Source organism: Phyllobacterium sp. MT110 (assembly GCF_058792715.1).
Genome location: NZ_JBXAFE010000002.1, coordinates 227673 through 282640 on the forward strand (window position 1 = coordinate 227673; position 54968 = coordinate 282640).

The window sequence follows — 54968 nt, forward strand, 5'->3', positions numbered from 1 at the left end:
GATGATCTCTTTTTCTCTAATATCGTCCTGCGCTGCCATATTATTTTATAAGCCCCCAGTAAAACACCCAGAATGCATATCTCGAGTCTCCGGTAGGCGTCAAAACGAAAAATAGGCGCTCGTATCACTATCGACGATAATGCTAATGCTTTTGGTTATTAAAAATTAACGGCAATTGAATAGGCAACCGGATGATAGACCGCATTCGCCCCGAAATTCGCTCAAATAATATGTCGAAAATTCGCGCAAAGAATACTAAACCTGAACTAATCGTCAGGAAATTAGTCTATAAGCTTGGTTATCGTTATCGCGTAAATCTTGCGGAACTGCCGGGTAGTCCCGATCTAGTTTTTTCCCGAAAAAAGAAGATTATCTTCATACATGGGTGTTTTTGGCATAGGCATTTTGAATGCAAATACGCGCAAACTCCCATGAGCAATATTGAGTTTTGGGAAGCGAAATTCGACAGAAATGTAGCACGAGATATCGAGGTAGACCAGAAACTTACCCGCCTAGGTTGGGAGGTGTTGGTGATCTGGGAATGCGAGACCCGCCATCCAACAATATTAATACCAAGAATCACAGCCTTCTTAAGTTGAGATACTGTAATTGCCAGCCCTTACTCCATAAGTGCTAAGTGGTTGGACGGCATATTTATTCCACCCCGGTGTTTCTCCGGTTACCCGCACATTTCCGGCATACCAGTATGCTTCCCGTTCTCCGCCGTTTCCAATTTTCCTCGTTTGTGTGGCGGCGCTGGCTACACGTGCGTGGGCGCGTAAAACTACCGAATCAGACTAATCAAATGAGAGCGCTACTTTAAGAATACTGATTGATCGTGAGCTCAGTCTCGCCCACGCGTTCATTGGTGCCGCATCGTATCTATTTGAATTTACTTAATTTTTTAAATCGTTCAGTGGATAACTCGGGGCGATATCACAGATGTATTGACTCTACGCCACACACTCGGCCACAAATATAGTTGATTATGAATTAAGAAGCCGCCGCAGTTTGGCGACACACGACGGCTTCTAAAGTTCATATCTCGCAAAGATTGGATGTCGAGTGCGGGACATGGCAAATATTCTGCAAGAGTGTTTTGAATCAAAAACACGCCGTGGTCAAGCTCGACGTTCTCTTTATTACGGAGAGCCAAAATGGCTGAACGGAACTATCCTTCTTATTGGTTGTACAAAGACAACGCTGGCGAATGGCGTTGGAAATACGATGCGTCTAATGGGAAAACCATCGCTGTAAGTAGCGAGAGCTACAAACGACGGGTCGATTGCGAACGTGGTATCGAAATAATGAAAGCCTCCCTTTCTAGTCCGGTTTGGTATCCAGCCAGTCTAGAAAACGCTGCATAAACCACTTGGAAGCCCGCTTTACAGCGGGCTTCTTTCTTTGCGTCTACGGCCGCGCTTTTCTTCACGAAGCGGACTTTCCACCATCAGTAGTGTTTTTGTTAACGAGAGACACTAGCCGTTGCATTGCATAAAAAACTGTGGCATCCAAAACGGGTGAAAGATCACGGGGAGTCTTTGCGTCGGAGAATACTAGATAATCTCCACTGACGCTCTGCATCGCGATGGAATTCTATCGTAGATGTTCAGCTCACAATACCGGGCAGTTTTCTAGTGCCGCACATAAAGACCCCAATGTTACTCATTCGGGCTGACTTCACGCTTCAAACCCAAATCCAATTGGGGGCAGGCGTGCGTCGGTATTCCCGTATTCACTGTCTGCCCTCGCAACAGGAAGTCAGTGATGAACATTTATCAAATTCCAAATGCACTACACACTAACGGCACGTATCCTGAAAAGTTGCTTACGCTCCAAGAGGCCGCAGAAATACTTGGCTGCCACTACTGGCAGCTGCAAAGGGCTGTAGGGCGGGGTGAGGTACCGAGTTATCGACCGTTCAATAAGCGCCGATTGGTGAAAATCTCAGAAGTCGTCGCCTTTATCGAGACCTCTCGCGAGGGCGGTGACAAATGAGTGACGAAAATGATTACTGGGTGGAGATGGAAAATGCCGACAACACCGGCGAAGCCGTTTCATTCTTAGAACGCATGTATCCAAATGGCCCTTGGCACCTTGTTGCTATCACTTACGATGGGAAGGTTGAGGCCTCTTCCTTTGTTTGCAATGAAGCGGGCGAAATGGCCGATTGGATCAATGTTCGCCAAGATGAGGAGAACGTGTATTTCCACGTTAATGGCCTACATTCTCAAGCCCGGAACAAAAAGGCCAGCAAGAATGATGTAAAGGAAGCGTTTTTCCTTCACGTTGATATTGACGATCTCAGGGGATTGGAGCGTTTGCAATCTTTCGCCGCTACGCCAACGGTAATCGTATTTTCAGGTGGTGGTTATCATGCTTACTGGAGACTCGCCAATCCGGCTACAGAATTGGAGCGAGTTGAACACATCAATCGCTCTATAGCGCGGCAAGTCGGCGGCGATAACTGTTACAACATTGATCGCATTATGCGCTTGCCTGGAACTGTCAATATACCCAATGCCAAAAAAGCTGCTGCTGGTCGAAAAGCTACGTTGGCCAAAGTAGTTAGTGCTGATTGGAAACTCAGCTATTCTCTTGATGATTTTCCAATCGGCAATGATCCGGAACCAGCAGGCCCCAAAGGGGCAATAGGTAACGCTGCCGTGATCAATCTGATCTCGATAGACGCAATCGGTATCGTTATTTCTAAGACAACGCGCGGTCTTATCGAAACAGGTGATGATATTGATCACCCCCGGTCCAGCAATACACCTCGCTATCGCTCTCGGAGTGAGGGTGTGTTTCGAGTGGCGTGTGATCTTGCGCGGCATGGCCTCGGCGAGGAAGCGATTGCCGGAATACTGATCAATCCGGCTTACGGGATTTCAGCATCGATACTGGAGAAAAAGAATCCCAAAGCCTACGCGCTGAAGCAAGCAAGGGCAGCCAAGGCAGCAAGTGGCAGCGGTTGGCCGGATGCAGATAAGTCGGGGAAGCCACAATCGACAATGCGCAACACTATTGTTGCACTACAGCGATTGGAATTGGCGTTTGCGCATGATCTGTTCCGGCAGCGAAAGATAATCAATGGAACCCAGTTGGAAGAGCACGCTGGCGAGATCAGTGACGATGCATGCAGTAGGCTTCGGGGAATAGTAATTGACCAGTTTGATTTTGATCCTCGGGCGGAGAATGTCCGCGACGCTGTAACCCAGCTTTGCCTTGAGAATTCCCTACATCCGATCAGGCAGATGTTGGACGATTTGGTCTGGGACGGCACCCCGCGCTTGGATCATTGGCTGGCGACGTATCTGGCAGCGGAGGACACGGAGCTCAATTTGGCCATCGGAGTGACAATGCTGATTGCCGCAGTCAGACGAGTGCGGGAACCCGGCGCAAAATATGACACGATCCCAATTCTTGAGGGTAAGCAAGGAACGGGTAAATCCACTGCATTGCATATTCTCGCCGGTGACGGCTTCCATTCCGACAATGAAATACTAACCCTTGATACTAAAGCCCAAATGGAAGCCATGGAAGGTGTTTGGATCTACGAACTGAGCGAAATATCGGGTCTTAGAAAAGCAGAAATTGAACGAACCAAGGCGTTTGCTTCACGGCAGATTGACCGTGCCCGAATGTCCTACGGAAGGTTCTCTGAAAGCAGAGGCCGCCAGACAATTTTCGTTGGAACCACAAACGACGAAAAGTATTTGCGCGACACAACCGGCAATCGTCGCTTTCTTCCCATCAAAACGGGCCAAATTAATCTTGGAGCGCTCGCCCTTGATCGAGACCAGCTTTGGGCAGAAGCAGCGCATAGGGAAGCGCTGGGCGAGAGCATAACTCTGCCACCCGAACTCTGGGGTGCTGCTGCAGCCGAGCAGGTAGAGCGTTTGGAAGACGACCCATGGCTTGAAAAACTCGCCAGTATTCGAGGCAGAGCCTTTGACGACGAAGTCAGAGCCTTCACGCACGAACTGTTGGGTATAACTCTCAACATTGAACTGGATCGCCAAAATAATGGCCATACCAAGCGGCTCTCGGGGTTAATGCGTTCCCTCGGATGGGAGCCGGGTAAGTTCAAGATGTCGGGGAAAACGTTGCGTGGCTTCCGGCGGATGAAAGCTGACGACCACGTGGACGATCCTGATTTCTCTGGGGAGAACAGAAAGTTCTAGCGGGTGGCGGTGGCAGCGGTGGCGTGTCCTATAGGAGCTCCGGGAGTGCAGCATACTGCGGTGGTAAAAGCCTCTACATGTGTAGCAGTGGTCGCAGCCGGGCCACGCGCCGGTGCGTGCCACCGCCGCCACTGCCACCAGCTGCGATTTCAACCCAAGTAAGGTCTGAATTCGGATTGCTTTCGAGCCCGTTTGGACGGGGTCTTGAATAGTTCCAAATACTTGCGGTTACGCGGCTGGTTACAGCGCGACCTCTCATAGCTCATTCCGATAAATTGTGCGCGAATTTTCGCAGTGTTTTTTGGTTGTGATTTCAACCAACGGAGAATGTGATGAATACCAAAATCAATGTGACCAAACGAATGCGCAAGCGCACTCTGCAGGATGGCAGCGTGGTTCTGCAGCTTCGTTATGTGGTTAATTATAGATGCCCTAAGACTGATCAGCGCAAACAGGAATTCTTCGAACGGCAGAAGGATGCGCAGGCAAGGCAAAGTACCCTTATTGTGTCCATGAGCGCTGGGTCATATGTCAGCGAACGGACGGTGCCAACTGTAAACGAAGCATGTGATCATTGGCTTGCCGACCGGAAGCGCAATGTAAAGGCAAGTACCCATACGGGGTATTCAATTGTCGTTGCTCATATCAAGGGGCCATACCTCGTGGGGACGCAAAGGCAGAAAGCAGAATACACTGCGACCGATGTAAAGCCCAAGGGAACGCACCTACTACCCATGCTCGGCAAAACTAAGCTTAACGAGCTTACCACCGCAGATATTCGAGCGTGGCACAGACAACTCCTTGAGCATTCCGGAACGTACACGGCGAACCGTGCAAAATCCCACTTGAAAGCTATTCTTGCCTTGGCGGAGGAGGATTTTGGCGTCCGCGCTCCTTCTATGCCGACGGGCTTGGGTCGCGGCAAGGCGAAGCTGAAAAAGTCCATCCTGACCACAGAGGACATCGCCAAGCTGGTTGAAGCGGCAAAACACGATAAGGATCGTGGAATCTACTGCGTGTTTCCGTTTCTCGTAGGGACGCGTCCAAGCGAGCAGTTCGGGCTCCTTTGGGAGGACGTAGATTTCGACGCAAACGTCATTCACATTCGGCGCATGCAGGAGCGCGATGGCACGCTTTCTGATATGACTAAAACTGAGGCCGGAACCCGTGATATCCCGATGGGGAAGACACTGCGAGGAATGCTTCTGGAGTGGCGGGCAAGGTGTCCGCGCAAAGATGGGAAGCTGTACCGTGTCTTTCCGGGGCCAGGTCGGCTACAAGCGTGGCCAAAGCTGCGTATCGGTGGCGGCGGTCCGCTCGTCTATCAGAATTTTCGCAAGCGTTATTGGGTTCCTTTCTTCACCGAACTGGGTCTGCCTTATGTAACGCCACATAGTGCCCGGCATTCATTTATCTCAACGATGCAGGCGCAAGGCATTGAGATTGGGCTGGTTGCCCGCCTCGCCGGACATGCCAATGCAACGGTTACCCTCGGGCATTACACCCAAGCTGTTCGGGGCGGAGAGGTGGCAATTAACGCACTGGAACGGGCTTACGGCAGCGCTAGCTAGCCTGCCGGTGGTACCGCCCTGCCACGCCGTGGCATCACGGAAGCTCACTGTACCGCTGGCCGCGCTAGTTGCGCGGCTACGGCGGCGGCGTGCACGGGAGTGCCACTTCCGGCCAGCTGTGGCAAAAGATTATGTGGGTGTTCTTTTATGCAACTTCGACAAGACAATAATCTCGACAACTGTGTGCCGTATTGTCTCGTAGATCCCGTGCTCAGCCAGCATCATTTCAAGATCATCGCCGCTCATTTGAGCAAGGTGTAACGCCTCGGTGAGATCGGCAATGCGTGTTTGCTTTGTGACGACGTCTGTTATGAGAAACTGTTGCATTTCACTATCCCGATTGCTCGAATTTAGTAAAACACAGCGAATATAGTGAGCGCAATTATCTGAGTAATATCAATGACTTGCGTCATGGCTATCGAATTAGATCTGGGCGGGAAGTGTTAAAACCCTCCCCCTATTAATTTAGGGGCAGACTTAGGCTGGGACCCAATGACGCCTGTGATCAGTTAGAAAATGAATACGCAGTACGCCGCAGGTTAATTTGAAGTCGGCTTCTTGCCGGAAATAGCCCATAGTTTGTCGTCAATTTCGCTTAGCCATACGAGTGCAATTGTGGATGCAATCAGCAGGGCTGTGGCGATTGACGTATACTGAATCGCAGTAGCGACGATGATTATACAGATGGCGCCGACATACTGCCGAAACCAATGCCGCTTGGGTGCTTGTGTTTCTTGCTTTGGCTTTGGTACCAATGACTTTGTGACACCAATTCCATGGCAAATGAGCCCGACATTTTCACCTTGTGTAATGAACAGGTTTGGTAAGCTTTGTTCCGCAATGACACCATTTTTTACAACGTTTTGTAGGCGATCCAGTTTAAAGTCGGCAATGATGGTTTCATTAGGTGTGGAGGAATTCAAAATTTGGTCAAAGAGATCATCAGGCAAGAAAATATTTGCTGGATAGCTTTTGACTTTATCGCGAAGCGGCTCCATCCATATCCGGCTTGAGCTAACAATGAATTCGTGAATGTCCCTAGTTTGCCTATCATCTTTACCATGGGGGAAGCTCAAGGGATCTGATGCGCGATAAAAGTGAATCTGCAGGTGCGAACAATTATCCAACCTTTTGCCTGCAACGTCGATAATATCAATCAAATCCTCGAGCTCGCATGTCGCCAATAGCACTTCCGACTTCTGTATTTGATTTGGTGTGGGGGCTTCGACAACACCCATTACATCGCTCACATGATGATAAGCAGAGGACGTATATTGTATATTGGATAAGGTGCCGCGAACTCGCCAAAACCTCTCTCTAAAATCCTCGCTTATCATTTTGCCCCCTGCAGTCAATCAGCTCATGTTATAGTCAATGAGAACATGCCGTGAGAATTTTTGTCAATTATTTCAGTATGATGAGGCGATCAGAGGGCTTTTAAATACTCTCTCGAATCGACTCGTCTAGGCAGTATAATCAGAATACCCGATTTTGGGGTACTGTAAATTCGGGTTTCTAAAGAACGCTGGTTTTAAATCGGCGCTTCATCGTGACATCTATCCATTCTGATCTTTATAAAAAGATGATCGAGCTTCTCGTTGAGGCTCGAAAGGATGTCGGCGTGACCCAAGTTGAATTGGGAAAACGGCTCGGGTTGCGTCAAACCTTTATTTCAAAAGTTGAGCTTGGTGAGCGTCGCTTGGATGCCGCCGAGTTTATTGTTATGTGCAGAGCAGTACCGATCGATCCCTACTTACTTATGCGAAGAGCAGAAGGAAACTCCGACTAGAGGCGAACTGCGTTGAATGCGGTGTAGCGGCGAAACGCTGCGATTTTAAACTTGTTGGCGCAGAACTCTGTGTAACCGAGAAGTAACCGACGCCCCGAAAGGGTTTGCTCTTTTGCAGGATATGGAGAGCTCAAAAGCAAAAAGGCCCGGTAAAAACCGGGCCTTTTGAACTTCGGACAACTGGAGCGGGAGAAGGGATTCGAACCCTCGACCCCAACCTTGGCAAGGTTGTGCTCTACCCCTGAGCTACTCCCGCATGTGCCAGTTTGTCTTGCGAAGCGGGGCCTATATGACCCAAGGACAGACCAATTGCAACAGTGAATTTTTGACTTTGTGACGATATTCGAAAAAAAATTCAACGGGTGGATCGGCCCGGCAATGAAATGTCCGATTAAACCAAGGTGCGGCTGGGTTTTCGCTTGAGAGCGTGCAGTGAAGCGATTAGGACAACAAAAGCATATTTTCCGATTGCCGGTGCCGCGAGAGCCAGAATGCCCAAGACATACGCAGAACTGATGCAGAAATTCGATGATCTCGGAATCAAGGTGTCAACGATTCGGCATGCGCCGGTGTTTACGGTTGCCGAAGCGCAGGATTTGCGCGGGCAGGTTCCCGGGGCCCACACCAAAAACCTTTTCCTGAAGGACAAGAAGGACAAGTTCTTTCTCGTTACTGTGGATGAAGAGGCGCAGGTCGATCTTAAAACAATCCATACCAAGATTGGTGCATCTAGCCGCGTTTCATTCGGCAAACCGGAAAAGCTGATGGAGTATCTTGGGCTTGTTCCGGGTTCGGTCAGTGTGCTTGGCATTATCAACGACGAGGAGCATCAGGTGAAGGTCGTGCTTGATGAGGCTCTCATGCACAATGAGATCATCAATGCCCACCCGCTGAGCAACGATGCCACGACATCCATTCGACGAGACGATCTGTTACGGTTTCTCGCATCCACCGATCACGAGCCCCTGATCTTGAAAATTGATGAATCCAACCCAACCTGAGTGCAGGCTGTAAACCGGTCCAAGTGGATCTGGAAAACATGTAACCAGCGGATACGGGAGAATTTTGATGAGCAATACTGATAACCCGTTCGGTGGCGGCTACGGCAGTGCAGCTGCGACAACGACGGTATCCTATGGCGGCGCGGCTCCCGCGGCCGCCTCAACCGCGGCTGGCGCATTGATCAAGGATACCACCACGGCGGGATTTGCCGCGGATGTGATCGCCGAATCGAAGAGCCAACCGGTTCTGGTCGATTTCTGGGCCCCCTGGTGCGGGCCCTGCAAGCAATTGACACCGATCATTGAAAAGGTGGTCAATGCCGCCGGCGGGCGGGTAAAGCTGGTTAAAATGAATATTGACGAGCACCCTGCCATTGCTGGGCAGCTCGGTATTCAATCAATTCCGGCGGTGATTGCCTTTGCTGATGGCAAGCCGGTCGATGGTTTCATGGGCGCATTGCCGGAATCAAAGGTCAAGGAATTCATTGATCGCATTGCGTCACCGGATGGCGGCAGGGATGCGGCCATTCAATCGGCGCTGGATGCGGCTACCCAGGCTGCAGCAGCGGGAGATATGGAGCAGGCGGCCCAGATCTATTCGGCCGTTCTGGCGGAAGTGCCCGATCATGTGGCGGCGCTTGCCGGACTTGCCAATTGCCTGATCGATCTGGGTGATCTTGACCAGGCCAAGGCCGTTCTGGAGCAGGTTCCCGCGAACAAGAAAGACGATGCCAGTGTGCGTGCGGCGGAAGCAAAGGTTGCCCTGGCTGATCAAGCGGCCAAGCTGGGTGACCCTGTTGCGCTGGCAGCAAGACTTGCGGCGAATCCCAAGGATCATCAGGCGCGGTTCGACCTTGCCATGTTTCTGAATGCCACCGGACAGCGGGATGAGGCGGCCGATCATCTTCTCGCCATCATGAAGGCCGATCGTACCTGGAATGACGACGGAGCCCGCAAACAGCTGCTGCAGTTTTTCGACGCATGGGGTCCAGCTGATCAGGCTTCCCTGACCGCGCGCCGGAAACTATCTTCCCTGCTGTTTTCCTGAGTGAAATAGGGCACAATAGCGATCGATCCATGATGCTGCGGATCAATCACTGGAGCTGGTGATGCAAGCAGGCAATGTTCGTTATCGGACGCTGGACAATATTCCGGAAAGCGTGCCGATTTTCCCCCTTTCGGGAGCCCTGTTGCTTCCGGGTGGTCAGTTGCCGTTGAATATATTCGAACTGCGTTATCTGGCCATGGTGGACGCGGCTTTGAGTGGAAAACGCGTCATCGGCATGATTCAGCCACGCTTCGACGAGGGCGATACGGACGCGGATGAACTGTGTGAAGTGGGATGCCTTGGCCGCATCACATCGTTCGCCGAGACCGGTGACGGGCGCCTTCTCATCACATTGCAAGGCATTTGCCGCTTTCGGATTGTCAAAGAACTCTCCACCCGGACACCGTTCCGTCAGTGCAAGATTGCGCCGCTTCTGGCGGATCTGGATGAGGCAGACGACTCGGAAGTCGACCGGCCGGCGCTGCTGCGCGTCTTCCGGGATTATCTCGATGCCAACAACCTCGAAGCGGATTGGGATGGTATTTCCCGCGCGGGCAATGAAACGCTGGTCAATGCCCTCGCCATGATGTCGCCTTTCGGTGCCGCGGAAAAGCAGGCTTTGCTGGAGGCTGCCGATCTGAAGACGCGGGCCGAGACTTTGATCGCGATCACCGAAATCATGCTGGCGAAAGACCAGGATGGTTATGAGTCGAACCTGCAGTAATCCCCGAGGAAGCGAGCCATGATCGAACCAAAACGCGACCCTGCCATTGATCGCAAGCTGCTTGAGCTTCTGGTTTGCCCGCTGACCAAGGGGCCGCTTGTCTACGATCAGGAGAGATCCGAGCTGATCTCGAAGTCGGCTCATCTCGCCTATCCGATCCGGGACGGGATACCGATCATGCTGCCATCGGAAGCGCGAACCATCGAAGATTAGTTTATTTTTACTGCAATCATTGCCGAACCTGCCAAAATACGAGTCAGTTGAACAACTGATAATCGAAGGCGGTGCGATGGCCAGGCGGAACGACAAACGTGATATCCTTGTTGCCACGGCTGCCGGCTTGTTCTGGCGACGGGGCTTCACTGTGACAAGCCTTGCCCACATCGCGGCGGAATCGGGAATTCCGCTTGGAAACATCTATTATTATTTCAAGACAAAGGCCGACCTGGCGCGCGGCGTTGCCGATATTTTCGTTGCTGAAACCGAGGATATGCTGACGGCCATTGTCGAAGCGGATCAGGATCCGCGCAAGCGTCTGTTGCTGCTGATTGAAAAGCTGTCGCATTCGCTCAAAAGCCGTGTGGAGAATGGATGTCCGATCGCCTTGGGAATACGGGATTTCCGCCATGAATCGCCGGAAGCCGCCGAACGGGCGGCCGAAGTTTTCAGTCTCCTGATCGGATTCATTGGAAGAGAGCTGGGGCGAACCGGCATGCGCCCCTCTGCGGCACTTGGAACCGCCCGCAATGCCCTGGCCGAATGGCAGGGCGGCATCATGCTCGCGCATGGTCTCAAAGACGCGACAGTGCTTGCTGAAAGCTTCCGGCGCATGGAGCGGCTTCTGGTACCAATGCGGGGTTAGTCTGCATGCCACTCGCATCCTTGCTGCAAAGGCACTATATGAGGCCGGAAAGTGCTCCAGGAGTTTTAATGGCCAGAAGTAATCAAACCGCCGATTGGGGCAATCGCTTGTCACCAGCTTTGAGTGAGATCGAATCACTCGCGATAGAGGCTTATGCGCATCTGCCCGACGATTTTCGCAGTTTGTGCGGCGATATCACCATTCAGGTATCGGAATTCCCCGATGATCAGATTGTCGAGGACATGGGGCTGGAATCGCCGTTTGATTTGCTTGGATTGTTTGAAGGGCGGGGTATCGGAGAACGGTTCTCGCTTCAAACCGGGGAAAGACCCAATATCATCACGATTTATCGCCGCGCCGTGCTGGATTACTGGGCGGAGTATGAGGAGGCCTTGGGGGATATCGTTACCCATGTCCTCATCCATGAAATCGGCCATCACTTCGGCCTCTCGGACGAGGATATGGAGCGCATTGAGGCAAGCGTCGAATAGTCGGCCGACGGGACCCTGCCATCAGCCGGTTTGACCGGCCTATTCCTTTTGAGGACAGGCCGGCCTCGCGCGAAGACGCCATGGCGCGTACATCAGAGCAGCAATATCAAGCGCTCAAACGGCATCCTGTGTGGAATGCCGCTACCGGTCAGTAGTCGCCGAGCTTGATACCCGGCTCATAATCGACGCCATCGACATCCTTTACAACAGCCTGACCGCACTGCATCACCCCAGTAACGGTGTTGAATGCATAGGTGGGGGAACCATAGATATGCCAGCCCTTGTTGATGGCCGCCGTCACCTTGTGGCAGAAGCTGGCATCATCCGGTCCGGTCAAAAAGCGATATAGTTTCATGCTTTGTCTCCTGTTATTTGCGCTTTGGCCATGATCTTCTCCGCGTTGGCAAGATGCAGGCGTTCTATCATTCTTCCGTTCAGGGCAATTGCGCCCTTGTCAGCATTCTCCGGAAGGGAAAATGCCTCGATGATCGATCGGGCGGCGGCAAGCGCTGCCTTATCCGGTGAAAAGGCGTGATTTGCAGCACCAATCTGTGCGGGATGAATGAGCGTTTTGCCGTCAAAACCCATCCTTGCGCCCTGGTCGCATTCAAGCGTGAAACCCGCCGCATCGGCAAAGTCATTGTAGACGCCGTCGATCACATCCAGCTTTCCGGCTTTGGCACAAAGCACGATCTGCATCAGCCACGGGACGAGATGGGCGCGATTGCCATCCGTGCTCACACCGGTTTCCTTGGCGATATCGTTTGTCCCAACGACAAAGCAATCCAGACGCCCGGTGGATCGCAGACCCAGCTCGGCGATCTCGTCCGCATTGAGAATACCACGCGGTGACTCAATCATCGCCCACAGCCGAATGTTTTCGGATGCATCGGTTTCCTCAAGTATTTCAGTCACGCCAGTCACGTCCTGTGGTGTTTCCACCTTGGGGAGAAGGATGGCGTCAGGCTTGCAGGCGCGCGCGGCGAGAAGATCCTCGGCACCCCATTCGCTTGCAAGCGCATTGATGCGGATGATCCGTTCGGCCTTGTTTGCCGGATTGGCGCGAAAATAATTGCGCAATGCTTCGCGGGCATCGTCCTTGGCCTGCGGAGCGACGGCATCCTCCAAATCAAAAATGACCGCATCCGCGTCAAGGCTCGCAATCTTGGCAAGAGCCTTGGTATTCGAGGCGGGAACATAGAGAACCGAGCGGCGAGGGCGAAATGTTTTGCGCATGGCACTTTTTTGCATTGATCGACGGGCCAAGACAAGCGCAATCATGCGGCGTGGCATGCCCCAATCTGCCACAGGGGGAAAGTCTTTGATTCGCCGTCAAGCTGGTGTAAAGCGAAGATACTCATATTACCGAACACTACAGGCAGAGATCATGGACAAGTTTACCAAGCTCACCGGCGTTGCCGCACCGTTGCCGATCATCAATATCGACACGGATATGATCATTCCGAAGGACTATCTGAAGACGATCAAGCGCACCGGACTTGGTACAGGGCTTTTTGCCGAAATGCGTTACAATGAAGACGGTTCGGAAAATCCGGATTTCGTCCTCAACAAGCCGGCCTATCGCAAAGCCCAGATTCTGGTGGCCGGCGACAATTTCGGCTGCGGCTCCAGCCGTGAGCATGCGCCGTGGGCATTGCTGGATTTCGGCATCCGTTGCGTCATCTCGACCAGCTTCGCCGATATTTTCTACAACAACTGCTTCAAGAACGGCATCCTGCCGATCCGCGTCAGCCATGAGGACCTGGACAAGTTGATGGATGATGCGCAGCGCGGCGCCAATGCAACGCTGACGATCGATCTGGAAGAGAAGACGATCAAGGGCCCGGATGGCGGCCAGATCAGTTTCGATCTTGATGAATTCCGCCGCTACTGCATGCTGAACGGTCTTGATGACATTGGCCTGACCATGGAAAAGGCGGCGAAGATCGACAGCTTCGAGGCGGCCAACGCCCAAAGGCATCCCTGGGCCTGAGTTCGGGCGCGGCAATTGCTTCAGCGAAAAAGGGCGCAGAAACTGCGCCCTTTTCTATTTTGGCGGCATGCCGGGTTTCAGGCTGCGAGCTGCTTGGGCTGAATCAGCCCGCGCGCGACCAGAAGCTCGGCGATCTGGATGGTGTTGAGGGCCGCACCCTTGCGCAGATTGTCCGAAACAATCCAAAGCGACAGGCCATTCTCGACAGTGATGTCCTCGCGGATACGCGAAATATACGTGGCGTCTTCGCCCGCTGCTTCATAGGGGGTGATGTAGCCGCCATCCTCATGCCGGTCGATAACCAGGCAGCCCGGTGCATCCGAGAGAATCTCACGGGCTTCTTCGGCGCTCATCGGGCTTTCGAATTCGATATTCACGGCTTCGGAATGGCCAATGAAGACGGGAACACGGACACACGTCGCCGTGAGCTTGATCTTGGGATCGAGCATCTTCTTGGTCTCGGCGACCATCTTCCACTCTTCCTTGGTGTAGCCGTCTTCCATGAAGACGTCGATATGCGGGATGACGTTGAAGGCGATGCGCTTGGTGAACTTCTTGGCTTCCACCGGATCGGCAACGAACACCGCCCGTGACTGCTGGAACAGCTCATCCATGCCATCCTTGCCGGCGCCGGAAACCGACTGGTAGGTGGCGATCACAAGACGCTTGATCCTGGCCTTGTCATGCAGAGGCTTCAACGCCACCACAAGCTGAGCGGTCGAGCAGTTCGGGTTGGCAATGATGTTCTTCTTGGAGAAACCAACAATCGCATCCGGATTTACTTCCGGCACGATCAGCGGCACGTTGGAATCGTAGCGCCAGGCGGAGGAATTGTCGATGACGACACAGCCCTGCGCCCCGATCTTCGGCGACCATTCCTTGGATATATTGCCGCCAGCCGACATCAGGCAGATATCGGTATCGGAAAAATCATAGGTATCGAGGGCTTTGACCTTCAGCGTGCGGTCGCCAAAGGAGACTTCGGTGCCCTGGGACCGGCGTGAGGCGAGCGCCACGACTTCACTGACCGGAAAGCCGCGCTCTTCCAGTATTGTCAACATTTCGCGGCCCACATTGCCTGTGGCGCCTACAACCGCAACCTTGAAACTCATCTGTGTTATCTCCTGTCCCTCACCGCTCTTTGCGAAAAACCCGCTGGCCATTGCGGGTCTTTTCCCCCGGGCCGGACCCGGGAGGGGGCGAGCAGGCCAAGGGAAATCAGACCGTTTTGGTGGTCGTTTTGGCCGGCATTTTGGTGGAAAGAACAGACGCGCCTGCGCATCCGGCATGAATGCCGGAACCGCTCGTCAAAAAGTGTGCAGTTGATTCGCTGCTCACGGGGCGTCTCCTTAACCTGACATGCTTGTATCCGCTTTCCAAAAAGAGTCAATTGTCCATTCGAAAGAGAAGAATATGTCGCGTTACGCACAATTTTGAACTTTTGCCGTAAAATGCGGTCTTTGCTTTCGCGAATATTTGTTCAACACTTGAGCGGTGCATGGGGTGCATGACCTTTGGGGGGAGAGTTCCGGAGGACATTCACCGGCGTAAGGTCAGTCGAAGTCCCGCAGGACTTTGCCGTTGATTCATACGCAGTGACAAATCCGAGGGACGTGAGCGGTTGCTGAGCCGATCGGGTCCCGGCGTAAATGCTGTTTTCTGGGAGGAATACAAATGGCGACCACTTCTGTGGCTGGTACTGCCAGCCGGGGTATGACGAGAGAGGAGAAGAAAGTTATCTTCGCTTCCTCACTCGGAACTGTTTTCGAATGGTATGATTTCTACTTGTACGGTTCATTGGCTGCCTTCATTGGTGCAGCGTTTTTCAGTGAATACCCTGAAGCGACGCGTAACATATTTGCGCTTCTGGCGTTTGCCGCGGGCTTTCTTGTCCGTCCCTTCGGCGCGCTGGTCTTCGGACGGATCGGCGATCTCGTCGGCCGCAAATATACCTTCCTGGTGACCATTCTGATCATGGGTCTGTCGACGTTTCTGGTCGGTATTCTTCCAGGATCAGGCAGCTGGGGCATCGCTGCACCGATCATCCTGATTGCGCTGCGCATGTTGCAGGGCTTGGCTCTCGGCGGCGAATATGGCGGTGCTGCAACCTATGTGGCGGAACATGCGCCGAACAATCGTCGCGGTTATTACACATCATGGATCCAGACGACCGCAACGCTCGGTCTGTTCCTGTCCCTGGTGGTTATCCTCATCGTCCAGAATTGGCTTGGTAAGGACGCATTCGCCGCCTGGGGCTGGCGTGTGCCTTTCATTCTCTCATTCGTTCTTCTGGGAATATCGGTGTGGATTCGGCTCTCGTTGAGTGAATCACCGGCTTTCAAGAAGATGAAAGAAGAAGGCAAGGGCTCCAAGGCACCGCTGTCGGAAGCTTTCGGTCAGTGGAAAAATGCCCGGATTGCGCTGCTCGCCCTGTTCGGCCTTACCGCGGGTCAGGCTGTTGTCTGGTATTCCGGCCAGTTCTATGCCCTGTTCTTCCTGCAGAACGTGCTGAAGGTGGACGGGCAGTCCGTCAATATCATGATTGCAATCGCGCTCCTGCTTGGCACGGGCTTTTTTGTCTTCTTTGGCTGGCTCTCCGACAAGATCGGCCGCAAGCCGATCATCATGGCAGGTCTTGCCCTGGCAATCCTGACCTACTTCCCGCTGTTCAAGGCACTCACGCACGCTGCAAATCCGGCATTGGCCCAGGCGGAGGCAACAGTCCGCGCTACGGTGACCGCGGCACCGGGCGACTGTACCTTCCAGTTCAACCCGGTTGGTACAGCCAAGTTCAACAATTCATGTGACATTGCGACAGCGTTCCTGGCCCGCAGTTCGGTGCCCTATGAAGTGGTTGCCGGTCCCGCCGGTCAGCCCGCCACCGTCAAAATCGGCGATACGGTCATTCCATCCTATGATGCCGTGGCCGCTGGTCCCGATGCTGCTGCCAAAAACGCCGTGCTCACCCATGACCTGAACCTGGCGTTGCAGAAGGCCGGTTTCCCGCTTGTGCGGGCGCCTGCCAAGGTTGCCGATGCCAAACTTGACGGCTTCATCAAGGCCAATCCCGAATTGAACCTTGATGCGGCCGCGGTTCGTGCCGGCGAAAAGGCGGTCACCCCGGTCGCTGATCTCGTCAAAGCAAAGCTGATCACCACGGAGCAGGCAGCCGGCGCCACGGAGATGGCGGTTTATTCCATTCCCAATGGCGGTCTCTTCACCATGGTTGCTGACCCGAAGGCAGTTAACTGGCCGATGACCATCGCCATCCTGTTCGTCCTGGTGCTCTATGTGACGATGGTCTATGGCCCGATTGCCGCGATTCTGGTCGAGATGTTCCCGACCCGCATCCGGTATACCGGCATGTCATTGCCTTATCACATTGGCAATGGCTGGTTCGGCGGCCTGCTTCCGGCAACGGTCTTTGCGATGAGCGCCGCCAAGGGCGATATCTATTATGGCCTTTGGTACCCGATCGTCATTGCAGCCATGACATTGGTGATCGGCCTGATCTTCGTTCGTGAAACCAAAAACGAGGATCTGCACGACATCAAGTAGTCGACGGCTCAATAAAAAGCCCGGCGCGATTCCTCGCGCCGGGCTTTTCTTTGTCCGTATGAGTGTGATCAGGCAGCGAGCGCCTTGAATTTTGCAAGGATCGCATCACCCATCTGGGTGGTACCAACCTTGGTGCTGCCTTCCGACATGATGTCGGCGGTGCGGATGCCGTCGCCAAGCACACCCGCAATCGCCGCTTCCAGCCGGTCCGCTTCTTCCACCATGTTGAATGAGTAGCGCAGGCACATGGCAAAGGAGGCGATCATGGCAATCGGATTGGCGGCGCCGGTTCCGGCGATATCGGGAGCCGACCCATGCACGGGTTCGTAGAGCGCCTTGCGGCTGCCGGTTTTGCCATCTGGCGCGCCGAGTGAGGCTGAGGGCAGCATGCCGAGAGAACCGGTCAGCATGGCGGCGATATCGGAAAGCATGTCACCGAAGAGATTGTCCGTGACAATCACATCGAACTGCTTGGGCCAGCGCACGAGCTGCATGCCGCCGGCATCGGCCAGCATGTGCTCGAGCTGAACGTCGGAATAACGGGCTTTATGGGTCGCTGTAACGACCTCGTTCCACAGCACGCCCGATTTCATAACGTTGCGCTTTTCCATCGACGTGACCTTGTTCCGGCGCGTGCGGGCCAATTCAAAGGCGACGCCCGAAATACGCTCGATCTCATAGGTATCATAGACTTGGGTATCGATGCCGCGCTTCTGGCCGTTGCCGAGGTCAATGATTTCCTTCGGTTCACCGAAATAGACACCGCCGGTCAATTCCCGCACGATCAGGATATCGAGACCTTCAACCACATCTTTTTTGAGGGACGAGGAATCGGCTAGCGCGGGATAGCAGATGGCAGGGCGCAGATTTGCAAACAGTTCCATGTCCTTGCGCAGACGCAGAAGACCGGCCTCCGGGCGAACGTCATAGGGAACGCTGTCCCACTTCGGTCCGCCGACGGCACCGAAGAGAACCGCGTCGGCGGCCATGGCCTTGGCCATGTCGGCATCTGAGATCGCCTTGCCATGGGCATCATAAGCAGAACCGCCGACAAGGCCTTCTTCAAGTTCAAAGCCACTTTTCAGTTCAGCATTCATATAGGCGATGATCTCGCGAACTTCGGCCATTGCCTCAGGTCCGATGCCGTCGCCGGGAAGAAGAAGGAGCTTTTTCGATGCCATTTCGGGGAAACCTCTAGGAGTGTTTGAAAGGGATGGCGGTTCCTTAGCGCAAGTTCAGCAAAGATGGAAAGCTTTCTGCGAAATTTTCCGATAGCTGATACGCCCTGCAATGAATTGTGAAGCAGCGGCCAGCCCCCGCAACCCTCCGGTAATGTCGGTGCAATCTTCGCAGCCTAGTTGCCGCTCATGAATATTTTTGATGGGAATCTTCCACATGTCGACACGCAATGCTCGTAATTGCAAGCGGGCAATCGGAGCCGGTTTCGTACTGGCTGCAGCGGTTCTGGCCGGGTGTGCGTCCGATATCATGAAGAATTATATCGGACAGCCGCTGGAATCCGTGGTTATCGACTACGGACCGCCGACCGAAGTCCTCGATCTGGGGCCAGGCGAGCGCGCGTACCAGTGGCGCAAGATATCGACCAATGCCGTATCCGGTACATCCACTGGTGAAGTTCGCGATACAAGGCATGGCAGGCGATATATCGAAACGGAAACGCCAAGCTATGTCGAACAGAAGGAGTGTTTCTATACGTTCTATGCGCGGTCGTCGGGCGGCCGCTGGTACATCACCAACTTCCGTAAACCAAAACTGGAGTGTGAGTAAGCATCCTCGCCGGCGGCCGTGCCGAGTGAGCGACACTGCTTTTACTTGCGAGGCATGGTAGAGATTTGACCGCCACAATCGGCATTGCTGCCGACTTTCTACGAACGGAGAATTCAAATGCGCATCTTGCTGCTTGAGGACGAGCCGGAAATGGCTTCGGTCCTGAAGGCCGCGCTGGAGCGTCGCGATGTGGTCGTCGATCATGTATCGACATTGGCCGACGCCGAGGCCATGGCAAAATTTGGCCCTTATGATGCTGTCGTGCTGGATCGGCGATTGCCTGATGGCGAAGGCCTCAGTCTGATCCCAAGACTGCGGGCGCTGCATGTCGATGCCCCGGTCATCGTGCTGACCGCCATGAGCAGCTTGAACGATCGTGTTGCCGGGCTCGATGCGGGGGCTGACGATTACATGGTGAAGCCCTTCGCAACGGAAGAGCTGATGGCCCGGTTGCGGGCATTGCATCGGCGGCCGTTCACGCTGCGCGCGGAACAAACGGTTGTCGGGCGCCTTACCTATGATTTTCGCCACCGGGAGGCGCTGATAGAAGATCAGCCGCTGGAGTTGCCGCGGCGCGAGCGATTGGTGCTTGAGACGCTGATCCGCCGCCCCGGCCGGACAGTTCTGCGCGCGACACTTGAGGAATCCGTCTATGCCATGGACGATGAAATCGGATCCAACGCGCTTGACGCACATGTATCGCGGCTGAGGCGCAAGCTGGAGGATGTGTCGGCAGGTGTCGAGATACGGGCTATACGCAATCTCGGCTATCTGTTACGGGCAATTGTATGAAGAAAATCCGCCCGCGCTCATTGCAATGGGTTCTGGTACGCAGGCTCATTTTGCTGCAGGCGGCGACATTGCTCATCTTTATCGGCCTGTTCACATTGGTGTTGTGGGTGGCCAATCCGCGGCTGCTCATCGACAATGAGGCGGCGGTTGCTATTCTGAAGAGCGCAATCGACAGGGATGCCGATGGCAAACTGATCGTTCATGAGACGGAAGAGCTGAAGACTTTTCTGCAGGAATTTCCGAAACTTTGGTACATAGCACGCGACACGAATGGTCAGGCTGTCCAACGTGGTGACGTTCCCATCGGTTATGGCAATGATACCGGTGATCTCGTGAAAGCTGTGGATCATGCGACGCTCGGTTTTCGAGAGGGTGATCTGCGGCCCGAAGCGGTGGTTTCGAAGATTGATACCAAGGCGGGACCGATACAGGTCATTACCTCAACCCGTGCATCACGGGATGAGAACGAGGGGCTGGAAGTCAATATCGACATGCAGGTCGATATGGCACGCAATCCGGATGGAACCACAGCCTGGATCAGGGTTATTCCTGTTCTGATCATCGTCATCATCGCACTGCTTCTGCCCATCATCATTGTCATGGGTGTGACGACGCTGGTGACAACGCCGGCGGTCGTGCGCCGCTCGCTGGCCGGTCTGGTTGCCATCGCCAGCCAGGCCGGACGTATCGACATCAACAACCGTGCCATGCAACTGCCGATCGAACAGGTGCCGTCGGAAATCACACCGCTGGTCCAAGCCTTCAATCACGCGCTTGCGCGCCTTGGCCAGGGATATGATCAGCACAATCGCTTCCTGACGGATGCAGCGCATGAGTTGCGAACTCCTATCGCGATTCTGCGTACACGCGCCGAGCTTCTGACAGAGGATCCGCAAAGCGCCCGTTTGCTGCAGGACATTGAGCGTCTCTCTCATCTGGCGCAGCAATTGCTCGACCGGCAATTGCTCGACCAGCCGGTGGGGCCGGGTGAAGTTGTCGATCTGGTCGAACTCACGGGGCAGATCGTGGCGGACTTCGCGCCATTGGCGATTGCCGCTGGTTACGATCTTTCATTCGAACCGGCACCCAAAAGCGTTCACGCACAGGTCAATGCCCTGCAAATCGAGCAAGCCGTGGCCAACCTTATCCGCAATGCCATCGAACATTGTGATGGGACGGGAACAATCACCGTACTGGTGGACAACGCGGGTGGCATTGAGGTTCGCGATGAAGGGCCGGGTATTCCCGAGGAAGAACATGAACACGTGTTCGAGCCGTTTTATCGCTTGCGGCCGCGTTCCAGCGGTGCCGGTCTTGGTCTTAACCTAACGCGGCAGATTGCGCGGCTGCACGGTGGTCGCGTTGACATACTGACCGGGCCATGGCGCGGCGCCCGAATCCGCCTGCAGTTGCCCCTCTACAGGCCGGCCTGAGACAATAGCCGGACGGCTACTTCACCTCTTCAATGCTTTCAATCAGATTGTCCCGCATGACGATCAGTTCCGATCGCAGGGACTTTGCTTCGTCCATGGTACAGCCGAAAGCCTTGCCCATGGCGACCGGTACTGCCTCAGCGCGGGCGCGCATAGCGCGCCCGTCTGCGGTCAAGCCAATCAAGACCTGCCTTTCGTCCACCGTGTCACGGCGGCGTGTGATCAGACCAGCCGTTTCCAGGCGCTTAAGCAACGGCGTGAGCGTGCCCGAGTCCAGGCTGAGCTTCTCGCCGATTGCCTTGACGGTCTGGTTTTCCTCTTCCCAGAGAACAACCATGACAAGATATTGCGGATAAGTCAGGCCCAGCGTCGCGAGGCGGGGTTGATAGGCCCGCGTCACCGCATTGGCCGTGGAATAGATGGCAAAGCACAGGAAGTTTTCCAGGCTGAGGAGGGATTCCTGATCGTTTAAACCTGTCTTCTCCATCGTCATCACTCCATTTGTATTCCCGCTTACAATACACAAAGCAATTAAATTGCGCATCATTTAATTTTTCAAAATCATATGCGATTTCATATTGCGTACAATTTAATTGTGTGCAATTTAATATGTATCGAACAACCTAACTCAACCTAAGGAGCCGACGATGAGCATTCTCTACACAACCAAAGCGACAGCAACAGGCGGACGTGACGGCACTGCATCGAGTGAAGATGGCCGCCTGAAGGTGACGCTATCGACACCGAAGGAACTGGGCGGCAACGGCGCCGAAGGCACCAATCCGGAGCAGCTCTTTGCGGCGGGCTATTCCGCCTGCTTTATCGGCGCAATGAAGTTTGTTGCCGCGCAGAAGAAGATCAAGCTCTCTGATGATACATCGGTCACGGCAACCGTGGGTATCGGCCCGCGCGACGATGGCAAGGGTTTTGGCCTTGATGTGGCTCTGGCCGTATCGCTGCCGGGAATCGAGGCAGCCACCGCCCGTGAGATCGTTGATGGTGCCCATATCGTTTGTCCCTATTCCGAAGCCACCCGAAGCAATCTGAAGGTCCGTATCTCGATCAATTAAGACGCTGCAGGTGTTGGCAGAGGAATGAAGACCATGGGCAAGACCGGACTGACATCACGCCGATCCTTCCTGACAGCGACGGCGGCATTCGTCGCGGCTGTCAGCCTCAAGGTCGGCGACGCAGACGCAGCAGACAAGATCAGCAAAACCAAATCCAAGGAAGCCGTGAAAGGGCACAAGACCATGAGCACGTTTATCACCAAGGATGGAACCGAGATTTATTTCAAGGACTGGGGCAAGGAACAGCCCGTCGTATTCAGTCATGGATGGCCACTCAATGCCGATGCCTGGGAAGACCAGATGGTCTTCCTCGCTTCAAATGGCTACCGCGCCATTGCCCATGACCGGCGCGGCCACGGCCGTTCCAGCCAACCTTGGAATGGCAACGACATGGACACCTATGCGGATGACCTAGCTGAACTCTTCGAGAAGCTTGATCTGAAGGACGCCATCATGGTCGGTCATTCCACGGGCGGTGGTGAAGTCGCCCGCTATATCGGCCGCCACGGCACCAAGCGTGTTGCCAAGGCCGTACTGGTTGGGGCCGTTCCGCCTTTGATGCTGAAGACCGCCGCCAACCCCGGGGGCCTGCCAATGGAAGTGTTCGATGGCATTCGTGCCGGTGTGACTGCGGACCGCTCGCAGTTCTTCAAGGATCTGACAGCGCCGTTTTACGGAGCCAATCGCCCCGGTGCCAAGGTCTCGCAGGGTGTACGCGATGCCTTCTGGGCTCAGGGTATGCAAGGTGGTTTGAAGAATGAACTCGATTGCATCAAGGCATTTTCGGAGACTGATTTCACCGAAGATCTGAAGAAGTTCGACGTCCCGACCCTGTTCGTCCACGGCGACGATGATCAGATTGTGCCGATCGATGACTCGGCCAAAATCGCCACGACGCTGGTCAAGGGTTCGAAGCTTACGATTTATCCGGGCGCTCCGCATGGTCTGGCAACGACCCACAAGGATCAGCTTAACAGGGACCTGTTGGCTTTCGCCAAGGCATGATCCGCTGATGTGAAAAACCCGCCGTGTTTTCAGCGCGGCGGGTTTTTACTTGGGTCAGGCAAGACCGCGCTTCTCGATCATCGCATCGGGTGTTGGCATCTTGCCGCGGAAAGCCTTGTAGAGCTCTTCCGGGTCGCGGCTGCCGCCAGCCGAATAGATATATTGCTTGAGCTTCCTGGCGAGGTCGGTATTGAACACGTCGCCGGTTTCCTCGAATGCCTTGAACGCATCGGCATCCAGCACTTCCGACCACATGTAGGAATAATACCCGGCGGAATAGCCGTCGCCGGAGAAGACGTGCGTAAAATGTGGGGTGCGATGACGCATGATGATCGCGTCGGGCATGGACAGACTTTTCAGCGTGTCAGCCTCGAACTGGATCGGGTCGGTTGGCGGTGTGCCGTCCGCATGGAAAGCCATGTCGACCAGCGCTGACGAAGTGAATTCCACCGTGTTGAACCCGGCATTGAAGGTGTTGGCAGCCAGCACCTTGTCGAGGAGCGCCTTGGGCATCGCCTCGCCGGTACGGTAGTGGACCGCATATTTTTCCAGAACTGCGGGTACCGTCAGCCAATGTTCGTAGAGCTGCGAAGGCAGTTCGACAAAGTCGCGCGAAACCGATGTGCCGGACACGGCCGGCCACGTCACGTCGGACAATAGGCCGTGCAAAGCATGGCCGAACTCGTGGAAGAGAGTGCGTGCCCCGTCCAACGAAAGAAGCGCGGGCTCACCCTTCGGCGGTTTGGCGAAATTCATCACGTTGTAGATGATCGGCGTCTGGCCGCCGTCGAGCTTGTGCTGCGATTGCAATGCGCTCATCCAGGCGCCGGAACGCTTGGATTGACGGTTGAAATAATCGCCCAGAAAAACACCGCGGCGGGTGCCATCCGTATTCTGGACCTCCCACACCCGTACATCGGGATGCCAGGTCGCAATGCCGGTCTTCTCTTCAAAGCGGATGCCAAAGAGCCGGGTTGCCACATCGAAACAAGCTTCGATGATCTTTTCCAGCTGCAGGTATGGTTTCAGTTCCGCCTCGTCGAATGCAAAGCGCTCATTGCGCAGTTTCTCTGCGTAGAACCGCCAATCCCATGGAGCAACCTTGTGGTTGCGCCCCTCGGCGGCGATCAGGCGTTCCAGATCAATCTCTTCTTCGGCAGCGCGGTTGCGCGCCTTGTCCCACACCGGTTCGAGCAGGTCCATGACGGCCTTCGGTGTCTTGGCCATGGTGTCGTCAAGTTTGTAGGCGGCAAAACTGTGATAACCGAGCAACTTGGCCTTTTCCGCACGCAGCGCCACCATCTCGGCAACAATTGCACGGTTGTCGCTTGCTCCGCCGTTCTCGCCGCGCGCGGCCCAGGCCCGAAACGCCTTTTCCCGCAGGCCGCGATCTTCAGAGAAGGACAGGAAAGGCTCGATGATCGAACGCGAAAGGGTGACAGCCCAGGCGTCCGGCCGATCGCGCTCCTCGGCAGCACCGCGCATGGCAGCACGCACGAAGTCCGGCAGGCCTTTCATCTGCGCTTCATCGGTGATGAAAAGCGCCCAGTCGGCTTCATCCTTCAGGACATTCTGACCAAACTGTGCGCCAAATCCCGCAAGCTTTTCATTGATGTCTGCAAGGCGTGCTTTGCCCTGCTCATCCAGCCGCGCGCCGCTGCGTACGAAGCCCTTCCATGTCTTCTCAAGAACGCGATCCGTTTCGGCGTCAAGGCCGAGGAAATCGCGTTGTTCGTAGAGCGAGTCGATACGGGCAAACAGCTGCGGGTTCATCATGATGGACGAATAGTGGCGGGACATCTTGGGCGCGATGACGCGCTCCAACGCCTGTATGGTGTCGTTGGTATTGGCCCCGGCCCGCATCCAGAAAATGGAAGAGACGCGGTTGAGACCTTCGCCGGATAGCTGCAAGGCCTTCAGCGTATTGTCGATGGTCGGTGCCTCGTGATGGTTGATGATCGCGTCAACATCGGCAAGATCGGCCGCAAGTGCCGCATCAAAGGCCGGGGCAAAATCGTCGTCGGTAAAGGCAGTGAAGTCGGGAAGTCCGAGCGGTCCGGTCCAGTCCGTCAGTGCGGGATTGATGGCTGGTTTCTGTGAGGACATGGGAAGGCTCCGTCATGGCTGATGAACTCTGGCTTTAACATCTAAGCTCGCAACTGAGGGATCACAAGTCGGCAGGCACAGAAAGCGCGGCACGAATGTATATCCAATAGTCAGCCAACAAAAAACGGGGCTTGCGCCCCGTTCTCAGTCGATATTTGCAGGATCAGCTGTTGCGCTTGCGGGCAGCCAGCGTGCGCAGGCGCAGGGCGTTGAGGCGGATAAAGCCCGCCGCGTCCTTCTGATCATAGGCGCCGCGATCATCCTCGAAAGTCACGAGCGCATCGGAATAAAGTGACTTTTTCGACTTGCGGCCGGATATCATGACATTGCCCTTGTACAGCTTCAGGCGCACGACGCCCTCCACATCTTCCTGGCTCTTGTCAATCATGGCCTGCAGCATTTCGCGTTCCGGCGAATACCAGAAGCCATTATAGATCAGTTCCGCATAGCGTGGCATGAACTCATCCTTGAGGTGCGCCGCACCGCGATCCAGTGTGATCGACTCCATGGCGCGATGGGCAGCGAGAAGAATCGTGCCGCCGGGGGTTTCATAGACGCCGCGTGATTTCATGCCAACGAAACGGTTCTCGACCAGATCAAGGCGACCGATGCCGTTGTCGCGGCCGAGATCGTTGAGCGTTTTCAGCAATGTTGCCGGAGAAAGCGGCTTGCCGTCGATAGCGACGGCGTCGCCCTTCTCGAAGGCAATTTCGATTTCCGTGACCTTGTCGGGCGCTTCCATCGGCGAAATCGTGCGCTGATGCACGTATTCCGGCGCTTCCTGCCACGGATCTTCCAGAACCTTGCCTTCGGATGAGGAGTGCAGCAGGTTTGCATCGACGGAGAAGGGGGCTTCGCCGAGCTTGTCCTTGGCGATCGGAATCTGGTGTTCGCGGGCGAATTCCAAAAGATCGGTGCGTGACTTGAATGTCCAGTCGCGCCACGGGGCGATAACCTTGATATCAGGATTCAGCGCGTAGGCGGAAAGTTCGAAACGAACCTGGTCATTGCCCTTGCCGGTCGCCCCATGGGCGATGGCATCGGCTCCGGTGCGGGCGGCAATCTCAACGAGGTGTTTTGAAATCAGCGGCCGTGCAATGGACGTGCCGAGCAAATAGACGCCTTCATAGACGGCATTGGCACGGAACATCGGGAACACGAAGTCGCGCACGAATTCTTCACGCACATCTTCGATATAGATTTCCTTGATGCCGAGCATTTCGGCTTTCTTGCGCGCTGGTTCCAGCTCTTCGCCTTGGCCGAGATCGGCAGTGAAGGTAACGACTTCCGCACCCAGTTCCGTTTGCAACCATTTGAGGATAATCGATGTATCGAGACCGCCGGAATAGGCCAGCACGACTTTCTTGACGTCTTTCCACTTGTTCATTCTGTTTCCCTGACCGCTGTGCAGTCTCGCTGTCGTTTGGTGAAGATGGAGGTTCTTTTATCAGGTGAGGGGATGTTGGCAAGATCGGCGTTGGCTGCAGCGGACATGCACGGGAAAATCAGCTGCGGATGGCCACGTAACCGTGCTCGCCATATCGCTCACGGGCCTCCTGCAACGTGCCCGTTTTCAGCGCGGAAATGAAATCCTGCATGTGAATGCGCCGCCAGCCGGCTGTAACCTCTTCCACAGCAAAACCCTGTTGGGCCAATGCATCTGCAATGTGCTTGTCTGTCGAAAGAACAACTTTCACGCCGGGATCAATCTCTGCAGGCGGAAACACGGTCGTTTGCCTGAATTGTGCATCAAAATTGGCGTGAAGCCGGATTTTCGCAGCGTCCAGCACGGGTCCGACGAAGAGGACCTGGTTCTCGGGGAGGTGCAATGTGTTGATCCTGGCCGCGAGCGGCTTGCCGATGTCCGGTACAAGCAGAGCCTTTGCAACGGGGGTAACGGCTAATGTGCTGGCCATGGCAAGCACGGCGGCGGAGGCTGCCAGACCAGGCATTTTCAGGCGGGCGTTAACGACCCACAGCGTCGTCATGACGCCTGCGATCCCGGCTGCCAATCCTGCCACATATAGTGGCGACAGCAATTGCATCCCGACCAAGAATACGCCGGCGATAGGGATGGCTGCAAACAGGATGATGATGCGCAATACCTGCCGGACCAATTTTTCGAAGCGGGGATTTGTCACTTCCTGAAACCCGCAGGCGAGAAGCACGCAAAGCAGCGGTATAACGGGAATGACGTAACGGTGAGAGGGAAGGCTATTGAGGGAAAAAATAATCGAAACGGCAATGATCCAGCCGAGGAAGAAGGGGGCTATGCCGTTGAGTGAATCCCTCTCCAGTCTCCGTCCCGCTTTCCGCGCACCATAGAAAAGCAACCCCAGCCAGACAAATGTCGGACCGATGAGGCCGGCGAAGCTGTGGATCAATCCCATGGCGATGATATCCGGATTGAAATTGATCTTGTCTGAAATCTGGTCGGCAACGAAATCGGCAGAAAGCATGCTTGGTGTGTGCAGAGACTGATAGATGAACCAGATGCCGACGATGCCGAGGCACACGGCGATTGTCAGGGGCTGCCACAGGCGATGGCTGCGCTGGCGCAGCGCCGGCACCGCCATGCAGTAGACCAGGATATAGCCGAGCATCGCCACGGGAAGGAGACCCTTGGCAAGAATAGCCAATCCCGTACCCGCATAGGCAAGAATGCCGTAGACATGATGGTGGTCATCGCGGAAGAGAAGGCCGACAAAGCCAAGCATGCCGACAAGCATGAACATGGTCAGAGGTATGTCGGGGATGGCGTTGATACAGGCGCGCAGGAAGACTGCATTCGTTGCCAGGAGCGAAGCCGCAAGCAATGCCGTCCGGTCATTGCGCGTGATAGTGCGGGCCAGGCAGAACGTGATCAGCAGCGTGGCCGCCCCGCCGATCAGCCACAGGAAGCGCGATCCGAGCACGGAGATCCCGAAGATTTTCATGCCGGCTGCGCTCATCCAGTATGTGAGGGGCGGCTTCTTCAGCCGGACATCGCCCTCGGCCGTATGGGGTGTCAGGTAATCACCGGTGTGCAGCATGATGACAGCACCATTGGAGTAATGGCGCTCGTCGGGAAAATGCGTGATGAGGTTGCTGGCAAGAGGGAGAAGACTGACGATCAGGGCCAAGGCCAACATGAGAACAAAGCGCCGGCATGCAGTCGAATCCACCGCATCGTCCGAAATGCTCAGGCTTGAATTCTTCTGAAGCATCGTTTGATTGTCGCGCTTGTTGTTGTCCCCTCAGTTTTAATAACCCGAACGAACAGTAGCGCCAATAAAAATTTATGTCTTCAACAGGGGACGTACTATGCGGGTTCGGCGGTTACTTGATTCTCTGTTTGGATGTGCCACGCCAATGCGCAGTCCATGACTCGCAAATCGTGGTCAGCACGCAGAAGACAATCACGGTTGAAAGAGACCCGAGGACGACGTCGGAGAGATAGTGCCGGCCAAAAGCAACGCGAAGGAAATCGGTGGTTATGATGATGGCAGCGATGGGCCACATGAGCTTTTTCCTTGTCTGATGGGGCCACAAGGGCAAAAGGCAGACAAGCCAGGCTATCCCGGCAGCTTCCCCGGAAATAAAGGAGCAATTGTGCTGGCAGACGTGCGACCATTCAGCCGCCGCCACGAAGGGCTGCTCCCCCCCGAAAAGCCATGTGTTTGCGGGCCGCGGACGTCCGATGAATTCCTTCATGAATGCGTTGACCAACAGACCGGGGCCAATGGCCAGCGTAAGAAGTGATACGATTGATATGCGAATGCGCTCGTGATTCCAGCGGAGACCGGAGGCAACATCGCGCAGCGCGATGGTAACGACCACCGAAGCGGCCACGATGGGCAGGGCATAGAAGACACGCCGCAGCGTCTTGAAAAGCGGCACCGATGCGGCGGGAAAATCCCCGCAAATTTTTGCGGCCGCAGTGGCGATGCAGTCAGAGCTCAGGAAGAAAAACGACGAAACGGCCTTGTCGATCTCAGGCGCGCGGTTAAACAGGATGGCCAGGGCCGCCCACACGAGGATAAGGCTGATCGCAAGGGCTGGCTGGCTCCAAACGCCGAAGCCATAGAGCGCTTTACCGCATGAAGCAGATGTTGTTCGGTAATAGACCATGCGGCTCTCAAAGGCTGAAAAACTTGCCTGTTCTGGCTTGCGATGATTGCAGTGTCATTACAGAGCATATTTTTCCAGTGACTGCAGAAAAGTATTTAATTAAGGCCGCGCAATGTCAGTATTTTGATGTCCTAAATGCAAATAGCGGCCGTTGGGCCGCCATGAGTATGGAAAATCCGTGCCTCAGATAGGGCGTGAATGCCGCCTTAGCGGGTAGCTACCATGAAGAGCCGCGGGAAAGGCAGCAAAACCGTGCCGTCAGGCAGAGCCGGATAAGCTTCCGCAACCGCGTTCGTATACCGTTCAAGATAGGACGCCCGTTCGGTTTCATTGAGCGGGTCCAGATATGGCCGCAGGCCCGTTCCTTTAAACCATTCGACCACGGCTGCAGCTCCTCCGGCAAGCGGGTGGTGGTAAGTGGTTTGCCAGATATCAACCCTGGACGCGATCGGCCGCAGGATTCGGTAATACCACTCCGCGCTCTGCCGCGGCGACCGTTGCCCCGCTGATTCCGCCAGTTTGGCAGCCCACGGGCCATCAGTGGCTATTTCCCGCATCAGACGGTGCGTGGGTTCATCCAGATTGTTCGGAATCTGGATTGCGAGGCTGCCGTCCACGGCCAGTTTGCTGACAAGGGCCGGCAACAGGGCGGCGTGGTCTGGAAGCCATTGCAGCACCGCATTGGCAAGAATGACATCATAGGGTCCTTGCGCATCCCATCGTGCGATATCAGCGACGTCGAAGCGGATTTCGGGAAGCCGTTTGCGGGCTGCTTTGACCATATCCTCGGAGCTGTCCATTCCAGTTGCGACTGCCCTGGGAAAACGGGCAATGAGGACTTCCGTGGAATTGCCGGGACCGCAACCGATATCAATCACGGATCGGGCGTATACGCCGGGTACCGCCGCCAGGAGATCGCGGACCGGACGTGTCCGCTCATCTTCAAATTTCACATATTGTTCGGCTGACCAGCTCACAACGGGTTTCCTTTTTGTTGCCCGCCGGATAGGCGGGGACGATAGGGACAAGTCATGGCGCATCGCTTGGCCCCAAAGCAGTGCATTGGCAGAATAGGCCTTCTGCCTTATGATTTCCAATGCATGCTTTTTACAATTTCAATACTTTTAAGGTATGGTAATGATTGATCTGCGGCGTCTTCGCGCTTTTGTTGTCTTGGCAGAGGAAGGCCATGTGACGCGGGCTGCCGAGCGGTTGGGCATCCAGCAGCCGCCCTTGACGCGGCTCCTGCAGGGGCTGGAGGCGGAACTGGGTGTACTCCTGATGCACCGCATGCCGCGCGGCGTTCGTCCCACCGAGGCTGGGAAAGTGCTGCTCGATGAAGCGAAAATCATCCTGGAGCGCGCCAATGGCGTTGCCGATATGGTTCACCGGGCGGCACGCGGAGAACAGGGCCGTCTGGCCATCGGCTTCACCAGCTCTGCTGCCCTGCATCCTTTCGTGCCGAAAGCGTTGCGGGCTTTTCATGAGAGCCTGCCGAAACTTTCCGTCGTGCTGGAAGAAGCCGGTACGGCTGAGCTGGTGGATGCGCTCATGCATGAGCGGCTCGACGCAGCCTTCATTCGCTCTCCCGTCGGACGGACGCCGGGCCTGCGGATTGATGCCGTGCTGGAGGAACCGATGCTCGTCGCGCTGCCGGTGGGGCATAGGCTGGCGCGGGATACTGCCTCGCGGCTGCTGCTGACAGAATTGGCCACCGAACCCTTCATTCTCTATCGCCGCACCGCAGGGCCAGGCCTCTATGACACCATTCTGACCGCATGCCGGGAGGCGGGGTTTAGCCCGGTTGTGGCGCAGGAGGCACCGCGCTTGACCGCAACGCTGAGCCTGGTGGCTGCAGGATTCGGTATTTCCCTCGTGCCTGCATCGATGCGGCGCCTTGGCGGCGACGATATCGCCTACCGGGCGGTTGCGGGCAGTTCCAAACTGATGGCCCCGTTGCTTCTTGCCATGCGGCAGGCGCATCCGGCGCCTGCGCTCGCGCAATTTCGCGGTCTCGTGCAGCGCATGACAGCGGAAATGCGCGCAGCGAATCTGGCTGATGCCGCGGCGGATCGGGGAAATCGCTAGACCCCTCAGAATCGGGTGGCCAAAAGGACGGTTCCGCGTTAGCTTCCCCCAGTTTTTCGACGGAGCCTCCCATGACCTTCATTCCCGAATGGCCGATTATCCTGCAGTTCGCGATTGCAACCTTTGTTCTTTCGATCACCCCGGGTCCCGATATGACGCTTTTCGTGGGGCGGGCTCTTTCCGAGGGAAAAGCGGCTGGGTTTGCGTGTCTGTCCGGTGCCAATTGCGGAATTGTGGTGCATACGACAATGGTCGCACTAGGCCTTTCCGCGTTGATTATCGCATCGCCATCCGCATTCCTTGCGCTGAAAGTCGTTGGTGCGGGTTATCTCGTGTGGCTCGCCTTTCAGGCTATCCGCAAGGGATCGGCCTTTTCTCCGGAGAAGAAGAGCGGCCAGTCGCACACATTGTTCCAGAACTGGCTGACGGGGATCGGCATCAACCTGCTCAACCCCAAGATCATCCTGTTCTTCATGACGTTTCTGCCGCAGTTCGTTTCTGCAAGCGACCCGCATGCGCCGGGCAAGCTTTTCTTCCTTGGCCTGCTGTTCATTCCGCTGTCGCTGCCGGTGGTAACGCCGATGATTCTTGCGGCTGACCGGTTTGCAGGTCTCCTGAAGAAGAACCCGACGGTTACGCGGGTGACCGATTGGCTGTTTGCCGGGGTGTTTTCGGCCTTTGCGACAAAAATCCTGATGGCTCAGGCGAAGTAGGCGCCTCTATGCGGCGGGGCCGCCGGAGGAGCGCGGGGGCATCACCAGCCCGGCGCTTCGCCCGGAAACAAGCCAATAGACAAAGCCTCCGACAACGCCGGTGGCGAGGATGGCCGCGAATGTGTCGATGTCTTCAGTCTGCGGCCGCCATTTCCAGACGATGATGACAACGGCGGTCGCTGCGCCGCCAAGAGCGTAGAACAAAAGGTCCCGCCACGCGGTCAGTTCTGCAAACAAGATGAGGATACAGGCGGGAATAAAGACGCTGTAGCCAATCATCGTGGCAAAGATCGGAACCGTGGAATACAGGAATGGGCCTTCGCTTCCGATGGCTTCCGAGCTGCCAAGCCAGAGAAGGTTGAGAAACAACGATGCGGCGAAGGTCGCGCAAACGAAACCGAAAACGATCAGGGCAAAGCGGAAGATATAGAAGGTGATCTGGCTCAATCTTCACCGTGCCCGGCGATCATGGCAGCCTCAAATGCCAAACGCTCTGTCTTCTTCATCCGTTCCGATTCCGACTTCAGCTGACCGCACGCCGCCAGAATATCGCGGCCGCGGGGGGTGCGGATGGGTGAAGCATAACCGGCATTGTTGACGTAGTCAGCGAATTTCTCGATCTGCTCCCATTCCGAGCACTGGTAATTGACGCCAGGCCAGGGGTTGAAAGGAATGAGATTGATCTTGGCGGGAATGCCTTTCAGCATGCGTACCAGTTCCTTGGCATCGGCGAGCGAGTCGTTCACACCCCTGAGCATCACATATTCGAAAGTAATGCGCTTGGAGTTGGACAGGCTTGGATAGGCCCGGCAGGCATCCAACAGTTCCTTGAGCGGATATTTCTTGTTGATCGGCACCAGCATATCGCGCAGGTCGTCGTTCACCGCATGCAGGGAAATGGCAAGCATGACGCCGATTTCCTCACCGGTGCGGTAAATCTCCGGCACGACGCCCGATGTCGACAGGGTGATGCGGCGCTTCGACAGCGACAGGCCGTCACCGTCTGATGCAATCAGCAGTGCCTTCTTGACGTTCTCGAAATTGTAGAGCGGTTCGCCCATGCCCATCATGACGATATTGGAGACCTTGCGGCCTTCTGCCGGAACGATGGCACCGTCCGGTGTGTTCCGGTCCGGAAAATCACCAAGCCGGTCACGGGCAATCAGAAGCTGCGAGAGGATTTCTTCCGCCGTCAAGTTGCGCACCAGTTTCTGGGTGCCCGTATGGCAGAAGGAGCATGTGAGCGTGCAGCCGACCTGGCTGGAAATGCACAGCGTGCCGCGGCCTTCCTCGGGAATATAAACGGTTTCAATCTCGACAGGCCGGCCAGCACCGCGCGGCGGAAAGCGAAACAGCCATTTGCGCGTGCCGTCAGTGGAAATCTGTTCCTCGACGATTTCCGGCCGGGCAATGGTGAAATGCCGGTCGAGGAGCTCGCGCATATCGCGGGAAATGTTGAGCATATCGGCAAAATCCGACACACCGCGGACATAGAGCCAGTGCCAGAGCTGGGCGACGCGCATCTTGACCTGACGCTCGGCCACGCCGATTTCGGCCAAAGCCTCGCCCATCTCGGCACGGGACAGGCCGATCAGTGTCGGCTTGCCATTCATGGCGGCAAGCATGGCATCACGGGATTTCTCCCGGGCGAAGGACTGTGTCTCAGGCAAAACGGACATTGGGTTTTCTAACGTTCTCTAGCGAAGCGCGGCTCATATCATGTTCTGGCCGTTCCGTCACCTCCACAAGCAAAAAGGCCGGACACGTGCTGTCCGGCCTCTGCAAAAGGAGAAGATTCAGGCGGTTTACTTGCAGGTGGCGATGGCTTTGAGCGCCGCCGATACGCCCTTGAGCGAATAGGTGTAGCTGGTCTTGGTCCCGCGCTTGGAAACTGCGGCGATGGACATGGTATGGCCGGTACGCAGCGCCGCCACAAGCTGCGGCTCTTCCGCTGCGTTTTCCATCCAGCCATGGCTGCCATTGGTGAACATGGAGAAGCTGCGTGAATCGATGGTGACCGTCACTTTCGAATTGACTTGAAGGTCGTACCCAGCCTTGAATTGCGGTTCGAAGCTGACGTTCTGGCCGGGCTTCTGGCTGACCATGAAGAAGTTGTCGCCGTGATCAATCTTTGCGGGCTGCTTGTCGACCGGTACGGACAGGACATAGCAAACCTTGCCCTTGCCCTGCTGGTAGCTATAGGCGCCCCATGCGTTGAACTGGCTGATCTGACTTGGGGTCTGGGCAAGAGCCGTCCCTGTCAGCCCAAGCATGAGCACAGAGGTTGCTGCGATTGATTTTCCAAACATGTTACCTACCAGTTTTTATCGTTCATTTCATAACTGACGAACTGGCAAGAGCCGCCAGGCCCCACTGTCCAGTTCGCTTTCTCTTAATTTGACTTAATCTGGGTTACCAAACGGTGAAGACGGGGTCAAAAAAGCGATTTTGTCAGCGAGAAGATCACGTTGTCCGTGCAAAATCCCACGGTGGCACTCCAGCGGAATAAAAGCGGCGACACTTTGACAATTCATCCCATCACGCGGATGTGATGCAAAAACGACTGGTAACGGTTCCGGATTCTCCAGAACTACCGCCCGATATCCTAGTTGTCCTTGTCCAGGCCCTCGATTGCTTTCTTTGCCGCCTCACGATGCGCTGGTGTCACATGGTTGCGAATGGCATTCAGTGCAGCCATCAGCACCGCAGCGTCGTCGGTAAAGCCAAGGCCAACAATAAAATCGGGAATGATGTCGAACGGCATGACAAAGTAGGCAAGCGCGGCAAGAAGCGTACCGCGAACCCATGTCGGAGTTGCGGGGTCCAAGGCACAGTAATACCCGGCAATCACCTCGTCGAGAAAGGGGATGGACTTGGCGGCCTTGCGCGCAGTTTTCCAGAACCGGGCGCGCACGGTTTCTTCGCGGGCACGCTGTTCATACGCGCTGCCCGGCCGCAGAATTTCACCAATCTTGACGTCGTCCATTCCTCTTCCTTCAGGTCCGTTCAGGAGACAACATGGGAAGACACGCCTGATGCTGCAAGAGTTTTGTCGATATTATCGTCAAAGGGCGGCGAAACGGTCCATCGCCCGAGCCATTGTGACATCAAGTTCGGTGACGCCGTCGGCGTCGTGGGTGGCAAGAGTGACGTCAACGCGATCGTAGACGTTGAACCATTCGGGATGATGGTCCATCTTTTCGGCGATAAGGGCCACACGGGCCATAAAGCCGAATGCTGCGTTGAAATCCTTGAATTTGAATGATTTGTTGATTGCCTCGCGGTCTCCGGTCCTGGACCAGCCGGTCAGCTCCTGCAATGCCTTGTCGAGTTCGCTGGGATTTAACCGGTTGCGCGCCATGCTGTGTTTCCTCATATACGGTCATTGCTTTGCTTCCAACCATAGTGCAACGGCCCATGAAAACCCATCCACTTCGCTCTGTCCTTTTTGTCTGTCTGGGCAATATCTGCCGGTCGCCGCTGGCAGAAGGTGTGTTCCGGTCGGTTCTTGCGGAAGAGGGAAAAGACCGGGGCATCCATATCGATTCCGCCGGAACCAATGGCTATCACACGGGCGAGGCGCCCGACGAGCGCTCCATCTTGGCGGCCAGGCAACACGGGATCGATATCTCCGACCAGCGTTGCCGACAGCTCAAGGCGGAGGATTTCGTAAGTTTTGATCTCATCCTTGGCATGGACCGCGCCAACGTCGCAGCTATCCAAGCCCGGCGACCTGCCAATACGACCGCCGAGACCGGGCTCTTCAGTGAAATCGCACTTGGCGAAGCCAGTCAGATACCCGATCCCTATTACGGCACAAAGGCCGATTTCGAACGGGTTTATCGGATGGTTCTTAAGGCCTCCAAAGGCCTCTCGAAGCGTTTCTGATAGGTGCGTGCCGATTCCAGCGGCCATGCTTCCTCGACGATGTAGGGGCCGCCGCCGACGGAATCGCGTGATGACATCAGGACAAAGCGCCCGATGGTGAAGGGCATGGTGGAAAAGTTGCCGCGCGAGGCGAGATAGTGCGCCACTTCTTCGTTGCGGGCATTGCGCAAGCGCGCCAGCGTGACATGCGGTGTGAATTTCCGCGGATCGGCCGGCAGCATCAACCGCTGGCAAATGCGCTCGATTTCCGCGTGCAACGCCTGAATATCAGGGGAGGGCGAAACGGCGGCAAATACGCTGTGGGGTTTCTTGGACCCGAACGCGTTGACGCCCGAAAGCTGCAGGGTGAATTCCGGCCGCCTTATCCGATCAAGCGCGTTGGCGACCTCGTCGGCCACGTGGCCTTCGACATCACCGATGAAGCGCAGCGTGATGTGATAGTTTTCAACATCGATCCATCGGGCACCTGGCAAACCACCGCGCAAGAGCGACAGTGAGAGAGCGGCGTCCCTCGGGATCTCGAGGGCAGTAAAGAGACGCGGCATAAGGCATCCTCCCCGAATCGAGTTGTAACCTCAGGGAATCATTGAATGAGTCCAAGAGCAAGGCACAATTTCACATTCTTTTGCGCCGCGACAAATAAGACACGCAAGATGTGGTGTGAAGATGACAACAATGTGGATGGGTTGCCCTTGAGGTTAAGGGCATCGGGATGATCAAATAGGCCCTGGGCCTGTCTTGCCCAACGGCTCTACAGAGAAAGCCTCATTGCTCGGTGTCGGATGTGTCCGAGGTAACCGTTGGTTGCTTGATGGTCTTCTGCATGATGGGAAGGAACCCCTTCACCATGACCGCAACGCCTTGGGTGGTCGGGTGCATTCCATCCGCCTGCAGCAACGAGGCCTGTGTCGCAATACCCTCCATGAAGAACGGATAAAGCGGAACATCGTATTTCTTGGCGAGATCAGGGAAGATTGCGTTGAATTTCTCTTCGTAGTCGCCGCCCATGTTCGGTGGGGCGAGCATTCCGGCGAGAATGATCTGAATTTTGCGCTTCTGCAGCTTCTCGATCATTTCAGCCAGGTTCTTTTCGCTGATCTCCGGCGAGATGCCGCGCAATGCGTCATTGGCACCCAGCTCGAGGATGACGAGATCGGTGCCATCCGGGACGGACCAATCAAGGCGTGCAAGGCCCCCGGTCGTGGTATCTCCGGCGACACCGGCATTGGCGATCGAAATTTCGACGCCCTTGTCTTTCAAGGATTTTTCCAGCTGTGCGGTGAAGGAATCCTGCACGGGAAGCTCGAAACCGGACATCAAGCTGTCGCCGAACCCGACAACGGAGAGAGCGTGGCCGGACACAGGATTTTGATTAGCCAAGGTCAGAGAGGGCAGGGCAACAAGGCCGAGCGACACAACGATCTTTATCAATGGTTTGAATATCATGTTCGGGTACCCATATCTGACCGGATGCGACTTAAGTCAGTGTCGACCATAGCGTAAAGGATCTGCATTCGTGACTAAATCTGTCATCACACTCGATCACATTGAGTTGACTCTTGGGACGGGTGCTTCCTCGGTGCATGTACTCAAGGGCATATCCCTTGCCATCGTCGGCGGGCAATCGGTGGGCATCGTCGGGCCTTCGGGCTCGGGAAAGTCGACCTTGCTGATGGTGCTGGCCGGACTTGAGCGGATCGATTCCGGCTCAGTCGAGATTGCCGGGCAAAAACTGGAAACGATGAGCGAGGATGCAACGGCAGCCTTTCGCGGCAAGAACATCGGGATCGTTTTTCAGTCCTTCCACCTCATTCCCAACATGACTGCGCTGGAAAATGTCGCTGTTCCGCTGGAGTTGGCGGGGCATCCGGACGCCTTTGAGATCGCTCGGCGTGAGCTGGCCGCAGTCGGCCTGGCAGACCGGGTCACCCACTATCCCGGCGAGCTGTCCGGCGGTGAACAGCAGCGGGTGGCAATCGCCCGTGCCCTTGCGCCTTCACCGAAAATCCTTATCGCCGATGAGCCAACCGGCAATCTTGATACGACGACCGGCCGGCAGATCGCCGATCTGCTCTTCCAGAAACAGAAGGATCTCGGTCTCACCCTGGTGCTGGTCACCCATGATCCGGCGCTTTCGGCCCGCTGCGATCGCGAGATCAAAGTCCGTTCGGGACTGATCGAGGCGGATGAAGACGCCCCGCAACTGAAGAAAACCGCATGAGTGTCAACGGTTCTGCTGCTTCGCCGTCGCTCAAGCTGGCCCTGCGTTTCGCATTGCGCGAAATGCGCAATGGCCTGTCGGGATTCTATATTTTCCTTGCCTGTATTGCCCTGGGTGTAGCCGCGATTGGTGGCGTCAATTCGGTAGCCAATTCGGTCACATCGGGCATTTCCACGCAAGGGCAGGGCATACTTGGCGGAGATATCCGCTTTCAGCTCAATCAGCGTGAAGTCAATGCGGAAGAACGTGCCTTTGTTGAAAGCAAGGGCCGTGTCGCGGTCGCCGCCAACATGCGTTCCATGGCCCGGCTGGCCGATGGTTCCGATCAGTCTCTGGTGGAGGTGAAAGCCGTCGACAATGCCTATCCGCTTTACGGATCGCTGGATACCGCGCCGAAGCTGGACAAGGGCGCTCTCTTTGCCGAAAGAGAGGGTGCATTCGGTGCTGCCGTTGCCCAGATTTTTCTCGACCGGCTCAATCTGAAACTCGGCGACCGGGTCTTGCTTGGCTCAGCCACATTTGAATTGCGGGCGGTGATCGACAACGAGCCGGATGTATTGTCGGACGGTTTTGGGTTTGCGCCGCGTTTTCTTGTCTCGCTTGAGGGATTGCGCGCGGCCGGTCTGGTTCAACCGGGCAGTCTGGTCGAACACAGCTACAAGATTGCCCTGCCAGCGGGTGCCAGCGAGGCAGATATTGCACGCATTCGCAATGAAGCGCAGGAAAAATTCCCGCAGGCCGGCTGGACCATCCGCAGCCGCTCCAATGCCGCTCCGTCACTGAGTGCCAATGTCGAGCGGTTCTCGCAGTTTCTGACATTGGTCGGGTTGACGGCACTGATCGTCGGCGGTGTCGGCGTGGCCAATGCGGTCCGGGCTTATCTCGACGCAAAACGCGGGGTCATTGCCACGTTCAAGTCGCTGGGTGCGCCGGGCTGGTTTGTTATCGCCGTCTATCTCATTCAGATCGTGCTGATTGCCCTGCTCGGTATCGCCGCTGGCTTGATCCTGGCTGCAATCATTCCCTATGTCGCAGGCTACGCCCTGCAGAGCGTGCTGCCCATTGCGGCCAAGGGCGGCTTTTATCCGGGCGCGCTGGCGTGGGCCGCACTGTTCGGCCTGTTGACCACGTTGGCGTTTGCCATCCTGCCCCTGGGCCGGGCACGCGATATTCCGGCGACGGCCTTGTTCCGCGAACAGGGTTTCGATCAGCGCGGCTGGCCAAAACCTGTCTATATCGCGGTGGCGGCTGTTCTTGTCGCCACGCTTTGCGTCCTGGCGGTGATGTTCGCCTATGACCGGCGTATCGCCATTACGTTCATCGGTGCGGTCGCTTTTTCGTTCCTTGTGCTACGCGCTGTCTCCAGCCTTGTGCAGTGGCTGGCGCGCCGTGCGCCGCGGGTTCGCTCCACGGCGCTTCGCCTTGCCATCGGCAATATTCACCGGCCCGGCGCGTTGACGCCGTCGGTCGTCCTGTCGCTCGGATTGGGGCTGACACTGCTGGTGACGCTGGCGCTGATCGATGGCAGCTTGCGCCAGCAGCTCGCCGGCAACTTGCCGGAACGGGCACCGAACTTTTTCTTTGTCGATATCCAGAGCACGCAGGTCGACCAGTTCACCAGCCTTTTGCAGAAAGCCGCACCACAGGGCAAGATTGTCAGCGCGCCAATGCTGCGCGGCCGCATCGTTGCGTTCAACGGCACGGATGTCGGCAAGCTGACCATACCGCCGGAGGGGGCATGGGTGTTGCGTGGGGATCGCGGCATCACCTACGCCAAGAAGATACCGGAAAACTCGGTGCTGACAGCGGGTACCTGGTGGCCCGAAGGTTACACCGGCGAGCCGCTGGTATCCTTCTCGGCCGAGGAAGCGCGTAACCTTGGCCTCAAGCTTGGCGATACGGTCACCGTCAATGCGCTCGGCCGCAACATCACGGCGCGCATTGCCAACTTCCGGCAAGTGGAGTGGGAATCGCTTGCGATCAATTTCGTCATGGTGTTCTCGCCCAATGCTTTTGCCGGCGCCCCGCATGCCTGGCTTGCCACGCTCACCGATCCCTCTGCGACAACACAGGAAGAGGCCACGGTCATGCGTGATGTGACCCGGGCTTTTCCTGCCGTCACGTCCGTGCGGGTGAAGGATGCCATTAGCATTGCCAACGAGCTGGTCGGACAGCTGGCGGTTGCAATCCGCGCTGCGGCGTCGGTAGCTCTGATCGCCTCCATCCTTGTGCTCGGCGGCGCGCTTGCGGCCGGCAACCGCGCCCGCGTGCATGACGCGGTGGTCCTGAAAACTCTTGGCGCCACGCGGCGCACCCTGATCAAGGCGTTCAGTTACGAATATGTCATTCTGGGGCTGGCGACAGCAACTTTCGCGCTCCTGGCTGGCGGATTGGCGGCCTGGTATGTGGTTGTGCGGGTGATGAAGCTGCCTGCATCATTCCAGCCGGAAGTGGCGGTTTCCACGCTGGTCTTGGCGCTGGTTCTGACCGTCGGATTTGGCCTTGCGGGAACCTGGAGAATCCTTGGTCAAAAGGCGGCTCCGATCCTGCGAAACCTCTGAAATCGTTAAAAAAGCGTAATATGCGAGCGCTTTGCCCGCATTTGCCCGCCAAACACGCGATCTTGAGTAAAACAGGTCTTGTTATCGCCCTGCTGAATCCCCATAATTCACCGCATGGCATGCTGGGGTCCCGCCAGCGGCGCCTGGGAATAACCCCCGACACCCGACGGGACGAAGCAATGAGGAAAACCATGGCTGACTATCGCAACATCCAGGCCCGTACATCGGCCGGAATGCGTGTGGACGCGGGGATCGATCAAGGTCTACGCAGCTACATGCTGAAGGTCTACAATCTGATGGGGATCGGTCTCGCAGTGACCGGTCTTGCCGCGCTTGCAATTGTTTATCTCGCAACCACCAATGACGCATCACTTGCCGCGCATCAATTGCCGAATGGCAAGATGCTGACCAGCCTTGGCGTGGCGCTTTACGGCTCGCCCCTGCGTTGGGTTGTTATGCTCGCACCGCTCGCAGCGGTGTTCTTCTTGAGCTTCCGCATTGAGAAAATGAGTGTTTCGGCGGCCCAGACAACCTTCTGGGTTTATGCAGCGCTCGTCGGTGTTTCTCTGTCGTCGATCTTCCTTGTCTATACGTCGGGAAGCATCGTGCAGACATTCTTCATCACCGCTGCATCCTTTGGTGCGCTGTCGCTCTACGGCTACACGACGAAGCGCGATCTATCCGGAATGGGTTCGTTCCTGTTCATGGGTCTGATCGGCATTCTCCTTGCCGGTGTGGTCAACATCTTCCTGCAGTCCAGTGCTTTGCAGTTTGCAATCTCTGCGATCGGCGTTCTGGTCTTTGCGGGTCTGACGGCCTATGACACCCAGAGCATCAAGGAAATGTACTATGAAGGCGACAGCTCGGACACCTATGGCCGCAAGGCGATCATGGGTGCGCTGCGCCTCTATCTCGACTTCATCAACATGTTCATGTTCCTGTTGCAGTTCCTCGGCAACCGCAACTGATCCTGGACGTTATGAACGAGTGAAAAAGGGCGGCGGAAACGCTGCCCTTTTTCTTGGCGGCATTGCATTCATCCGGTATTTTTGCGATCGATTGCGGTCATGACCAGCATTCATATCCGCCCGGCACAGCCCACTGACCTGCCCGCTATCACCGCAATCTATCGCGATGCAGTTCTGCATGGTACGGCCACCTACGAGATCGAGCCGCCCGCGCTGGCGGAGATGACCAAGCGGTTCCATACGATCACCAGTGATGGTTTCCCCTACAGCGTGGCAGAGATGGACGGCGTCGTGAGCGGCTACGCCTATGCCAGTTATTTCCGTACCCGCCCGGCCTATTGGTGGAGTGTCGAGGATTCGATCTACATTGCGCCGCAGGCCAAGGGTAAAGGCATGGGCAAAGCCCTGCTTCAACGCTTGATCATCGATTGCACAGCGCTTGGATTTCGCCAGTTCATCGCTGTTATCGGCGATGGTCACGCTGCGTCAGCGTCGGTGCGCCTGCATACCAGTTGCGGTTTCAGGCATTGCGGCATCATTGAAGGATCGGGTTTCAAGCATGGCCGCTGGCTGGATACGGTTCTCATGCAGCTTGATATGAATGGCGGGACCACGACCCTTCCGGGGCCGGCACCTTTGAGAGGTTGAGCAGCTTTAGCTCCGCACGACCTGCAGCGATTTGTCGAATATCCTGAGTACCCTGTCGAGTTCCGTGCCGCGCTTGAGAATAAGACCGCTCGCGGCAATCACGCTATAGGCGCCTTGCTTGCGGGCCAGCCGCGGATTTTTCTCAATCCGGAACATCGGCACTTCACTGGTTCGGCGAAATACAGAAAACACAGCCCGGTCATTCAGATGGTCAATGGCATAATCGCGCCATTCGCCTGCTGAAACCATGAAGCCGTATATTCTGAGGATTTGATCAAGTTCCCGCCGATTGAATGTAACGGGGAGATCACGTGCGCCGGAGAGTGAAATGAGTTTCGCCTGCTGTTGCGATTCGTCGCCACCTGCATTGCTGTCCATCAATCAATCCGCCCTTAGATTTGCCGTATGACAACTGGATGACAGAAGGGTGACCTGTTCCGCCCGCATTTACAAGCCTGTAAGTGTCCGGGCGCGCGCAATTGAACGCAAAAATGTCGTTGTCATTGTGCCTTTCACAAAGGAATACGCCCTGTTTCCATTGGTGATGTCTGGCCACAGTTTCGCCATGTTGCACTCGCATTGCCGCCGGATTTCAGACCCACCTTCAGCCCGTTGTCTGAGACGGTTCGGTCTTGAGCGGTCCGATACCCCAAGCCCCCCGCCCAAACGGGCTGTTCTGGCCGAACCATTCAGTCTCTCAATGGCAACAAGCCCCAAGACTTCAGGCTGGTTTTACCAGCCTTTTTTCTTGTCTGCAGAAATGCTCTTTAAAATCAGGGCTTTGTCATGATCGAGGCGCCAATGATAGGCCCCGGTTTGCCTTCACCAAGCATTTCCTGCAACAGGACAGCGCAGCCGGAAGCCTTCTTGCTGGCGATTTCGGTCAGCGGGATTTCGATCTTCTGCGATTTGCCATCCCACATGCCAACGGTTTCCATCGCGCGGACGCTGTTGGCGTAGCTGACATTGCGCCCGCCATTCTCGCCATCGGGTATGGAAACAATGGTTTCCTTGTTGAAATAGGCGAGAAGAACACGCACAGGATTTTTTGCGGCAGCCCCCTCACCAATATTGATGACCAGGCGATCCGGAGAGGTTTTTTCGATCGATACGGGAATTGTCAGTCCAGAATCACCATTGCGCATCTCATCGATTCGGCGACGGATTTTAGCGCCGTCCTGACCGTTTACATGCTCGCGGCCATTGAGGATTGCCTGCGGTGTGTAAACACCTGTCAGTCCAAGTGCCTTGCGATAGGCATTCTGCCGCGCGGTGTTTTCGGGCAGCGCAAGATTGTCCACCCACCCGCGATAATCCCAATAGTCAACATGGAAGGCCAGTGCGACGACTTTCCCTTCGGCGACCAACTGCTTGAGGACGGCATCGGCAGGTGGGCACGAGCCGCAGCCCTGCGAGGTATAAAGCTCAACCACGCCATCCGGTTTCGTGCCGATGCTCCCGGCATAAACCGGCCACGTGAACCCCGCCGCTACAAGGAGCGGGCAGACGATCAGAATGGCTTTGAGCAGGGTGCGCAGGGTCAAGGGTACGAGCTTTCTTCCCGAATTTTTCTTTGATCTTGTATGAGAGTGATTGCCAGACAATTGATAAGGATGCGTTTTATCAAGAGGAAGTCACTTTGAGGTGAATTCGATCACGTTTACAGGCAAAACCATATAATTATTGGCGAAATCGCGAAAAAAAGACCGCCGGTTGCCCGGCGGTCTCCGATTTCAGAGCTTTTCGCTGCTTTAAGCGGCGAGATCGCGCAGCACGTACTGCAGGATGCCGCCGTTCTTGAGGTATTCCAGCTCATCGATTGTATCGATACGGCAGATCAGCGGTACCTGCTTGACCGTACCATCGGCGAACGTCACAGTGGCATGGGTCTTCTGGCGCGGCTGGATCGTGGCAAGACCTTCGATGGAAACGGTCTCATCGCCCTTCAGGCCAAGCGACTGCCAGCTCGTGCCCTCTTCCAGCACGAAGGGGACGATGCCCATTCCCACGAGATTCGAACGATGGATGCGTTCGAAGGACTGGGAAATCACAGCGCGAACGCCGAGAAGGTTCGTGCCCTTGGCCGCCCAGTCACGCGATGAACCATTGCCGTATTCGATACCGGCAAAGATGACGAGCGGGACATTCTCGCTGCGGTACTGCATGGCGGCATCATAGATCGGCATTTCCTCTTTCGAGGGGTAATGGATCGTGTACCCGCCTTCGCGGCCATTTTCACCAAGCATGTGATTGCGGATGCGGATGTTGGCGAACGTGCCGCGCATCATCACTTCATGGTTGCCGCGACGCGTACCGTACTGGTTGAAGTCCAGGGGTGCCACACCGTGATCAGTTAGGTACTTGCCGGCAGGCGAGGCCGCCTTGATCGAACCGGCCGGAGAGATGTGGTCGGTGGTGATCTTGTCGCCGAAGAGACCAAGGATACGCGCACCCTTGATATCGTTGACGATGCCCGGTGTCTTGCCCATGCCGACAAAGTAGGGCGGGTTCTGCACATAGGTCGAGTTGTCATCCCATGCGTAGGTCTGGCCAGCCGGCACCTTGACGTCCTGCCAGTTCTGGTCGCCCTTGAACACATCCGCGTATTTTGATGCGAACAGCTTGCGGGTGACGTTCTTGGTGATGAACTCCTGGATCTCGTGCGAAGACGGCCAAATATCCTTGAGGAACACCGGGTTGCCGTCCTGATCTTCGCCAAGCGGCTCGGTTGTCAGGTCCTTGGTGACCGAACCGGCCAGGGCATAGGCAACAACCAGCGGCGGAGAAGCCAGGTAGTTCGCCTGGACGTCCGGCGAAACGCGGCCTTCGAAGTTGCGGTTGCCGGAAAGCACGGCTGCAGCGATCAGACCCTTGTCATTGATGGTCTTGGAGATCGGTGCAGGCAGCGGGCCGGAATTGCCGATGCAGGTGGTGCAGCCGAAACCAACGAGATTGAAGCCGAGCTTGTCGAGTTCAACCTGCAGGCCGGCATTTTCAAGATAGGCGGCAACAACCTGCGAGCCGGGCGCCAGCGACGTCTTCACCCAGGGCTTGGACTTCAAACCCTTGGCAGCGGCGTTGCGGGCGAGAAGGCCGGCGGCAATCAGCACGCTCGGGTTCGAGGTGTTGGTGCAGGAGGTGATCGCGGCAATGGCAACATCGCCATGGCCGAGATCATAGTCTTCGCCTTCAACCGGATAACGGGCATCAAGCTGCGTGGTCTTCTTGTATTCCTTCTGCAGCGATTCGTGGAAACCGGAGGCAATGCCCTCGAGGGCAATACGGCCTTCCGGACGCTTCGGGCCCGCCATGGACGGCACCACGGTGCCGAGATCGAGTTCCAGCGTGTCGGTGAAAACAGGATCGGCCGAGCCGGGTTCGCGCCACATGCCCTGCGCCTTCGAATAGGCTTCGACCAGTGCCAGACGCTCTTCGTCGCGGCCGGACATATGCATGTAGTTGATGGTTTCGCGGTCGATCGGGAAGAAGCCGCAGGTGGCGCCGTATTCCGGACCCATATTGCCGATGGTGGCACGATCAGCCAGCGTCATGCTCTCGAGGCCGGGGCCGAAGAACTCGACGAACTTGCCGACGACGCCCTTCTTACGCAGCATCTGAACCACGGTGAGCACGAGATCGGTTGCCGTGACGCCTTCCTTGACCTTGCCGGTCAGGCGGAAGCCGATGACTTCAGGCAAGAGCATGGAAACCGGCTGACCCAGCATGGACGCTTCCGCTTCGATGCCACCAACGCCCCAGCCCAAAACGCCAAGGCCGTTGACCATGGTCGTGTGCGAATCAGTGCCAACGCAGGTATCGGGATAGGCGACGGTGACACCGTCTTCTTCCTTGGTCCAGACTGCCTGGGCCAGATATTCAAGGTTGACCTGATGGCAGATGCCCGTACCCGGAGGAACGACGCGGAAATTCTTGAATGCCTGCTGGCCCCACTTCAGGAAGCGGTAACGTTCGCCGTTGCGCTCATATTCGAGATCGACATTGCGCTTGAAAGCCTGCGGATTGCCGAACTCGTCAACGATCACCGAGTGATCGATAACCAGATCAACCGGGACGAGCGGATTGATCTTTTCCGGGTCGCCGCCAAGGTTGACCATGGCATCGCGCATTGCTGCAAGGTCCACGACCGCAGGAACGCCAGTAAAGTCCTGCATGAGGACACGGGCCGGGCGATAGGCGATTTCAGCGCCGGCACTGCCGCGATCGACAAGCCATTTGGCGACGTTTTCGATGTCCTTCTTGAAAACCGAGCGATTGTCTTCAAAGCGAAGCAGGTTTTCGAGGAGGACTTTCATGGAGAAGGGAAGCTTGGAAATGCCTTCCAGGCCGTTTTTCTCAGCTTCGGTCAAGCTGTAATAGACATATTCCTTATCCCCTACGGATAGGGTTTTACGGCATTTGAAACTGTCGATTTGAGACATGTTGCGTCGTCCTTATGCTACTGGCCTCACCCGGGACGAACGCCTTTGCCGCGTTTCAAGGACGCGCTAAGGTGCGGGTGCAGTCATTTCCGCTGTCCGTCCCGCTACAGGTCCGAAAAGGCGCCCGTATTGAAGATCGGCCAAAAATGGTTTCCATGCCGACCGCTGGCATGGTTGACTGCTATATAGAGATTTTCATCGATCTGTGCCAGACCGACATTCGTCAAAATTTGAGACTGCGTCGAAATGCACATGGGTCATTCCGGGCGGCACGTCGGGGTTAACAAGAGCGGGAACTTCATGCGGCTAGTCGCCGAAAATCTGGCAGGGGAGCGGGGCGGGGAGATTTTGTTTTCCGGGCTGAACTTTGCCGTCGCGGGTGGAGAGGCGCTGATGATTACGGGGCCGAACGGGGCCGGGAAATCAACGCTCCTGCGAATCATCGCCGGACTTCTGGACAAAGCCGAAGGCCGTATCCGGCTTGATGCTGCGCCAGCGGGTTTCGACGGGCTTGTTTCGGCCTGTCATTATCTCGGTCACCTCAATGCCATGAAACCCGTCCTGAGCGTCGAAGAGAATCTGCGCTTCTGGCAGTCGTTCAGCGGCATCGGGAACCATACGATTGATGAAGCGCTGGACCGCGTGCAGCTCGGTGATATCGGCCATCTGCCGTTCGGCTATCTCTCCACTGGGCAAAAACGGCGTGCCAGTATCGCGCGGCTCCTGATCAGCCATCGCCCGGTCTGGCTTCTGGATGAACCGACAGCGGGCCTCGACAAAGGATCGGAGGATCAGTTCGCCGGCGTCATGCGTGCGCATCTTTCCGGCGGCGGTATCGTCGTCGCCGCAACCCATCTGCCGCTGGGATTGGACGGGGCTCAGGAACTCGTGATGGGAAGGGGCGGCTTCTGATGCTTTCGCTGTTTCTCCGCGACACCCGCTTGGGTCTGCGTGCCGGTGGAGGCGTGCTGATCGGGATATTGTTCTTTCTCGCCGTTATCGCCGTCGTGCCGTTCGGCGTCGGGCCGGATTTGAAGCTCCTTGCACGAATCGGACCCGCGATGCTGTGGATCGGCGCCCTTCTGGCGACGCTGCTCGGTCTCGACCGGCTGTTTCAAGCCGACCGCGATGACGGATCTCTTGATCTGCTGATCATGGCTTCGGACCGACACATATTGGCGTTGACCGTACTGGTGAAATGTCTGGCACATTGGAGCACGTGTGTGCTGCCGCTGGTCATAGCTTCCCCTTTGCTCGGCCTGTTCATGAACATGGAGCCCGCAGCCATCGGCGCGACAACCCTGACCCTGCTCGTCGGCACACCGGCCATAACGCTGATCGGCGCCGTCGGCGCCGCGGTTGCCGTCGCACTGCCGCGCGGCGGCCTGCTCGTGTCGGTGATCATCCTGCCTTTGACCATTCCCGTGCTGATCTTCGGCGTGTCTGCAGCCTACGGGGCAGTGCAAGACCCCGCGCCTTTTGTCGCGCCCTTTCTTATTCTCGTTGCAATTACACTGTTCTTTGCGGTCATTGGACCGCTGGCAGCCGCCGCAGCGTTGAAATCGTCGGCTGATTGACATGCGCCGCGCGACGCACGATCCTTTCGGGCTTGGGAGGATCATGTGATGGTGAATTGCGAAACAGAGCCCGGGAAGCTAAGAAATCGCCATGACTGAAGCTGTTTCAAAAGCCGGACGCTGGATCGATCTGGCCAACCCAACCCGGTTCATCAACTTTGCCGGGATCGTGCTGCCATGGCTTGTCGGGATCACATTGCTGGTTCTGGCTGCCGGATTGTGGATGTCATTTCAAGCGCCTGACGATTATCAGCAGGGTTCGACCGTCAAGATCATGTTCATCCATGTGCCTTTCGCATGGCTGTCGATGATGTGCTACACGGTCATGAGCATTTCAGCCATCGGAACGTTGGTCTGGCGCCATCCATTGGCGGATGTCTCCGCCAAGGCAGCAGCACCCATTGGCGCTGCTTTCACTGCTCTCGCGCTCATTACCGGCTCTTTATGGGGCAAACCCATGTGGGGCACCTGGTGGGTGTGGGACGCACGGCTGACTTCGGTTTTCGTGCTGTTCCTGATGTATCTCGGTATCATTGCGTTGACCCGGGCGATGGACGATCCGGCAAAATCCTCCAAGGCGACGGCTATCCTGACGCTGGTCGGCTTTATCAACATTCCGATCATCAAGTTCTCCGTCGACTGGTGGAACACATTGCATCAGCCCGCATCGGTTATCCGCATGGGAGGACCAACCATTCATCCTTCATTGCTCTGGCCGCTTCTGGTGATGGCCGTCGGCTTCACGCTGCTGTTCTTCACCCTGCACATCATGGCCATGCGCAATGAGATCTGGCGCCGGCGGGTTGTCGCCATGCGCCGTATCGCGGCACGCAGTGCGGAACGGAGGGGGGTGTAATCATGACCCATACGGCTTTTGTCCTCGCGTCCTACGGCGTGTCCATAGCGGTCCTCGCGGCGCTCGTCGGCTGGATACTGATCGATCAGCGCACGCAGCGTCTCGCGCTGCAGGAGCTGGAAACCCGCGGCGTACGCCGCCGCTCCGAGGCGCGAACGGATAACGCATCGTGAGCGGACCGGATATCAAAGGACAGGCTCCACACCGACGCTTCTCGCTGTTCGCCTTCCTGCCCCTGCTGCTCTTTGTGGTTCTGGCCGGTATTTTTGCCTTCCAGCTCGCGCTCGGGCGGGACGAAAGTGTCATCCCCTCTGCATTGATCGGTAAGCCGGCCCCGTACCTGACCCTTCCGCCTCTGGCAGGATTGACCAAGGGCGGGCAACCGGTTCCGGGTATGGAACCGTCCGCCTTCAAGGGTCAGCTGACACTGGTCAATGTCTTCGGCTCGTGGTGTGTGCCGTGCCGTGCGGAACATCCGCTGCTGATGCAGCTCGCCAAGGACAAGCGGTTTCGCATCGCCGGTCTCAACTACAAGGACAAGGACGAAAATGCGCTGAAATTCCTGGGTGAACTTGGCAATCCGTTCGACATGATCGGTGTTGATGCGAGCGGCCGGGCCGGGATCGAATGGGGCGTCTACGGCGTGCCGGAAACTTTCCTTGTCGGTCGCGACGGCACCATTCTCTACAAGCACGTCGGGCCTTTCAGCGAGGCATCGATCCGCGATGATCTGATGCCTGCTGTCGAAAAGGCGCTGAAGCCTTAGAGCGGCTATTTTTCCTTGCCTTGCGTACCTTTGCCGGCCAAGGGTTCAAGCGAGTGTTTCATCACCAGAGGCATTTGCGCGAAGGTGAAAAGCAAGGTTATGGGCATGGTACCCCAGACCTTGAAAGCAACCCAGAAATCCGTCGAGAAGCTGCGCCAGACCACCTCGTTCAACACGGCCAGGAACAGGAAGAATATGCCCCAGCGCAGGGTGAGTTTGCGCCAGCCCTCGGCATTGAGCTTGAAGGCGCTGTCGAAAACATAGCCGAGAAGCGATTTGCCGAAGTAGAGGCCGCCCAGCAGGATCACCCCGAACAGGGCATTGATGATGGTCGGCTTTATCTTGATGAAATTTTCGTCGTGCAGCCAAAGTGTCAGCGAACCAAACACCAGAACCACGATGCCTGAAACCAGCGGCATGATCGGCAGGCTGCGGATCAATATCCACGACACGGCCAGCGCCAGTACGGTTGCGACCATGAACAGCGCGGTGGCGATGAAAATCGGCCCGCCGATGTTCGCCAGCGCGGGAAAGCGCTCGATCAGCCATTCGCCGCGGGAATTGGCGAAGAAGAAGACCATCAACGGTCCAAGTTCCAGCACCAGCTTCAGAAGGGGTGTAACTTCCTTGCGCTTGGGATCGGATGGATCCCGTTCAAATACGGATTGGTCCATCATGCAACTCCCGCGATGGCTTTGGCAAAATCTTTGGCGGCAAAGGGCTCGAGGTCATCGACCTGTTCGCCCACGCCGATGAAATAAACCGGCAATTTGTGCCTGGCTGAAATGGCAACGAGGATGCCGCCGCGTGCCGTGCCGTCGAGCTTGGTCATGACCAGACCGTTGACGCCGGCGACATTCTTGAAAATCTCGACCTGATTGAGGGCATTCTGGCCGGTGGTGGCATCCAGTGTCTGCAGCACGGTATGCGGTGCATCGGGATCGTTCTTGCCGAGGACGCGGACAATCTTGGCAAGCTCGTCCATCAGCTCGGTCCGGTTCTGCAGGCGTCCGGCCGTATCGATGATCAGGACGTCGCTTCCGGCCTCCTTTGCCTGTTTCCACGCATCATAGGCAAGCCCGGCCGCATCGGCACCGAGCTTCGACGAAACCACCGGTGCGCCGGTGCGCTTCCCCCAGATATGCAATTGCTCGATCGCCGCAGCGCGGAATGTATCGCCGGCCGCCAGCATGACGCTGAGACCACCCGCTGTGAGTTTGGCCGCGAGCTTGCCGATGGTCGTGGTCTTGCCGGTGCCGTTGACGCCGACAACCAGAATGACATGCGGCTTGTGCGAAAGGTCAAGTTCCAGCGGCTTGGCAACCGGCCCGAGCACCTTTTCGATCTCAGTCGCCATGATGGTGCGGACTTCTTCCGAACTGATATCCTTGCCGTAACGCGTGGCATTCAGGGAACCGGTAATGCGGATGGCGGTTTCCATGCCGAGATCGGCCTGAATCAGCACATCTTCGAGATCCTGCAGCGTGTCTTCGTCGAGCTTGCGACGGGTGAAGATTCCGCCGATGGAATCGCCCAGCTGCTGGGATGAGCGGGCCAGGCCCTTGCGCAGCCGCTCGAACCAGGTAAGGCGTTTCTCCGGCTCGGCGGCAACCTGCTCTTCGGCCTTCTTTTCTTCGACGGTCCTGGTGACTGTTACCTTTGACGAGGCCGGCTTGGGCGCCGCAACCGGCTCCACCGGTGCAGGCATGTCGACAATGGGTTCCGGCACATGCACGGGCGGGGTCAGCGCTTCTGCCAGCGTCTGTTCAAACGGCTCTTCCGCTGCGTTGAACGGAATGGGCAGCTCTTCCTCGACCGGTAAGATAACTGGCTCGGGCTCGGCCAATGCCGTTTCCGGGATAACTGGGGTTATGACCGGTTCGGGTTCGGGCTCGATTGCAACCGGCGCTGGTTCTTCAACGGGCACCGGCTCAACCAGCTCGGTCTCGACAGGTTCCGCCTCGGCTGGAAGGGCTAAGGCTTCCTGTGCCGTTGTGTCCTCATAAACCTGTTCGGTGGTCGGTTGAACGGGCGCCTCGAGCGCGGGGACAGGTATTTCGGCCGGAACCTCGTCGACTTCCTTCTTGCCGAATGAAAATATCTTTTTGATAAAACCCAGAGCCATGAATGCTGCTTTGCTCGTTGTGATTACGCTGCGTGCCGGTCGCTGTCTGCGGCCAGCAGCCTGTCGCCGTCATGCCCGCTGATCGGCCGTTCAATGATTTCGCCGGGCGCCCCGCCGTTCAGGCCGACGAGGGTAAACCCTTCGGTTCGGCCAAGCCCCTCGCGTTCGACGAGTATGCGCTGGTTCGTGCCGACAAGACGGTCGAGATGGGAGCGGTAAGCCGCGTTGCCCGCCGCCCGCAGCCGGGCAGCGCGGGTTTTGACGATCTGCCGGTTCACCTGCGGCATGCGCGCTGCCGGCGTGCCTTCGCGCGGGCTGAACGGGAAGACATGCAGATGGGTGAGTCCGCATTCCTCGACAATCCCGATGGAGTTTTCAAACATCTCATCGGTCTCGGTGGGGAAACCGGCAATGATATCGGCACCGAACACAATATCGGGGCGGATCTTGCGGACGTTTTCACAGAACTCGATGGAGTTCTCGCGCAGATGGCGGCGTTTCATCCGCTTCAGGATCATGTTGTCGCCCGACTGCAGCGACAGATGCAAGTGCGGCATCAGCCGGCTTTCCGTCGCCAGTGCCTCCATCAGATCATCATCCGCTTCGATGGAATCAATAGAGGAGAGGCGCAGACGTTTCAGATCAGGCACTTGGCCGAGAACGGTCTTGACGAGCTTGCCGAGGCGCAAGGAGCCCGGCAGATCGGGTCCATAGCTGGTCATGTCGACGCCGGTGAGGACCACTTCGTTATAGCCGTTGCCAACGAGCCGTTTGACCTGTTCGATCACGCCGCCCATCGGTACGGAGCGGGAATTGCCGCGGCCATAGGGGATGATGCAGAACGTGCAGCGATGATCGCAGCCGTTCTGCACCTGTACAAAGGCCCGTGCCCGGCCCTCGATGGCATCGACCATGTGGGATGCGGTTTCACGCACCTCCATGATGTCGTTGACGCGCACCTTCTCGAACTGGTTGACACCGAAATCGGGCAGCATGCGGTACGAATTGGATTTCAGCTTTTCCTCGTTGCCGAGAACGAGATCGACCTCATCCATGGCGGCAAATTCGTCAGCCCCGGTCTGGGCGGCGCAGCCGGTGACAATGATGCGGGCCTGCGGATTGTCTCGCCGTGCCTTGCGGATTGCCTGCCGTGCTTGCCGTACGGCTTCGCTGGTTACGGCGCAGGTGTTGAAGATGATCGCACCATTTTCCAGCGCACCAAGCCCGGCAGCGTCGGCCTCGCGCCTCATCACCTCGGATTCGTAGGTGTTGAGGCGGCAGCCAAACGTGACGACATCCACAGCCATCAGGCGGCTCCCTGCGATGGCGTTGTCTCGTCCCGCTGCCATTGACCACTCTGCGGATCAAACGAGCCGGAAAATTCCCATTCGGCGGGTCCGGTCATCATGACATGATCATTGTCCAGCCATTCAATCACCAGCGGACCACCGGGAACGGTCACCGTCACTGTTCGTTCGGTGCGGCCCGTGCGGGCACCGGACACGGCAGCTGCACAGGCGGCCGAACCGCAGGCCCGGGTCAGCCCGGCGCCGCGCTCCCAGGTGCGCAGGGTCATGGCATTGCGGCTGGTCACGTGGGCAATCGAGATGTTGGCGCGTTCGGGGAAAATCGGGTGATTTTCGAGCAGCGGGCCAAAGCGCTCAAGATCGTAGGTCCAGACATCCTGCTCGACCCAGAAGATCGCGTGTGGGTTGCCCATGCTCGCGACGGAGGGGGAGTGCAGGACAGGCGCATCAATCGGTCCGATCTGCAACTCGATCTGGCGTGTGTCGTGGAAGGCTTCAGCCAGCGGGATTTCCTGCCAGCCGAAACGCGGCTTGCCCATATCGACGGAAATCATGCCGTCAGCATGTTCATGAGCCGTCAGAATTCCGGCAATGGTTTCGAAGGTGAATTCCCGTTTGCCGGTTTCGGCGGCAAGAGCCTGCACGACACAGCGCATGCCGTTGCCGCAGGCCTGTGCCTGAGTGCCGTCGGAATTGATGATCTCGATATAGGCTTCCGTACCCTGGGTGCGCGGCGCATGGATTGCCATGATCTGATCGAACTTGGTGGCTGGATCGCCATTGAGCGCAATGGCCGCCCCCGGGGCAACATGATCCGCACGGCCACGCATGTCGGCAACGATTATCTCGTTGCCAAGCCCGTTCATCTTTGCAAATTGCGCGCGCACTGCCATGCTTCTGTCAGCCTGTATAGCCATTCCGATGTCGATAGAGGGCTTATATGGCGGAAAAGGTGAAGAATTGCCAGTGCCAGCCGTATCAAAGCTGTGTCACCGGCATTCAATCCTGTCCGGCGTCAGGCGACCCGGATCACCAGCTTGCCGAAATTATGCCCTTTCAACAGCCCCATGAAAGCTTCAGGGGCATTGGCGAGCCCATCGACAATGTCCTCGCGGTATTTGATTTCGCCGCTGCGCAACCAGCCGCTCATGGTTTCAAGGAAGACCGGACGCTGATCGATGAATTCACGCTGGATGAAGCCGCGCACGGTCAGGCTCTTCTTCAGGATGTCGCGCATGAGCGCCGGCAGGCGATCCTTGCCGGAAAGATCGAGACCGTCATATTGC

Annotated in this window: 59 protein-coding genes and 1 tRNA gene (2 of these 60 cut by a window edge); 31 read left to right on the forward strand and 29 right to left on the reverse strand. The window is 56.5% G+C overall.

Annotated elements, in window-relative coordinates; genetic code table 11:
* On the reverse strand, positions 1-39 hold the 5' portion of the coding sequence (locus AC1Q5O_RS12640; RefSeq protein ID WP_492563417.1) for a PDDEXK family nuclease. Its footprint begins 639 nt before the window's first position; only the first 39 of its 678 coding nucleotides appear in the window; the start codon lies at positions 37-39; the stop codon falls past the left edge of the window.
* 152 nt (positions 40-191) lie between these two features.
* Between AC1Q5O_RS12640 and AC1Q5O_RS12645 the strand changes: the two genes are divergently transcribed.
* From AC1Q5O_RS12645 to AC1Q5O_RS12665, 5 genes are all read left to right on the forward strand, one after another.
* Entirely contained in the window at positions 192-599 is a 408-nt protein-coding gene (locus AC1Q5O_RS12645) for a very short patch repair endonuclease (RefSeq protein WP_492563418.1), read from the forward strand.
* Between the two features lie 558 nt (positions 600-1157).
* A complete protein-coding gene (locus AC1Q5O_RS12650; RefSeq protein WP_492563419.1) occupies positions 1158-1367 on the forward strand; it encodes a YegP family protein in 210 nt (69 codons plus the stop codon).
* Positions 1368-1767: 400 nt separating this feature from the next.
* Positions 1768-1998 (forward strand): helix-turn-helix domain-containing protein, encoded by a 231-nt coding sequence (locus AC1Q5O_RS12655; protein WP_492563420.1) that lies wholly within the window; start codon positions 1768-1770, stop codon positions 1996-1998.
* Positions 1995-4184 carry a virulence-associated E family protein gene (locus tag AC1Q5O_RS12660; RefSeq protein WP_492563422.1) on the forward strand — a complete coding sequence of 730 codons (2190 nt, stop codon included), beginning with the start codon at positions 1995-1997 and terminating at the stop codon, positions 4182-4184. Before AC1Q5O_RS12655 ends, AC1Q5O_RS12660 begins: the two co-directional genes overlap by 4 nt.
* 332 nt (positions 4185-4516) lie before the next feature.
* On the forward strand, positions 4517-5755 hold the full coding sequence (locus AC1Q5O_RS12665; protein ID WP_492563424.1) for a tyrosine-type recombinase/integrase: 1239 nt from the start codon (positions 4517-4519) through the stop codon (positions 5753-5755).
* Between the two features lie 129 nt (positions 5756-5884).
* Here the strand turns inward: AC1Q5O_RS12665 and AC1Q5O_RS12670 are convergent, their stop codons facing one another.
* Both AC1Q5O_RS12670 and AC1Q5O_RS12675 read right to left on the reverse strand, forming a co-directional pair.
* Positions 5885-6082, reverse strand: a complete 198-nt coding sequence (locus AC1Q5O_RS12670) for a hypothetical protein (protein ID WP_492563426.1) — start codon at positions 6080-6082, stop codon at positions 5885-5887.
* Positions 6083-6294: 212 nt separating this feature from the next.
* Entirely contained in the window at positions 6295-6993 is a 699-nt protein-coding gene (locus tag AC1Q5O_RS12675; RefSeq protein ID WP_492563428.1) for a DUF4395 domain-containing protein, read from the reverse strand.
* Between the two features lie 311 nt (positions 6994-7304).
* Between AC1Q5O_RS12675 and AC1Q5O_RS12680 the strand changes: the two genes are divergently transcribed.
* Positions 7305-7544 carry a helix-turn-helix domain-containing protein gene (locus tag AC1Q5O_RS12680; RefSeq protein ID WP_492563430.1) on the forward strand — a complete coding sequence of 80 codons (240 nt, stop codon included), beginning with the start codon at positions 7305-7307 and terminating at the stop codon, positions 7542-7544.
* A gap of 181 nt (positions 7545-7725) precedes the next feature.
* Here AC1Q5O_RS12680 and AC1Q5O_RS12685 read toward each other — a convergent pair.
* Positions 7726-7800, reverse strand: a tRNA-Gly gene (locus tag AC1Q5O_RS12685).
* A 235-nt stretch (positions 7801-8035) separates the two neighbouring features.
* Between AC1Q5O_RS12685 and AC1Q5O_RS12690 the strand changes: the two genes are divergently transcribed.
* The 6 genes from AC1Q5O_RS12690 to AC1Q5O_RS12715 all read left to right on the forward strand — a co-directional run bounded on the left by AC1Q5O_RS12690 (position 8036) and on the right by AC1Q5O_RS12715 (position 11670).
* A complete protein-coding gene (locus AC1Q5O_RS12690; protein WP_223613938.1) occupies positions 8036-8545 on the forward strand; it encodes a prolyl-tRNA synthetase associated domain-containing protein in 510 nt (169 codons plus the stop codon).
* A gap of 67 nt (positions 8546-8612) precedes the next feature.
* Positions 8613-9593: a thioredoxin gene (gene trxA, locus AC1Q5O_RS12695; RefSeq protein ID WP_492563432.1), complete on the forward strand. Its 981-nt coding sequence runs from the start codon at positions 8613-8615 to the stop codon at positions 9591-9593.
* A 61-nt stretch (positions 9594-9654) separates the two neighbouring features.
* On the forward strand, positions 9655-10317 hold the full coding sequence (locus tag AC1Q5O_RS12700; RefSeq protein WP_223613936.1) for an LON peptidase substrate-binding domain-containing protein: 663 nt from the start codon (positions 9655-9657) through the stop codon (positions 10315-10317).
* An 18-nt stretch (positions 10318-10335) separates the two neighbouring features.
* Positions 10336-10530 carry a Trm112 family protein gene (locus AC1Q5O_RS12705; protein ID WP_492563433.1) on the forward strand — a complete coding sequence of 65 codons (195 nt, stop codon included), beginning with the start codon at positions 10336-10338 and terminating at the stop codon, positions 10528-10530.
* A gap of 76 nt (positions 10531-10606) precedes the next feature.
* Positions 10607-11179 carry a TetR/AcrR family transcriptional regulator gene (locus AC1Q5O_RS12710; RefSeq protein WP_492563435.1) on the forward strand — a complete coding sequence of 191 codons (573 nt, stop codon included), beginning with the start codon at positions 10607-10609 and terminating at the stop codon, positions 11177-11179.
* 68 nt (positions 11180-11247) lie between these two features.
* Positions 11248-11670, forward strand: a complete 423-nt coding sequence (locus tag AC1Q5O_RS12715) for a metallopeptidase family protein (protein WP_223614138.1) — start codon at positions 11248-11250, stop codon at positions 11668-11670.
* 148 nt (positions 11671-11818) lie between these two features.
* Here the strand turns inward: AC1Q5O_RS12715 and AC1Q5O_RS12720 are convergent, their stop codons facing one another.
* Both AC1Q5O_RS12720 and AC1Q5O_RS12725 read right to left on the reverse strand, forming a co-directional pair.
* Positions 11819-12025: a DUF1737 domain-containing protein gene (locus AC1Q5O_RS12720; RefSeq protein ID WP_105734156.1), complete on the reverse strand. Its 207-nt coding sequence runs from the start codon at positions 12023-12025 to the stop codon at positions 11819-11821.
* A complete protein-coding gene (locus tag AC1Q5O_RS12725) occupies positions 12022-12906 on the reverse strand; it encodes an HpcH/HpaI aldolase/citrate lyase family protein (RefSeq protein ID WP_492563437.1) in 885 nt (294 codons plus the stop codon). The genes AC1Q5O_RS12720 and AC1Q5O_RS12725 overlap by 4 nt, the downstream gene beginning before the upstream one ends.
* A 151-nt stretch (positions 12907-13057) precedes the next feature.
* Between AC1Q5O_RS12725 and leuD the strand changes: the two genes are divergently transcribed.
* Positions 13058-13663, forward strand: coding sequence for a 3-isopropylmalate dehydratase small subunit (gene leuD / locus AC1Q5O_RS12730; protein ID WP_105734158.1), 606 nt, complete (start codon positions 13058-13060; stop codon positions 13661-13663).
* A gap of 77 nt (positions 13664-13740) precedes the next feature.
* On the opposite strand, the gene AC1Q5O_RS12735 is transcribed toward leuD, so the two are convergent.
* Positions 13741-14775 (reverse strand): aspartate-semialdehyde dehydrogenase, encoded by a 1035-nt coding sequence (locus tag AC1Q5O_RS12735; RefSeq protein WP_223613932.1) that lies wholly within the window; start codon positions 14773-14775, stop codon positions 13741-13743.
* A 562-nt stretch (positions 14776-15337) separates the two neighbouring features.
* Between AC1Q5O_RS12735 and AC1Q5O_RS12740 the strand changes: the two genes are divergently transcribed.
* The gene (locus tag AC1Q5O_RS12740) at positions 15338-17221 is read left to right on the forward strand and encodes an MFS transporter (protein ID WP_492563440.1); all 1884 of its coding nucleotides are present in this window, start codon (positions 15338-15340) and stop codon (positions 17219-17221) included.
* 68 nt (positions 17222-17289) lie between these two features.
* Here AC1Q5O_RS12740 and leuB read toward each other — a convergent pair whose 3' ends face one another.
* Positions 17290-18402 carry a 3-isopropylmalate dehydrogenase gene (gene leuB / locus AC1Q5O_RS12745; RefSeq protein ID WP_492563442.1) on the reverse strand — a complete coding sequence of 371 codons (1113 nt, stop codon included), beginning with the start codon at positions 18400-18402 and terminating at the stop codon, positions 17290-17292.
* A 214-nt stretch (positions 18403-18616) separates the two neighbouring features.
* Here leuB and AC1Q5O_RS12750 point away from each other — a divergent pair, with 214 nt between their 5' ends.
* The 3 genes from AC1Q5O_RS12750 (at position 18617) to AC1Q5O_RS12760 (ending at position 21234) form a co-directional block, all read left to right on the forward strand.
* On the forward strand, positions 18617-19009 hold the full coding sequence (locus AC1Q5O_RS12750) for a hypothetical protein (protein WP_288191912.1): 393 nt from the start codon (positions 18617-18619) through the stop codon (positions 19007-19009).
* A 117-nt stretch (positions 19010-19126) separates the two neighbouring features.
* Positions 19127-19801, forward strand: coding sequence for a response regulator (locus tag AC1Q5O_RS12755; RefSeq protein WP_346306696.1), 675 nt, complete (start codon positions 19127-19129; stop codon positions 19799-19801).
* A complete protein-coding gene (locus AC1Q5O_RS12760; protein ID WP_492563443.1) occupies positions 19798-21234 on the forward strand; it encodes a sensor histidine kinase in 1437 nt (478 codons plus the stop codon). The genes AC1Q5O_RS12755 and AC1Q5O_RS12760 overlap by 4 nt, the downstream gene beginning before the upstream one ends.
* Before the next feature lie 16 nt (positions 21235-21250).
* Here AC1Q5O_RS12760 and AC1Q5O_RS12765 read toward each other — a convergent pair whose 3' ends face one another.
* A complete protein-coding gene (locus AC1Q5O_RS12765; protein WP_492563938.1) occupies positions 21251-21727 on the reverse strand; it encodes a MarR family winged helix-turn-helix transcriptional regulator in 477 nt (158 codons plus the stop codon).
* A gap of 154 nt (positions 21728-21881) precedes the next feature.
* Between AC1Q5O_RS12765 and AC1Q5O_RS12770 the strand changes: the two genes are divergently transcribed.
* Both AC1Q5O_RS12770 and AC1Q5O_RS12775 read left to right on the forward strand, forming a co-directional pair.
* Positions 21882-22304 carry an organic hydroperoxide resistance protein gene (locus AC1Q5O_RS12770; RefSeq protein WP_492563445.1) on the forward strand — a complete coding sequence of 141 codons (423 nt, stop codon included), beginning with the start codon at positions 21882-21884 and terminating at the stop codon, positions 22302-22304.
* 183 nt (positions 22305-22487) lie between these two features.
* Entirely contained in the window at positions 22488-23309 is an 822-nt protein-coding gene (locus AC1Q5O_RS12775) for an alpha/beta fold hydrolase (protein WP_492563940.1), read from the forward strand.
* Between the two features lie 54 nt (positions 23310-23363).
* Here the strand turns inward: AC1Q5O_RS12775 and AC1Q5O_RS12780 are convergent, their stop codons facing one another.
* The 5 genes from AC1Q5O_RS12780 to tam form a co-directional block, all read right to left on the reverse strand.
* Positions 23364-25415: a M3 family metallopeptidase gene (locus AC1Q5O_RS12780; protein ID WP_492563446.1), complete on the reverse strand. Its 2052-nt coding sequence runs from the start codon at positions 25413-25415 to the stop codon at positions 23364-23366.
* A 163-nt stretch (positions 25416-25578) separates the two neighbouring features.
* A complete protein-coding gene (locus AC1Q5O_RS12785; RefSeq protein ID WP_288191916.1) occupies positions 25579-26802 on the reverse strand; it encodes an argininosuccinate synthase in 1224 nt (407 codons plus the stop codon).
* Positions 26803-26920: 118 nt separating this feature from the next.
* Positions 26921-28621, reverse strand: a complete 1701-nt coding sequence (locus AC1Q5O_RS12790; RefSeq protein ID WP_492563447.1) for an ArnT family glycosyltransferase — start codon at positions 28619-28621, stop codon at positions 26921-26923.
* Between the two features lie 112 nt (positions 28622-28733).
* Entirely contained in the window at positions 28734-29525 is a 792-nt protein-coding gene (locus AC1Q5O_RS12795; protein ID WP_492563449.1) for a phosphatase PAP2 family protein, read from the reverse strand.
* 206 nt (positions 29526-29731) lie between these two features.
* Complete coding sequence (tam, locus tag AC1Q5O_RS12800; RefSeq protein ID WP_492563451.1) at positions 29732-30565, reverse strand: trans-aconitate 2-methyltransferase; 834 nt, start codon at positions 30563-30565, stop codon at positions 29732-29734.
* A gap of 97 nt (positions 30566-30662) precedes the next feature.
* On the opposite strand from tam, the gene AC1Q5O_RS12805 reads away from it, so the two are divergent.
* Complete coding sequence (locus AC1Q5O_RS12805) at positions 30663-31613, forward strand: LysR family transcriptional regulator (RefSeq protein WP_492563453.1); 951 nt, start codon at positions 30663-30665, stop codon at positions 31611-31613.
* Positions 31614-31684: 71 nt separating this feature from the next.
* Positions 31685-32326: a LysE family translocator gene (locus AC1Q5O_RS12810; RefSeq protein ID WP_346306687.1), complete on the forward strand. Its 642-nt coding sequence runs from the start codon at positions 31685-31687 to the stop codon at positions 32324-32326.
* Between the two features lie 6 nt (positions 32327-32332).
* Here AC1Q5O_RS12810 and AC1Q5O_RS12815 read toward each other — a convergent pair whose 3' ends face one another.
* The 5 genes from AC1Q5O_RS12815 to AC1Q5O_RS12835 all read right to left on the reverse strand — a co-directional run bounded on the left by AC1Q5O_RS12815 (position 32333) and on the right by AC1Q5O_RS12835 (position 35687).
* Entirely contained in the window at positions 32333-32773 is a 441-nt protein-coding gene (locus AC1Q5O_RS12815; RefSeq protein WP_464661904.1) for a hypothetical protein, read from the reverse strand.
* Positions 32770-33951 (reverse strand): dual-specificity RNA methyltransferase RlmN, encoded by a 1182-nt coding sequence (rlmN, locus tag AC1Q5O_RS12820; RefSeq protein WP_223614135.1) that lies wholly within the window; start codon positions 33949-33951, stop codon positions 32770-32772. Before rlmN ends, AC1Q5O_RS12815 begins: the two co-directional genes overlap by 4 nt.
* A gap of 180 nt (positions 33952-34131) precedes the next feature.
* On the reverse strand, positions 34132-34635 hold the full coding sequence (locus AC1Q5O_RS12825; protein ID WP_223613917.1) for an invasion associated locus B family protein: 504 nt from the start codon (positions 34633-34635) through the stop codon (positions 34132-34134).
* A gap of 296 nt (positions 34636-34931) precedes the next feature.
* Positions 34932-35312, reverse strand: a complete 381-nt coding sequence (locus AC1Q5O_RS12830) for a YkvA family protein (RefSeq protein WP_492563458.1) — start codon at positions 35310-35312, stop codon at positions 34932-34934.
* Between the two features lie 78 nt (positions 35313-35390).
* On the reverse strand, positions 35391-35687 hold the full coding sequence (locus tag AC1Q5O_RS12835) for a 4a-hydroxytetrahydrobiopterin dehydratase (RefSeq protein ID WP_472462186.1): 297 nt from the start codon (positions 35685-35687) through the stop codon (positions 35391-35393).
* A gap of 56 nt (positions 35688-35743) precedes the next feature.
* Between AC1Q5O_RS12835 and AC1Q5O_RS12840 the strand changes: the two genes are divergently transcribed.
* Complete coding sequence (locus AC1Q5O_RS12840; protein ID WP_492563460.1) at positions 35744-36214, forward strand: low molecular weight protein-tyrosine-phosphatase; 471 nt, start codon at positions 35744-35746, stop codon at positions 36212-36214.
* Here the strand turns inward: AC1Q5O_RS12840 and thpR are convergent.
* Both thpR and AC1Q5O_RS12850 read right to left on the reverse strand, forming a co-directional pair.
* On the reverse strand, positions 36166-36759 hold the full coding sequence (gene thpR, locus AC1Q5O_RS12845) for an RNA 2',3'-cyclic phosphodiesterase (protein WP_105734179.1): 594 nt from the start codon (positions 36757-36759) through the stop codon (positions 36166-36168). The genes AC1Q5O_RS12840 and thpR overlap by 49 nt on opposite strands.
* 220 nt (positions 36760-36979) lie before the next feature.
* The gene (locus AC1Q5O_RS12850; protein ID WP_464661896.1) at positions 36980-37660 is read right to left on the reverse strand and encodes an arylesterase; all 681 of its coding nucleotides are present in this window, start codon (positions 37658-37660) and stop codon (positions 36980-36982) included.
* A 70-nt stretch (positions 37661-37730) separates the two neighbouring features.
* Here AC1Q5O_RS12850 and AC1Q5O_RS12855 point away from each other — a divergent pair, with 70 nt between their 5' ends.
* The 4 genes from AC1Q5O_RS12855 to AC1Q5O_RS12870 all read left to right on the forward strand — a co-directional run bounded on the left by AC1Q5O_RS12855 (position 37731) and on the right by AC1Q5O_RS12870 (position 42612).
* A complete protein-coding gene (locus AC1Q5O_RS12855; RefSeq protein WP_223613912.1) occupies positions 37731-38435 on the forward strand; it encodes an ABC transporter ATP-binding protein in 705 nt (234 codons plus the stop codon).
* Positions 38432-40996, forward strand: a complete 2565-nt coding sequence (locus AC1Q5O_RS12860) for an ABC transporter permease (protein ID WP_492563464.1) — start codon at positions 38432-38434, stop codon at positions 40994-40996. The genes AC1Q5O_RS12855 and AC1Q5O_RS12860 overlap by 4 nt, the downstream gene beginning before the upstream one ends.
* Positions 40997-41187: 191 nt before the next feature.
* Positions 41188-41964, forward strand: a complete 777-nt coding sequence (locus tag AC1Q5O_RS12865) for a Bax inhibitor-1/YccA family protein (protein ID WP_492563466.1) — start codon at positions 41188-41190, stop codon at positions 41962-41964.
* A gap of 99 nt (positions 41965-42063) precedes the next feature.
* Positions 42064-42612, forward strand: coding sequence for a GNAT family N-acetyltransferase (locus AC1Q5O_RS12870; protein WP_492563467.1), 549 nt, complete (start codon positions 42064-42066; stop codon positions 42610-42612).
* A gap of 6 nt (positions 42613-42618) precedes the next feature.
* On the opposite strand, the gene AC1Q5O_RS12875 is transcribed toward AC1Q5O_RS12870, so the two are convergent.
* From AC1Q5O_RS12875 to acnA, 3 genes are all read right to left on the reverse strand, one after another.
* Positions 42619-42990, reverse strand: a complete 372-nt coding sequence (locus AC1Q5O_RS12875) for a DUF2794 domain-containing protein (protein WP_346307062.1) — start codon at positions 42988-42990, stop codon at positions 42619-42621.
* A gap of 395 nt (positions 42991-43385) precedes the next feature.
* Entirely contained in the window at positions 43386-44156 is a 771-nt protein-coding gene (locus AC1Q5O_RS12880; protein ID WP_492563469.1) for a DUF1223 domain-containing protein, read from the reverse strand.
* Positions 44157-44363: 207 nt separating this feature from the next.
* A complete protein-coding gene (acnA, locus tag AC1Q5O_RS12885; RefSeq protein ID WP_403179963.1) occupies positions 44364-47051 on the reverse strand; it encodes an aconitate hydratase AcnA in 2688 nt (895 codons plus the stop codon).
* A 300-nt stretch (positions 47052-47351) separates the two neighbouring features.
* Here acnA and ccmA point away from each other — a divergent pair, with 300 nt between their 5' ends.
* From ccmA to AC1Q5O_RS12910, 5 genes are all read left to right on the forward strand, one after another.
* Entirely contained in the window at positions 47352-47963 is a 612-nt protein-coding gene (gene ccmA / locus AC1Q5O_RS12890) for a heme ABC exporter ATP-binding protein CcmA (RefSeq protein ID WP_492563470.1), read from the forward strand.
* On the forward strand, positions 47963-48628 hold the full coding sequence (ccmB, locus tag AC1Q5O_RS12895; RefSeq protein WP_346307066.1) for a heme exporter protein CcmB: 666 nt from the start codon (positions 47963-47965) through the stop codon (positions 48626-48628). Before ccmA ends, ccmB begins: the two co-directional genes overlap by 1 nt.
* Positions 48629-48719: 91 nt before the next feature.
* Positions 48720-49484, forward strand: a complete 765-nt coding sequence (locus AC1Q5O_RS12900) for a heme ABC transporter permease (RefSeq protein WP_464661883.1) — start codon at positions 48720-48722, stop codon at positions 49482-49484.
* A gap of 2 nt (positions 49485-49486) precedes the next feature.
* Positions 49487-49657: a heme exporter protein CcmD gene (gene ccmD, locus AC1Q5O_RS12905; RefSeq protein WP_464661882.1), complete on the forward strand. Its 171-nt coding sequence runs from the start codon at positions 49487-49489 to the stop codon at positions 49655-49657.
* Complete coding sequence (locus AC1Q5O_RS12910; protein WP_492563473.1) at positions 49654-50250, forward strand: DsbE family thiol:disulfide interchange protein; 597 nt, start codon at positions 49654-49656, stop codon at positions 50248-50250. The genes ccmD and AC1Q5O_RS12910 overlap by 4 nt, the downstream gene beginning before the upstream one ends.
* Positions 50251-50255: 5 nt before the next feature.
* Here the strand turns inward: AC1Q5O_RS12910 and AC1Q5O_RS12915 are convergent, their stop codons facing one another.
* The 5 genes from AC1Q5O_RS12915 to curA all read right to left on the reverse strand — a co-directional run.
* Positions 50256-50924: a septation protein A gene (locus AC1Q5O_RS12915; protein ID WP_472462197.1), complete on the reverse strand. Its 669-nt coding sequence runs from the start codon at positions 50922-50924 to the stop codon at positions 50256-50258.
* Positions 50924-52375 (reverse strand): signal recognition particle-docking protein FtsY, encoded by a 1452-nt coding sequence (gene ftsY / locus AC1Q5O_RS12920; protein WP_492563475.1) that lies wholly within the window; start codon positions 52373-52375, stop codon positions 50924-50926. Before ftsY ends, AC1Q5O_RS12915 begins: the two co-directional genes overlap by 1 nt.
* A gap of 23 nt (positions 52376-52398) precedes the next feature.
* The gene (gene mtaB, locus AC1Q5O_RS12925) at positions 52399-53682 is read right to left on the reverse strand and encodes a tRNA (N(6)-L-threonylcarbamoyladenosine(37)-C(2))-methylthiotransferase MtaB (RefSeq protein WP_492563477.1); all 1284 of its coding nucleotides are present in this window, start codon (positions 53680-53682) and stop codon (positions 52399-52401) included.
* Complete coding sequence (gene dapF, locus AC1Q5O_RS12930; protein ID WP_492563943.1) at positions 53682-54575, reverse strand: diaminopimelate epimerase; 894 nt, start codon at positions 54573-54575, stop codon at positions 53682-53684. The genes mtaB and dapF overlap by 1 nt, the downstream gene beginning before the upstream one ends.
* A 122-nt stretch (positions 54576-54697) precedes the next feature.
* On the reverse strand, positions 54698-54968 hold the final stretch of the coding sequence (curA, locus tag AC1Q5O_RS12935; RefSeq protein ID WP_492563478.1) for an NADPH-dependent curcumin/dihydrocurcumin reductase. It continues 746 nt past the right edge of the window; 271 of the gene's 1017 nt are visible here — the last part of the coding sequence; its start codon lies beyond the right edge, outside the window — the gene reads right to left on this strand; it ends in the stop codon at positions 54698-54700.

Excerpts from the sequence above, each read along its gene's own strand:
- AC1Q5O_RS12645 (WP_492563418.1), top strand. The coding sequence starts at position 192 with ATGATAGACCGCATTCGCCCCGAAATTCGCTCAAATAATATGTCGAAA.
- AC1Q5O_RS12650 (WP_492563419.1), top strand. The coding sequence starts at position 1,158 with ATGGCTGAACGGAACTATCCTTCTTATTGGTTGTACAAAGACAACGCT.
- AC1Q5O_RS12655 (WP_492563420.1), top strand. The coding sequence starts at position 1,768 with ATGAACATTTATCAAATTCCAAATGCACTACACACTAACGGCACGTAT.
- AC1Q5O_RS12660 (WP_492563422.1), top strand. The coding sequence starts at position 1,995 with ATGAGTGACGAAAATGATTACTGGGTGGAGATGGAAAATGCCGACAAC.
- AC1Q5O_RS12665 (WP_492563424.1), top strand. The coding sequence starts at position 4,517 with ATGAATACCAAAATCAATGTGACCAAACGAATGCGCAAGCGCACTCTG.
- AC1Q5O_RS12670 (WP_492563426.1), bottom strand. The coding sequence starts at position 6,082 with ATGCAACAGTTTCTCATAACAGACGTCGTCACAAAGCAAACACGCATT.
- AC1Q5O_RS12675 (WP_492563428.1), bottom strand. The coding sequence starts at position 6,993 with ATGGGTGTTGTCGAAGCCCCCACACCAAATCAAATACAGAAGTCGGAA.
- AC1Q5O_RS12690 (WP_223613938.1), top strand. The coding sequence starts at position 8,036 with ATGCCCAAGACATACGCAGAACTGATGCAGAAATTCGATGATCTCGGA.
- trxA (WP_492563432.1), top strand. The coding sequence starts at position 8,613 with ATGAGCAATACTGATAACCCGTTCGGTGGCGGCTACGGCAGTGCAGCT.
- AC1Q5O_RS12700 (WP_223613936.1), top strand. The coding sequence starts at position 9,655 with ATGCAAGCAGGCAATGTTCGTTATCGGACGCTGGACAATATTCCGGAA.
- AC1Q5O_RS12705 (WP_492563433.1), top strand. The coding sequence starts at position 10,336 with ATGATCGAACCAAAACGCGACCCTGCCATTGATCGCAAGCTGCTTGAG.
- AC1Q5O_RS12710 (WP_492563435.1), top strand. The coding sequence starts at position 10,607 with ATGGCCAGGCGGAACGACAAACGTGATATCCTTGTTGCCACGGCTGCC.
- AC1Q5O_RS12715 (WP_223614138.1), top strand. The coding sequence starts at position 11,248 with ATGGCCAGAAGTAATCAAACCGCCGATTGGGGCAATCGCTTGTCACCA.
- AC1Q5O_RS12720 (WP_105734156.1), bottom strand. The coding sequence starts at position 12,025 with ATGAAACTATATCGCTTTTTGACCGGACCGGATGATGCCAGCTTCTGC.
- AC1Q5O_RS12725 (WP_492563437.1), bottom strand. The coding sequence starts at position 12,906 with ATGCGCAAAACATTTCGCCCTCGCCGCTCGGTTCTCTATGTTCCCGCC.
- leuD (WP_105734158.1), top strand. The coding sequence starts at position 13,058 with ATGGACAAGTTTACCAAGCTCACCGGCGTTGCCGCACCGTTGCCGATC.
- AC1Q5O_RS12735 (WP_223613932.1), bottom strand. The coding sequence starts at position 14,775 with ATGAGTTTCAAGGTTGCGGTTGTAGGCGCCACAGGCAATGTGGGCCGC.
- AC1Q5O_RS12740 (WP_492563440.1), top strand. The coding sequence starts at position 15,338 with ATGGCGACCACTTCTGTGGCTGGTACTGCCAGCCGGGGTATGACGAGA.
- leuB (WP_492563442.1), bottom strand. The coding sequence starts at position 18,402 with ATGGCATCGAAAAAGCTCCTTCTTCTTCCCGGCGACGGCATCGGACCT.
- AC1Q5O_RS12750 (WP_288191912.1), top strand. The coding sequence starts at position 18,617 with ATGTCGACACGCAATGCTCGTAATTGCAAGCGGGCAATCGGAGCCGGT.
- AC1Q5O_RS12755 (WP_346306696.1), top strand. The coding sequence starts at position 19,127 with ATGCGCATCTTGCTGCTTGAGGACGAGCCGGAAATGGCTTCGGTCCTG.
- AC1Q5O_RS12760 (WP_492563443.1), top strand. The coding sequence starts at position 19,798 with ATGAAGAAAATCCGCCCGCGCTCATTGCAATGGGTTCTGGTACGCAGG.
- AC1Q5O_RS12765 (WP_492563938.1), bottom strand. The coding sequence starts at position 21,727 with ATGACGATGGAGAAGACAGGTTTAAACGATCAGGAATCCCTCCTCAGC.
- AC1Q5O_RS12770 (WP_492563445.1), top strand. The coding sequence starts at position 21,882 with ATGAGCATTCTCTACACAACCAAAGCGACAGCAACAGGCGGACGTGAC.
- AC1Q5O_RS12775 (WP_492563940.1), top strand. The coding sequence starts at position 22,488 with ATGAGCACGTTTATCACCAAGGATGGAACCGAGATTTATTTCAAGGAC.
- AC1Q5O_RS12780 (WP_492563446.1), bottom strand. The coding sequence starts at position 25,415 with ATGTCCTCACAGAAACCAGCCATCAATCCCGCACTGACGGACTGGACC.
- AC1Q5O_RS12785 (WP_288191916.1), bottom strand. The coding sequence starts at position 26,802 with ATGAACAAGTGGAAAGACGTCAAGAAAGTCGTGCTGGCCTATTCCGGC.
- AC1Q5O_RS12790 (WP_492563447.1), bottom strand. The coding sequence starts at position 28,621 with ATGCTTCAGAAGAATTCAAGCCTGAGCATTTCGGACGATGCGGTGGAT.
- AC1Q5O_RS12795 (WP_492563449.1), bottom strand. The coding sequence starts at position 29,525 with ATGGTCTATTACCGAACAACATCTGCTTCATGCGGTAAAGCGCTCTAT.
- tam (WP_492563451.1), bottom strand. The coding sequence starts at position 30,565 with ATGCGCCATGACTTGTCCCTATCGTCCCCGCCTATCCGGCGGGCAACA.
- AC1Q5O_RS12805 (WP_492563453.1), top strand. The coding sequence starts at position 30,663 with ATGATTGATCTGCGGCGTCTTCGCGCTTTTGTTGTCTTGGCAGAGGAA.
- AC1Q5O_RS12810 (WP_346306687.1), top strand. The coding sequence starts at position 31,685 with ATGACCTTCATTCCCGAATGGCCGATTATCCTGCAGTTCGCGATTGCA.
- rlmN (WP_223614135.1), bottom strand. The coding sequence starts at position 33,951 with ATGCTTGCCGCCATGAATGGCAAGCCGACACTGATCGGCCTGTCCCGT.
- AC1Q5O_RS12825 (WP_223613917.1), bottom strand. The coding sequence starts at position 34,635 with ATGTTTGGAAAATCAATCGCAGCAACCTCTGTGCTCATGCTTGGGCTG.
- AC1Q5O_RS12830 (WP_492563458.1), bottom strand. The coding sequence starts at position 35,312 with ATGGACGACGTCAAGATTGGTGAAATTCTGCGGCCGGGCAGCGCGTAT.
- AC1Q5O_RS12835 (WP_472462186.1), bottom strand. The coding sequence starts at position 35,687 with ATGGCGCGCAACCGGTTAAATCCCAGCGAACTCGACAAGGCATTGCAG.
- AC1Q5O_RS12840 (WP_492563460.1), top strand. The coding sequence starts at position 35,744 with ATGAAAACCCATCCACTTCGCTCTGTCCTTTTTGTCTGTCTGGGCAAT.
- thpR (WP_105734179.1), bottom strand. The coding sequence starts at position 36,759 with ATGCCGCGTCTCTTTACTGCCCTCGAGATCCCGAGGGACGCCGCTCTC.
- AC1Q5O_RS12850 (WP_464661896.1), bottom strand. The coding sequence starts at position 37,660 with ATGATATTCAAACCATTGATAAAGATCGTTGTGTCGCTCGGCCTTGTT.
- AC1Q5O_RS12860 (WP_492563464.1), top strand. The coding sequence starts at position 38,432 with ATGAGTGTCAACGGTTCTGCTGCTTCGCCGTCGCTCAAGCTGGCCCTG.
- AC1Q5O_RS12865 (WP_492563466.1), top strand. The coding sequence starts at position 41,188 with ATGGCTGACTATCGCAACATCCAGGCCCGTACATCGGCCGGAATGCGT.
- AC1Q5O_RS12870 (WP_492563467.1), top strand. The coding sequence starts at position 42,064 with ATGACCAGCATTCATATCCGCCCGGCACAGCCCACTGACCTGCCCGCT.
- AC1Q5O_RS12875 (WP_346307062.1), bottom strand. The coding sequence starts at position 42,990 with ATGGACAGCAATGCAGGTGGCGACGAATCGCAACAGCAGGCGAAACTC.
- acnA (WP_403179963.1), bottom strand. The coding sequence starts at position 47,051 with ATGTCTCAAATCGACAGTTTCAAATGCCGTAAAACCCTATCCGTAGGG.
- ccmA (WP_492563470.1), top strand. The coding sequence starts at position 47,352 with ATGCGGCTAGTCGCCGAAAATCTGGCAGGGGAGCGGGGCGGGGAGATT.
- ccmB (WP_346307066.1), top strand. The coding sequence starts at position 47,963 with ATGCTTTCGCTGTTTCTCCGCGACACCCGCTTGGGTCTGCGTGCCGGT.
- AC1Q5O_RS12900 (WP_464661883.1), top strand. The coding sequence starts at position 48,720 with ATGACTGAAGCTGTTTCAAAAGCCGGACGCTGGATCGATCTGGCCAAC.
- ccmD (WP_464661882.1), top strand. The coding sequence starts at position 49,487 with ATGACCCATACGGCTTTTGTCCTCGCGTCCTACGGCGTGTCCATAGCG.
- AC1Q5O_RS12915 (WP_472462197.1), bottom strand. The coding sequence starts at position 50,924 with ATGGACCAATCCGTATTTGAACGGGATCCATCCGATCCCAAGCGCAAG.
- ftsY (WP_492563475.1), bottom strand. The coding sequence starts at position 52,375 with ATGGCTCTGGGTTTTATCAAAAAGATATTTTCATTCGGCAAGAAGGAA.
- mtaB (WP_492563477.1), bottom strand. The coding sequence starts at position 53,682 with ATGGCTGTGGATGTCGTCACGTTTGGCTGCCGCCTCAACACCTACGAA.
- dapF (WP_492563943.1), bottom strand. The coding sequence starts at position 54,575 with ATGGCAGTGCGCGCGCAATTTGCAAAGATGAACGGGCTTGGCAACGAG.